Here is a 54507-nt window from a genome sequence, read left to right as displayed (position 1 = left end):
CGCAGCCGCTGCAACGAGAATTGCGCCGGTTCGTCATAGCGGTATTCGGTGACGTGGCTAATCTTCAGTCTCATCTCTTCACCGCCTAAACATAAAACCGGTAGCCGTTGGTGATCTCGACGCTGAGCGAATTGTTGCGGTTAACGAACTCCTCGAGGAATTCGTGCAGCCCCTGATCGATCACGTCCTTGATCGCCCGCGAATGCAGCGAAGCGCGGATGGCATCCGCGGTTTCATGCGCCCTCAGCCGCTCGCCGCCATAGCTGCGCGAGATATAGCCGAGATTGCTGACCACCTTCTCGTAGCAATAGGCGAGAGACCGCGGCATCTGCCCGTTGAGGATCAGGAAGTCGGCAATATTCGCCGCCCGGTACTCGTCGTCATAGGCCCAGCTGTAGGACCGGTGCGCCGAGACCGAGCGCAGGATCGATTCCCACTGCACGTTATCGACGGACGACCCCACCTGCGAAACCGACGGCAGCAGCACGTAATATTTCACGTCGAGAATGCGCGCCGTGTTGTCGGCGCGCTCGATGAAAGTGCCGATGCGCGCGAAGTTGTAGAGCTCGTTGCGCAGCATCGAGCCGTGGAACGCACCGCGGATCAGCCCTGCCCGCCGCTTGATGACATCGATGACTTCAGGCAGCTCCGCCGCCTTCAGCCGCTTCGAAAGCAGCGTTTTCAGCTCGATCCAGCATTCGTTGGTCGCCTCCCAGGTCTCGCGCGTCAGCGCCGTGCGGACCATACGGGCATTGTTACGGCCGCTGTCGATGCAGGCCATGACGCTCGACGGATTGGAGAGATCGCGCAGCAGATAATCGATCGCATCGGCGCTCGTCAGCTTCGAATGGCCCTCGTCATAGGCCTCGCGAACGCCCGCGCTCTGCAGCACGCCGTCCCAATTGTCATCACCCGTCCCGCTGCGTGTCAGCGACATGCGCAGACCGGCATCGACGAGACGCGCGATATTTTCGGCGCGCTCGATGTAACGGAACATCCAGTAGAGGCCGTTTGCAGTTCTTCCGAGCATCAGTCCTCCAGTACCCAGGTGTCTTTGGTGCCGCCGCCCTGGCTGGAATTGACCACCAGCGAACCCTGCTTCAGCGCCACGCGGGTCAGTCCGCCCGGAATGATCTGTACCTTGTCGGAAACCAGCACATAGGGACGCAGGTCGACATGGCGCGGTGCAATCCCCTTGTTCACAAGGATCGGTACCGTGGACAACGACAGCGTCGGCTGCGCGATATAGTTGTTCGGCCGCGCCTTCAGCTTCTCGGCGAAATCGGCGCGCTCCTTCTTGGATGCGGTCGGACCGACCAGCATGCCGTAGCCGCCGGAGCCGTGAACCTCCTTGATGACGAGCTCCTCGATATGTTCGAGCACATATTTCAGGCTCGACGGTTCCGAACAGCGCCAGGTCGGCACGTTCTCGAGGATCGACTTGCGACCCGTATAGAACTCGACGATCTCCGGCATGTAGGAATAGATCGCCTTGTCGTCGCAGATACCGGTGCCCGGCGCGTTGGCGATGGTGATGTTGCCGGAGCGGTAGACATCCATGATGCCGGGAATGCCGAGCGCGGAATCGCTGCGGAAAGTCAGCGGATCGAGGAAGTCGTCATCGACGCGGCGGTAGAGAACGTCGATCGCCTCGTAGCCGCGCGTCGTGCGCATCTTCACCTTGCCGTCGATGACGCGCAGGTCCGACCCCTCGACAAGCTCGACGCCCATCGTATCGGCCAGGAACGAGTGCTCGTAATAAGCCGAGTTGTAGATGCCCGGCGTCAGCACGGCTACACGCGGCCTGCCCTTGCAGCCGGGAGGCGCCAACGATGCCAGGCTCTGGCGCAGCAGATAGGGATAGTCCTCGACGCGCTGCACCTTGTTCTCGTGGAACAGCTCCGGGAACATCTGCATCATCGTCTCCCGGTTCTCCAGCATGTAGCTGACACCGGAAGGCGTACGCGCATTGTCCTCGAGGACGTAGAACTGGTCTTCGCCGGTGCGCACGATGTCGGTGCCGACAATATGCGTATAGACACCGCCCGGCGGCCGGAAACCGATCATCTCGGGCAGGAAGGTGACGTTGTTCTCGATCAGCTCGCGGGGAATACGCCCGGCGCGGATGATCTCCTGCTTGTGATAGATATCGTCGAGGAAGGCATTCAGCGCGATGACGCGCTGCTCGATGCCCTGAGCGAGCTTGCGCCACTCTCTTCCTGAGATGATGCGGGGGATGATGTCGAAGGGGATGAGCTTTTCGGAGGAGTCTGCATGTCCGTAGACTGCGAAGGTGATGCCGGTTTTCCGGAAGATGTTTTCCGCATCGCGGGATTTGGCAATCAGATGCGCCCTGTCCTGGGCATTGTACCACTCGAAGTATTTCTCATATGGCTGACGCGGACTTTCGTCCCCGGTAATCATTTCATCAAATGCCAAAGGTGTGGCTCCCCTTTTTTGTTCATTTGAATACAACGCAAATGGCAATGCAAGAACCATGCTCAGTTCGCGGGCAAGATTCGTAAAATCGTCTGAAACCCCGAAAAGCGCCGAAAAACTGGGCATTTAGAGAAGGATGGCGTGATGCGCAAAAGTTTCAATCGCCACCGCCGGCACAAAATATAAGCAATTGATGATTTTACGGTCGAGAACCCGATTCAATTCTCGGCAGCAGCTGGAAAGCGAAAGGTGGCCCTAAGCCGACCGCTCCAATCCCACCTGGCTGACGCCACCCAGAATATCCTCGTCGAGAAGCGCCAGCGCGCGGCCGAGATGCCCCCCGAAAACCAGGTTGGTCTCGTCGGCAACGACGCGCAGTTCGGGCATCCCCTCCATACGCACCACATGCGATTGCCCCAGCCCCTCCTCGATGCCCTGCCGCAGCAGATCGTAGTAGCGCGTCCCAGGCCCGGTGATCGCCACCGGCATGCGTTCAGTGAGGCTGAGCATCCGCGACAGGCCATTGCCGAGCGCAAGTCCGGCCTGCCGGAAGGCAAAGGCCGACATGCGGTGGCCCTGACGGGCGCGGGCGGCAATCTTGTCGAGTTCCCCGACCGGGACGAACTTGGCGGGAATGGTATCGAGCGGCACTTCGAAGGCGGTGCGCAGGATGGCGTAGAAGCCGGCATGCGCCTCGATACAGCCCTTGGACCCGCAGCGGCAGAGCCCGCCATTCGCCAGATGCAGCATATGGCCGAAATTCGGCGCCGAGATTTCCTGCCCGCCATCGGCTCCGCGCCGGACGATGCCGAGGCCGATGCTGTGGCCGAGGGAGAGAGCCGCGAGCGAACGGAAATCCGCCCCTTTCACATTCTCCTCATGCGCGCCAAGGGCAGCGGCAACCAGCAGCGTCTCGTTGTCGAGGATCACCCGCGCCCGCCACTCCGGCCGCAGCAGCGTCTCGAAATCGATCTGGTCGGTGCCGAAGATAGGCGACCACAGCAGCACCGGCTCGGCGGCATTGACCAGCCCCTTGCTGCTGATCGAGATCAAGAGCACCCGCTCCTGGGCAATCCGCGACCGCTCGAGAATGCGGGCGAGACCTTCCTTGATGGCTTCGGCAAAAACCGCAGCTCCGGCCGGATCATGCGAGCGCCCCTCGCTGAAACGGTCGATCAGCTTGCCGGCGTAATCGACCAGCGAAAACTGCACGGCATCGGATGAAATGATGACGACGATCAGATAGCCGCAGTCGCGCCGCGGCCTGAACAGCACGCGCGGCCGCCCGCGGCCGCTCGCCGCCTGCTGCTCGGAACGCTCGATGATCTCCGACTTCTCGAGATCCGCCGTGATCGCCGAAACGGTCGCCGACGACAGCTTGGTGAAGTCGGATATCTCGGTATGCGCGAGCGCGCCGTGGCGGCGCAGGGCAGCGAGAACCAGCCCGCTATTCCTTTGCCGGACCGACTCCGTGCTCGATTTGGTCAGCATAAAGCCGCCCTTCCCCCGCTTCCGCCCTCGTTTCACAGGCCATCTCCAACAACTTATGCGTGATGGATGATTCTGCTGGTAGTGGCCTGTTGACAGTTGAAAAAATCTCTGACACTTAATTTCTCGACTGTCGAGAAAATAATGCATTGTTGCTCGACAGTGATCCGCGGCGGCTGGAGGAACCACTGGCTGGGGCTGGCCGCTTATCACTCGGGAGGATAATTTATGAAGTCTATTATGAAGCTGATGGCGGGTGCCGCCATCCTCGTTTCCGTGCACACGGCTGCCATGGCGGCCGATCTCGTCGTTGGCGTTTCCTGGTCGAACTTCCAGGAAGAGCGCTGGAAGACCGACGAAGCAGCCATCAAGAAGGCGCTGGAAGCCAAGGGCGCGAAGTACATTTCCGCTGACGCGCAGTCTTCCGCTGCCAAACAGCTGACCGACGTCGAATCGCTGATCTCGCAGGGCGCCAACGCCCTCATCGTTCTGGCCCAGGACTCCGACGCAATCGGCCCGGCCATCGAAAAGGCTGCTGCCGAAGGCATTCCGGTCGTCGGTTACGACCGCCTGATCGAAAATCCGGCTGCGTTCTACATCACCTTCGACAACAAGGAAGTCGGCCGCCTGCAGGCTGAAGGCGTCTTCAAGGTCAAGCCTGAAGGCAACTACGTCTTCATCAAGGGCTCTTCGTCGGACCCGAACGCGGACTTCCTGTTCGCCGGCCAGATGGAAGTTCTGAAGGCTGCAGTTGACGCCGGCAAGATCAAGAACGTCGGCGAAGCCTATACCGACGGCTGGCTGCCGCAGAACGCACAGCGCAACATGGAACAGTTCCTGACCGCGAACAACAACAAGGTTGACGCCGTTGTTGCTTCGAACGACGGCACTGCCGGTGGCGCCGTTGCCGCTCTCGACGCACAGGGCATGGCTGGCACCGTACCGGTTTCCGGTCAGGACGCCGACAAGGCCGCTCTGAACCGCATCGCGCTCGGCACCCAGACGGTTTCCGTCTGGAAGGATAGCCGCGAACTCGGCAAGCGCGCTGCTGAAATCGCGCTCGACCTCGCTGGCGGCACGACCATGGACAAAATCCAGGGCGTTACCACCTTCGACGGCGGCCCGAAGAAGGTGAAGATGCAGTCGATCTTCCTGAAGCCGCAGGCCATCACCAAGGACAACCTGAACGTCGTCATCGACGCCGGCTGGATCTCCAAGGCTGAAGCTTGCCAGGGCGTCAAGGCCGGCAGCGTCAAGGCCTGCGACTAATCCTCGTAAGCTGATCAACAAGCCGGCGCCGCAGCGTTTCCGCTGCGGCGCCGGATGCGGATGCAGGCATCTTTCAGAAGCCTCCCCGCCTCGCAACGCCCCGCGAACGCTTTAATTCCCTGCCAGAATAACGCCGTCACCGACGCGGCTATTCCGGAAGCATCCCGGTGGTCATTTCGAAGAACAGGGCATCCTCAGGCTGGGCTTTTCGGGCACCCGGCCAGGGCCCAAACAATGGGGGAACGGCAAACCCATGGCAGACATCACGCAATCCTCACCGGGTCATCCGCGCACCGCGGACGCAAACCCCATCACGCGCTTCCTGCGCGCCACCGAGATCGACACGCGCCTGCTCGGCATGGTCGCAGCACTGCTGGTCATCTGGATCGGCTTCCATCTCTATACCGACGGGCTTTTCCTCACCCCCCGCAACCTCTGGAACCTCTCGGTCCAGACGACGGAAATCGCCGTTCTCGCGACCGGCATGGTGCTTGTGATCGTCACCCGCAACATCGACCTGTCGATCGGCTCCATGCTCGGCCTCGTCGCGATGATCATGGGCGTCGTCCAGGCGAAATTCCTGCCGCAATATCTGGGCTTCGACAATTCCTGGACCTGGGTGATCACGCTGGCCGCGGGCCTCATCGCCGGCACGCTGATCGGCCTCTTCCAGGGCGTCATCATCGCCTTCATGGGCGTGCCCTCCTTCATTGTCACGCTCGGCGGCTTCCTCGCCTGGCGCGGCCTTGCCTGGTATGTCACCTCGGGCCAGACGGTCGCCCCCCTCGACACCACTTTCCGCATCATGGGCGGCGGTGCGGAAGGTGCTGTCGGCGCCACCTGGAGCTGGATCATCGGGCTTGTCGCCTGCCTTCTGATCGTCATCGGCATCATCGGCTCGCGCCACCAGCGCAAGCGATTCAATTTCCCGCGCCGCCCGCTCTGGGCGGAGTATTTCCTGGCCGTTCTCGGCTGCGCGCTGGTGCTCGGCGCCATCTGGGTCTCGACCATCTATTACTGGCCGGTGGCGATCGCCAAGAAATATGCCGAAGCCCATGCCATCGCCTGGCCCGAGACCGGACTGTTCATCTCCTACGGCATCGCCGTGCCGGTGCTGATCGCCGTTCTCGTCGGCATCGTCATGACCTTCATCGCCACCCGCCTGCGCTTCGGCCGCTATGTCTTCGCCATCGGCGGCAACCCTGAAGCGGCCGAACTTGCCGGCATCAAGACCCGTTGGGTCACCGTCAAGATCTTCGCGCTGATGGGCTTCCTCGCCGCCGTTGCCGCTGCGATCTCGACCGCCCGCCTCAACGCGGCGGCGAACTCGCAGGGCACGACCTACGAACTCTATACCATTGCCGCGGCCGTCATCGGCGGCACATCGCTTGCAGGCGGCACCGGCACGGTCGCCGGCGCCATGCTCGGCGCGCTCGTCATGCAGTCGCTGCAGTCGGGCATGGGTCTCGCAAATGTGGATACCCCCATCCAGAACGTTGTGGTCGGTGCCGTCCTCGTCGTTGCCGTCTGGCTCGACACGGTCTACCGCTCGCGTGCGAAGTAAGAGGAGTACGACTCATGACTGAACAACGCACTCCCCTTGTGGAACTGAAGAATATCTCGATCTCCTTCGGCGGTATCCACGCCGTCGACAACGCCTCGGTCGATCTCTACCCCGGCGAAGTCGTCGCCCTGCTCGGCCATAACGGCGCCGGCAAGTCGACGCTGATCAAGATCCTCTCAGGCGCCTACAAGCGCGACTCGGGCGACATCCTGATCAATGGAGAACCGGCAGATATCCGCAATCCGCGCGATGCCAAGAAATACGGCATCGAGACGATCTACCAGACGCTCGCCGTCGCCGATAATGTCGATGCCGCCGCCAACCTCTATCTCGGCCGCGAAATCCGCACCAAATGGGGCACGCTCGACGACGTCGCCATGGAAGCCTCGGCCCGCGAGGTGATGGGACGCCTGAACCCGAACTTCCGCCGCTTCAAGGAGCCGGTGAAAGCGCTTTCGGGCGGCCAGCGGCAATCGGTGGCGATCGCCCGCGCGATCCTCTTCAACGCCCGCATCCTGATCATGGACGAGCCGACGGCAGCGCTCGGGCCCCAGGAAACCGCGCAGGTCGGCGAGCTGATCAAGCAGCTGAAGAAGGAAGGCATCGGCATCTTCCTGATCAGCCACGACATCCACGACGTCTTCGACCTCGCCGACCGCGTCTCGGTGATGAAGAACGGCCAGGTCGTCGGCCACGCCCGCACCGAAGACGTCACCAAGGACGAAGTCCTCGGCATGATCATCCTCGGCAAGGTCCCGCCCAAGGCCATCCCCGGCCCCGGCGCCATGCAGGTCTGAGACATCAGCACAACAGAAAGCCCGCCGCGCCAAAGCCCGGCGGGCTTTTCCTTAGAATTCCGGTGACACCGCCAGCCATTCCGCCGATTTCGCCATTTGGCGATTGAAGAGCGCCGAAAGCTAGGCTAAGAACCACCACATCGGACAGGCGATTCAAACCGCCACGGCATGCACCCGTAGCTCAGCTGGATAGAGTGTTGGATTCCGATTCCAAAGGTCACAGGTTCGAATCCTGTCGGGTGCGCCAATCATTTCTCGGACATCACCCCTTCGGCATTGGCACGCATTCCTTGATGCGCGGATTTCCGGCTGTGGCGCCGGTCACCTGTTTCACCTGTCCGGGCGGGCAGTGCCGTCATCGACAAGGACTTTCTTTCCGGTCGGTAGCGTTCCCTTTGCGGGCTCTTCCTTCAGGATCGATTGGCATCCGGCCAGTCCGAAAGCGATCAGAACGGCGAGCGAATATCTGAGTTTCATTGTATCCCCTTCCCCTTGATAGACGGGCGCAAGGGAAGCGTCCGGACAGACCCGTCCGTTCGCAAACCCCGCCCGTTTGTCGGTCTACAGCGCCTTCGCGTGCAGGGCATGCTCCACCTGGAGTATGGGCGGCGCACCTGGCGCCGTGCGGCCATCCGATGACCGGACGGCCATGTGACCATCTTCTTTTGAAGGGCTGGTCAATCCCGTGCCGATTTGCGACATCCAAGACGTGTTCTTGTGTTTTGCGAGCCTGAGAAATGCCGCAGCCTGCCGATGCCGCCATTCATCTGATCGATATGATTTACGGAAGCCTGTTCGGCGAATGCAGCTGGCAGGGCTTTCTGGATGCCGTCGCCAAGACTTCTCCCGATGGCAAGGCTGCCCTGCACTACCACGATCTTGCCTCGCCGGTTGCCCACGTTCCCTATATTTCAGGCTTCACCAAGGACGAGGTCGATCAGTTCAGCAATCACTTCGCGTCGGTCAATCCGTGGATCCCGCGCATGGGCCTGGTGCCGGTCGGCCGCGGGTTGTGCGGCGAGGATATCTTTGCCCGAAAGAACCTCGTCAAGACCGAATTCTACAATGACTGGCTGAAGCGGCAGGCGGGCTGCGAAACCAGTATCGGCGTCTCCATCATCCGTGAAGAAGCCCGCACCTTCATTCTTTCGACAGCAACCTCCTCCTCCGATCCCGTGCGCAACAGGAAGGCGGCCGAGCGCTACACCCTGCTTGCCCCTCACCTGAAGCGCGCGTTCGATTTCATCCGCAAGCGCGACCTGCTTGCGCCTGACAATCAGGCGCTGCGAACGTTGTTCGACAGCATCGGTGCCGGCCTCATCTACGTGTCGGACAAACGCAAGGTGCGCTGGTCGAACCGCACGGCTGAAAACATCATCGCCGCCGGGTTTCCGTTTCGCGTCGCCGCCGATGGGCGGATCAGCATTCGATGCCAGAAGTCGGCGGCGGCCTTCGAGTGGCTCGCATCCCGCCACGACGGACAGAGAGGTCCCTATACCGCCATCTTCCAGGGCGACGGAAAGGAAGGCAGCTATCGCCTGACCATCGTCAGGCTTCAGTCGAGCGCATTCACGGAATTTCTGGAAGGGCCGACTGTTGCTGTCATTGCCGAGCCGATGGTGGCCGCCCCGTTGAAAGACCGGCAGAACGCCCTCATGGAAACCTCGAAACTGACGGTGACCGAAATCAAGGTCGCTCTCAGCGTCGCCTCGGGAAACACGCCACGGGAAGTCGCGACGGCCTATCAGATCAGCTACGAGACGGTCCGGACGCATCTTCGGAATATTTACTCCAAACTCGGCGTCAATTCGCAGGTTGCACTCGCCGCATTGCTGCTGGGGAGTTGAGCGGGCAAGCCCCCAGGTCCCCGCCGCCACCTCACCTCGCCCTCCGTCGTCCGGCCTGTTGAAAGGCCGCGGCATGGCTCTGCCGCACCGCCTCCACCTCCGCAAGCGCCGCTTCCACCAGTGATCGCGCATCACCCAGCTCAGGCTTGTCGCGCAACATTTCGAGCACCGTCTTCAGATGGCTCTCGGTCATTATGCAGGCTCGCATCGTCATGATGTCTTCCTTGCAGTTTCCTTCGTGCCGGATGCCCCCGCGATCCTGACCGGCGCCGTTGCGGGCCTCATGGCCCATGCACTTGCCCCCAATGAAAACGCTCTCAACCTGCGAGACGAACGATCCGCACGCCGACGACATTGTCGTCGGCATCGGCAACGATTTCGCCGTGGCCGATCAGCCGGCCATTGACCAGCAGCTCGACCGGCTCGCCGAAACGGCTATCCAGCCGGAAGCTGTGACCCGGATCGACCCGCATCAACTCAGCAACCGAAACACGCGCCCGCCCGATCACCACCTCGATTTCGACAGGAATGTCGTTGACCTTTTTGCGCAGCTCCGGACGCTGCGCCTCCACAACTTCCGGCGGCACGGCGGAGAACAGCAGATCTGCCTCATGCTGACGCAACCGTTGCCAGGCAGCTCCGGTTCTGGCCGCGCCGTCACCGGCGCTATCTGGTCCGATCGGCGGCAGGTCATCGGAAATATTCGACATAAAACACCATCTTAAGGAAAATCATCAGGATCGGCCAAAAGCCGCCCAGCCATTTTAGGGTGCTTGAGCCCTGGCACGGGCCGGAAATTCCAATTGCCAGGCGATCAACCTTAACGAAGGGTTACGGTCCACAGCGGCGGGGTTGCAGCCTTGCCGTTTCGATACAGAATGCCTGTCCGGGCATGGCCAGCGGCCATCGCCGGCGACCCGCCGCGGCCGCGTTCGGGCGAACCGCTGCCCGACTCACCCTGCCCGCGGCCGGCAGCTCTCCGGGCAAGAAATCATCAACATCTTTGCATCGGGGCACACGCAATGCGCGTTGCCTTTCCGGCTTGCGGCGGCTACATGGTTAAAAATTCGTTAATATCTTTTTCGCAGTCATTTCATGTTGAAGTCGAACACCCACCGCAACTACCTGTCGCAGCTTGCCTTTGCGGGCGATAGCGCCGAGCCCGCCTATCATCGGGTCAATCTGGTTGCCCGGGCGCTCTGCCCGGTCAAGGGCGTGAAGTCCTTCACGGCCCGGCAGGTGCGCATCGTCAGCATCAGCGAGACCGGCGCCATATTGCAGGCGCGCGGCATCGAGCAGCTGACAGCGCACTTCTATCTCTGTCTCGGAACATCGGAAATTTTCATCACCTGCGCGCAGATCCGGCAGCAGGAAGGCAGCGTTTTCGTTCGTTTTTCGAAGCCTGAGGAGAGCGCCTTCATCCGCGCCTTGGCGGAGATCACCTTCCCGATGACTACGCTGCAGACGCTGCGTGGCCAATCGGCCCGCGCCATTGAGGCGCGCATTCGCTGACCGGAAACAAAAGCCCGCGGCTGATATGCCCAGACGCGAAAACGCCGCCTGGCGGCGGCGTTCCCAAGATGAGAATGAACTCAGGATTTCTTGCTGGCCGCGCGTGTTTTCTTCGCGGGCGGCTCGGCTACGGGCTGCGCCAAACGCAGCGCCCGCAGTCTCTCGGTCTTCTTCTGCCGCTCGATGAGCTCGCCGGCCATGATCTCTTTGGCCATCGAGGCGGTGTTTTCCGCCTTCGCCTGCGCCGAAAGCTTTTCGGGCTTGAAGAGATTGTCTTTCGTCTTGGTCATGCTTTCCTCCTTCAGGAGTGCCTGTCCCGGTATGACGGTCGGTTAGCGGGCGCGCGCCAGGATCTTCTTCTTGGGAGCCGGCAGGAGGCCTTCGCGCTGAGCCTGCTTGCGGGCAAGCTTGCGGGCGCGGCGGATCGCTTCGCCCTTTTCGCGGGCGCGCTTTTCAGAAGGCTTTTCATAGGCGCTGCGCGCCTTCATTTCGCGAAACACACCCTCGCGCTGCATCTTCTTCTTCAAGACGCGAAGAGCCTGATCGACGTTGTTATCCCGGACGAGTACCTGCAAGACGTCTCCTTAATCGGCCAACGGCCGTTATTTCTTGATGCGGATCGTATTCGAATTGATCCAGCTCGATTTCGGGCTTTCCGTCACCTTGACCTCGGCGGCGGGGCGGCCTGACGATGCCAGAACGTCGATATCGTCCTGGCGGACGCTTCGCTCGCAATTCTCGTTCTGGAATCTGACGCGGTAATGGACGAAGCCCTGTGCTGCCGGCATGACCGACACGACGCGGCCGGCGCCGCCCGGCTGGACGCTTCCAAGAATTCCCGGCTTCAGAACGATGCTATCGCCCGGCCGGTAGTGGCGGTTCGTCATGCCGTTCTCCGTATCAGATGAAAAAACAAAAGGCCGGGACTAATCCCGACCTTCCTCCGTCATCGTCTCAGCGCGCCAGTACATCCGTGGTCGCGCGAGCCGTGACAAATTCATTCAGCCTGCAGGTTGTCCGCCGAGTTCTTGCCGGACTTGCGGTCCTGCACGATGTCGAAACGGATCTTCTGTCCGTCTGCGAGCGAGCGCAGGCCTGCGCGTTCAACTGCAGAAATGTGGACGAAAACGTCTGCGCCGCCGTTGTCAGCCTGGATAAAGCCGAAACCCTTGGTGGCGTTGAACCACTTGACTGTACCTGTATTCATAACGATCTCCTTTCAAAGCAACCGTTGTTTTTTCCGCGATACTTTGCGGACCTAGATCGATTATTTGGAAGGAAATCTGAAGAGGCAAAAGCGCTCTTGAGCGACGTCACAAGCAATGGTCGATGAACCCAATATAGGATCAATTTGAAATTTAGCAACGGGCAACAGCAAGAAACTTCGCCGGTTTTAAAATTTTATCCCGCAGTTTGCTGATTTCGTTGAATTTCGTTTCCGATAAAATCCGAAAGCTGAAAGAAACTTCTATCGGTTTTATCGCCATCCGGCAAGGCAGCCCCTTCGCTGCACAGGCGATGGGACTGCCTGAAAGCTGTGAGTTGTAAGCCGCTATCCGTTCACGGCGTCGAAACGATCAGCCGCAGCGATCCCTCGAAGAACGGCTGCGAGCGAAGTTCGCCATAGCGTCTGTCCCAGCTGCCATCTTTCAGATCGCGGCCGAGCTCTTCGGCGAAGCGCTCGCCAACGGAAGCGTCGACGAAGCTCCAGGCCGAGTTGGCAAGCCGTGCGCCGGGATCGAGCAGCCGCTCGGGGCGGCCGTAATAGCCTTCGCCGAAGCCGTCGGTGCAGTGAAGCGGAATCGGCACAGGCTTGATCTCGATCGTCCCGCCCAAGGCGCCGGAGATGGCCGCAAGCGGCGGATAACGGCTGGCCTCCACCGCGATCATTTCAGGGGCGTAGGCGTGCAGCCATGAGCGATGCAGCTCGTCCGGGTCGCAGCTCAGCACCGCGACCGGACCGCGCGTCACACGGCGCATCGCGGCAAGGCCGGCCTTGAGGTCCGACCATTGGTGAACGGAGAAAGTCGTCATGCTGGCATCGAAGCTGTCATCGGCGAAGGGCAGCTTTTCCGCCACCGCATCGATCGCCACCGGCAGATGCGCCGGACGCTGGGCGCGCATCGAGGCCGATGGCTCGACGGCGGTGACCGTGCGATCGGTTGGCTCGTAGGAACCGGCGCCCGCGCCGACATTAAGCACCGTTCTGGCATCGCCGAGCGCGCGCCAGATGAAGGCGGCGATATGGGGATCGGGCTGCCGGTACCGGGTGTAATTGGTGCCGATCACACCGTAATTGGCGTCGCCGGCACTTCCGTCTACATGTCTGCTGTTCATGGTTTCCATCCTTTGCCAGGCAAAGCTTCGCCCTGCCGAATGCCTGGGCATCCAGCACCTGTTGTGCGCTCAGCGGCTTTGCCTTAGTGTTGCAACTGAAGAAAACATCATATTCTCCAGGACGAAAACCGATAAGCTCGAACACGGATTGTTCCTAAAACACACATGGCAAGACGTCTGCCCTCCCTCAATGCGCTCCGCGCCTTCGAAGCCGCAGGCCGCCACGGCCGCATGACGCTGGCCGCCGAAGAGCTGAACGTGACACACAGCGCCATCAGCCGCCAAATCCAGCATCTGGAGGAGCTTCTCGGCGTAGCGTTGTTCGAAGGACCGAAGAACAGGATGCGGCTGACGGAGGCCGGGCAGACGCTGCTGCCGGGGCTGGTCGCTGCCTTCGATCAGATCGACATGTCGGTGCGCGCCGTTGCCGATACCGGCGATGGCCCGCTCGATGTCTCCTGCCCCGGCACCTTCACGATGCGCTGGCTGATCCCGCGGCTTTATCGCTTCCAGGCCGAACATCCCAGTATCGACGTGCGTCTGACGGCCTCCTCCCGGCCGGTCGATTTTGCCCGCGACGGCTTCGACGTGGCGATCCGTGTCGGCACCGCACCCTGGCCCGACGGTGCCGATGTCATCCCGCTCTTTCCCGAACAGACCGGACCGGTGGTCTCTCCGGCCCTGTCGGCGCAGATCGGCGGCCTGCCGCAGCTGCACACCAAGACCCGGCTCCGCGCCTGGGGCGACTGGCTGGCGCGCTCGGGTTTAAACATCGAGAGCGGACCGCGCGTCGAATACGAACACTTCTATTTCATGCTGGAAGCGGCAGGCGCAGGGCTCGGCGTCTGCGTCGCGCCCTGGCCCTATGTCACGGACGACATCCGCGACGCCAGGCTGGCGGCCCCCTTCGGCTTCCTCGACAGCGGCCACGAATATGTGGCGCTGCGCCGTGCAAGGCGGAACCGCAAATCCGTCATCTTCTGCGAGTGGTTGCGGGCCGAGGCCAAAGCCTTTGTCTCAACACATCCCGCCCCCAGGCGGGATGTGCCGGGTTCCTAGCCGCTGCCGAGCTTCTTGTCCGGAAACACCAGCGACTTGATGACCACTGGCACGGCGCCTGAGGTCTCCAGCATGGCGCCGATATCGATGAAGTCGAACTCATCGAGCTTGATGCCGTCGATCGACACAAGCGAGGAAATCCCGGCCTCCAGCTTGCAATGCATGCCGACAAGGCCGCCGACATCGCCATTGCCGACCAGGATCAGCGGGTGCCCCTTGGAAAGCACCGGCGCCAGCCCCTCGATCACCCCGCGGCAGAAGCCGTCGAGGCGGCGATAGCTCGCCGAGCCATCCCAATCATAGCAGACCGCAACCGGGCTTTCGCCGCTATTGAGATCAAGCCGAGATAGGGACTCCGTCACCCGTGCTGCGACATCGGAGGGGTCGATCTTGTCGGCGAACTCGATCGCAGGCTTGATGACGGGGATATTGCGCACCGGCAGCAGTGACAGCGGATGGACAAAGATCGTGCTGCCGCTGACCTGCACCGTATATTGCGAAGCGCCGACGACAGTGGCGCGGATGCCCTGCTCCGGCTTCTCCAGCCGCGGCGACCAGCGCTCCAGCCGTTCGCGCAGAATTTCGGCCAGCAGCGGGCCGAGATCGCTGAAACTTTCCGGCTTTTCGGCATAGAGGAATTCCGAGACGCCACCGGATACGGTCACGACATCGGGCAGCACCGATGGCAGCGGCGGCAAACGATGGAGCCCGACGGTCTCCGCGCTCATCTCTCCACCCTGCATCGCCTCGAACAGCTGTTCAACCATAGCCGATGCCAGCCTGCGCGCATCGGCTTCGCTGAGTGTCGCCCCAAGCTCGACTTCGACACCCGCCTTGCGGCCGAAATAGCGACCGGCCTCCTCGACGCGGGTGATCCTGCGGTTCTCGTCGAAGGCAACGATGCGTGCGCCGATATCGATCGCCGCGATATGCCGGATCGTGCCTGCACTGCAGAAGGCAAGCTTCGAGGTACCGCCGCCGATATCGACGTTCAGCACGCTCTCGCCGGTCCGCCCCGACAGCGCCACCGCGCCTGAGCCGAAAGCGGCGAGCGTCGTCTCCAGACCGTCGCCTGCGCTGACGACGACGAACTTGCCGGTCTCCTCGGAAAACAGCGTGCCAATCGCCCGGGCATTGCTGCGCCGGACGGCAACGCCGGTCAGGATCAGCGCGCCGGTATCGATATCATCAGGGGTGATGCCCGCCTGCCTGTACTGATCGGCGAAGAAAGCGCCGAGCGCATCCGCATCGATCTCGTCGTCACCGCTATAGGGCGTCAAAAGCACATCCGACTGATGCAGCAGCGTGCGCTCGACCACCATGTAACGGGTGTCGAGACGCTCGAGCACGATGCGGGAAAAGGCGAGATGCGAGGTCGAGGAGCCGATATCGATACCGACGCTGACCAGCACGATCTCGTCTTCGAGCTCCATGCTGCGGCCGACATTCGAAAAGAATATCCGGCCGCCCTGTTCTTCTTCGTCGTCAGCCATGATCAGACGACGGTCGACTTCTTCGTCGTCGTGTCGGCAGGTTTGTCATACCACTCCGGCTTCATGCGAACCTCCACACCGTTCTTCTTCAGAAGCGCCTCATATTCCTTGCGGATATAGGGGTCTTCCATCCAGTACGGAATGGCAGTGCCGCCCTCGTTGACGTCGATTGCGGTGTAGTCGATGTGCTTCTCGCCGGGTGCGCCGGGATCACGGCCGGGATTGTGCGGGCCGAACCACGCCGTCAGACGGAAATCGTCCTTCGAGACGCTAAAATGCTGGTGGTACCAGCGCGCCCCGCCCGGAGCCGCCGTCACCATGCCGTACTGGCCATAGTCGAGACGGCGGACGCGGTCGGCATGGCCGTTTTCCCAGGGATTGACGCCGCATTCTTCCGGCCATGTATAGGTATAGCCCTCGCCCTTGAGGCAGATCAGGATTGCCGCAGACGTATGGGCATGCGCCTTGGAATAGCGGCCGTTCTCGTGCTGTCCGATCCAGTAATAGAAATTGTTGTTGGTCATAAACGGCTCGACGCGGCGATAGCCGACCGAGCGGCGGTTATCAAGCGGCAGGTCGCAATTGACGGCATCGGGCAGGAAGTTGGTGCGGCGCATCGCAAGACCGCGCACCGGATCCGGCTCGATCTCCTCGCGATATTTGTAGAAGTCGTCGGCGCCCGAGAAGCGGTCGCGGAAGACGAAGGGGTTGTTATAGACGGCGTCGAAATTCTGGACGGCATTGACGACGACAGGCGCCGTCGTGCCGCCGAGCAGCAGCGCCGGGCTGTTGGTGGCGTTGACGATGCGGTGCCAGGCATTCATCGGGATCGAGAACATCGATCCTTCCTGCCATTCGAACACATGCTTCTTGCCCTCGCCTTCGAGCCAGACTTCGGTCGAGCCGCGGCCTTCCACGACGAGGTAGATTTCCTCGTACATGTGCTTTTCCGGATTGAGTTCGCCGGCGGCGGGCACTTCGACGAGGTGACAGCCCCACTTGGTCTCTGTGCCGTAAAGCTGGATATAGCTGCCGCGGCCGCCGGTGCGCTTCCAGGGCTTCAGCGGCAGGTTCTTGACGTTGGAAATACCGAGGTCGCGGAAGACAGGAATGCCTTCCTCTTCCATGAACTGGTCATAGGGCGTCGGCTGCTTCTTGAACTCGCCGAAGCCTGCCTTCTTCGTGCCGGCCGGCTCGTGCCAGTGCGTGCCTGTGCCGCCGCCAAGGGGATCCTGATGCATGGGTTTCTCCTCCCAATCAGATGTTCTCCTATGTAGAACATCGTTCCAATTTAAACTCAACGTACATCCGCCCGCCTCTCAAATCAAGGCCGTCGGAGGATCGTTACGAAAACAACAGCGACTTGATCACGACGGGCACGACGCCCGGCGGATTGATGAATTCGCCGAGATCGACGAAATCGAGTTCCTTCAGCTGCACGCCATCGATCGAGATCAGATGCGGCCCGATCTTCAGCTCGCGGTCGAGGATGCGGCCGATCGTCTGGCCGATATCGCCATCGATGACGAGCACCAGCAATTCGTCGCGATGCCCCTCGGGCGCCGCAAACATCTTGATCGCCTTGGCGAGCTCCAGGAGCCGCAGATAGTCAGGCAGGCCGGTGAAGGTGAAGGCCAGCGCCAACGGCGCGGCAATCATGCTGTCCCGCCGCTCCGCCCCTGCGGCAAAGGCCCTGGCGATCGCTTCGGCATCGACATGTTCAGGCACCGCATGGCCGAGATGCACGACCGGGATGTTGTGCGACGGCAGGCCGCGATCGCCGGTGCGGTACATCGTCTTGCCGCTGACCTGCACGGTAAACTGCGAGGCGCCGATGACGGTGGCGCGGATACGCTGCCCGGCATCGACAATCGGCATATCGATCCTCGGCGTCAGCTGCGCGATGATCTCCTTGGCCAGCATCTGGGCGATATCGCCATGATCAGCGGTCTCGTACTCGAAGATATATTCCGAGACGCCGCCCGAGAAAGTGACGTAGTCAGGCCGGAAGCTGCGGTCCAGCGGCTCGGTCAGCTGCAGCTTCTCGCCGAGCGCATCGAGCGGCGCGCCGAGGATCTGGTCGACGGCAGCGGCCGCCAATCTCTTGGCGATCGCCAGTCGTACTTCCGGATCAGCAAGCGTTTCCGGATCAGTTGAGAAGCCAAGTTCGGCGGCGACGATCGAGGCCGATTCATCGACACGGGTCCAGGCGCCCGTCTTGTCCTGCGCTATCAGACGCCCGCCGACGGCGAAGGCCGCGACGTCGATGATCTCACCCTTGCTGATCAGCGCCAGCTTCGTCGTGCCGCCACCGATATCGACATGCAGCCCGCAGGCATTGCGCTTCTTCGAGAGTTCCGTGGCGCCGGAGCCATGGGCCGCCAGCATGCATTCGAGCTTGTGGCCCGCGGTCGCACAGACGAAGCGGCCGGATTCGCTGGCGAAGATCTCGTCGATCGCCCGCGCATTCTTCCGCTTGATCGCCTCGCCGGTGAGGATCACCGCGCCGGTATCGATATGGCTGCGCTTATAGCCCGCATCCTCGTAGCAATGAGCGAAAAAATGCCTGAGCTCATGCGCGTCGATCGTCCCGTCAGGCAGGAATGGTGTCAGCAGGATCGGCGAGCGCCAGACGACCTGGCGGTCAATCACCTGGAAGCGACTGGAGAGTTCCTCCGTCTCGCGGCGCATGACGACGCGGGCGAAGAGCAGGTGCGAGGTCGAGCTGCCGATATCGATGCCGACGGTCAGAAGCTCGACGGTTTCCTGCTGCCACAGCCAGTCGGAAATCGCCCGGCGCTCGTCGTCCGAGAGATCGCCATGTTCGTGATCGAAATCGAGATCGTGCACTTACTCTATTCCCTGTGCATGCCTGCGCGAGGAGGCCGGCGGACCTGCCGCCGGCGCGCCTCTGATCAGCTGGCCGGACCGGCGAGGATCGGGGTCTTGATGACGCCGGTGAGGCTGTCCTTGTCGAGCGCCATGATAGCCGCCTCGTCGAAGATGTCACCCATGGCCGAGGGGACGCCCGTCTTCTGCAGTTCCTCGAGGAACTTTCGATGGACGCGCGGATCCTGATCCTCGTATTCGATCTGGCGGCCGCCATCCTTGACCGAGGTCGCCCCACCGCCTTCCGCGCTCTTGCGGCGCAACGAGATGAACGGGTAGCGGCGGCTGCCGAGCGAGCAGGCAACGTAGCGCGCCGGCTGGTCACAGGTGTTGAAGTGCTGGTGGTACATCCAGAACGGCGGCGTATACATGTAGCCGTGACGCCACGGGATTTCCTTGAACTCCGACTCCCCTTCATACCACATCAGCGAATAGCCCTCGCCATCGACGGCATGAACGTGCGTGCCCGCCGCATGGCGATGCGCCTTCTTGTAGCGTCCGACCGGCATCTGCGAGACATGCGAGTGCATGGTGCCGTCGGCCAGCACGAAGTTGACGTTCAGCGAACCCTTGCCGCGGCCGTCGAACTCGTAAAGCTTGAAGCTCGTCAGGTCGTGGACGAAGTTGGTTTCCCAGACGTTCTGCACCTTGCGGGCCGACTCAGCGCCGTAGCTGTAGAGCACACCCTCGCCCTCGAAATGCTTGGCGCCGCCGATGCGGTCGTCGAAGTCGAAGTCGTTCTCGAAGACGAATTTCAGATTGTGGTAGAGGTTGATCGTCAGCGGCGCATGGTTGGTGCAGGACAGCCGCACCGTTTCCTGACCGGAGCCGTTGTGGAACTGGTACTGGCAGTTCAGCGGTATCGCAAACAGCGCCTTCGGACCCCATTCGAAGGTCCGCGTCTCGCCATTCGGCAGCCAGACGGTGGTCGAGCCGTAGCCTGAGAGCACATAGAAGAAGGCCTCGTAGAGATGCTTGACCGGCCGCGTCTTCTTGCCCGGCAGAACTTCGATGACATAGTTTGCCATGAAGTCGCCCATGCCCTGGGTATGCGCAAAGCAGCCACGGGCGTCATAGCGATCCCAGGTGCCGGTTTCGAGCGCCAGGAGGTCGTGGCCGAGATCGAAATGAATCGGAATCCCCTCGCCCTTCGACCAGTCGCCATAGGGATCGACCAGGAATTTCGAATTGCCGGGATCCTTGACGGCAACAGGATCGGCGACGGCTGGATTTTCACTGACGGACATAATCTCACTCTCGATGTCTTGTTTCGGTTTCACCACTGGAGCCGTCAGATGACGGAGCGGCGGTTCAGCACATTTCCGGAGGGGGCTCCGGGCGCATGCGCGGGCGCGAATTCATGGACGGCAGGCGTCAGGCAACGCCCCCTTCGGCTTGTGTCATCGGCCGCACGGTCTTGCCGAGGTAGCTCGCCTCCTCGCCATAAAGAAGGCCCTTCACGTCGTCGGCTTTCAGCGACTTGATGATCTGGTCCACCTGACCGGCGAGCGGCAGCATCAGCCCTGCCTTCTGGGCGAGCTCCAGCGTCACATCCATGTCCTTCTCCTGCCAGGTGAAGCGCGTCGAATCCCACCGGGCGAGCGTGCCGTTGGTGCCGGGGCAGAGCAGCAGGATTTCGCGCATGCGCTGGGCGTCGATGCCGTAGCGCTTGGCGATCAGCAGCGTCTCGTAATTGGCGACGCAATGGACCCAGTGCAGCAGATTGTTGCAGGACTTGGCGATCTGGCCCGATCCGAGCGGCCCGACGCGCACGACATCGCGGCTATAGCACATCATCACCGGGCGGATGCGTTCGACATCCTCCTCGCAGCCGCCGCAGAGCGAAAGCAGCGTGCCGGAGCGCGCGCCCGATGCCCCATAGACGACCGGTGCATCGACGAGGCCAATGCCCTTTTCTCTCAGCTTCGGGCCAAGCTTCTGCATCGTCTCCGGGCTGACTGTCGCCGCCACAGCGATGATCGATCCCTTCGCAGCACTTGCCGACAGCGTTTCGCAGACATCGATGACCTGCTGATCGGTGGCAACGACGAGGATGAACACCTCGGCTTCGGAGAGTTCCGCGAGATCGCCAGCCGGTTTGATGCCCTTCTCGGCAGCCGCGGCAAGCCGTTCGGCATTGACGTCAAAGCCGGAAACCTCATGCCCGCCGTCGAGCATGTGGCCTGCCATTGCAAGCCCCATCTCTCCCGTACCGACCACTGCTACCTTCATGCCTGTCTCCCAAATGCCTGCTGCGCCGAGGCGCTTATCCTTCGTGCTGTGTCACAACGTCGATCAGCGCCGGAATGCCGTTCTTGACCTGGGCGATCGCCCGCTCCAGCGCGGCACCAATATCATCGGCGTCCTCGATGGGTCCCTCGGCATACCAGCCGAGACCGCGGGCGAGCGTTGCGAAATCGGGTGCCGGATCGAAGAGATCCATGCCGATATGGGCGCGCTCGACGGGGGTACCGCGCTGGCGGGCCACGGTGATCTGATGGTCCCAGTCATTGTAGTAGGCGCGGTTGTTGTGCATGACGCAGAGGAACGGCACTTTGTGCTTGGCGGCGAACCACAGCGCCCCGACATCGAACATCAGGTCGCCATCCGTCTGGCAATCGACGACGAGACGGCCGGTGCCCTTGTGGGCGAGCGCAATCCCGGTCGCCATGCCGATCTGCGTGCCTGTGCCGAGCGCCTTGCCCGGCCAGCGGTATGGCTTGTCGAAATCCCAGAGTTTCAGCGCCCAGTCTTCAAAGGCATTGGTGGTCAGCACCCAGTCTTCATGCTGGATCTTGTCCCAGACTTCGGTTGCCAGACGGCCGAGCGAGACGGGCTTGGAATCCCAGCCGTCGCGCGACTCCTCGCGCCACTTGGCGCGCTGCGCTTTGTGCATTTCGCCAACCGCAGCGGCGCGCTCGGCGATCCGCTTTGCAAGTGCGCCATTATCCTTGACGCGATCCTTGATCAGCGTCGTCAGCGCCGGAATGGCCAGCGCCGTATCGGCGAGCACCCGCTGCGCCGTCTCGGGGAAGCGCTGATAATCCGTCGCCCACTTGGAAATCTCGATGTCGGCAAAGCCGATATCCAGCCAATCGCAGCCCTTCGGGAACAACGGCTTCAGCGTGCGGTTGATGCGGTCGTTGACATGCGTCGGACGCTCCCAGTCGCGGCAGTCGAGCAGCGTGATCAGGTCGGCCTGTTTGAAGACGTCTTTGCTCATGCGCATGTCGAGCGGATGCTCGGTCGGGAAATTCAGGCGCCACTGCGTATCGACGACAGGCGCGCCGAGCGCTTCGGCAAGTCCGACCATATCGCTATAGCCATTCTTGTCGCGGCCGACGAACTGCGGCACGAGCACCGGCCATTCGGCGGAAACCAGACGATCGGCAGCTTCTTCCAGCGCCTTCGGATCCGGCGCGATGCGGCTCGGCACCTTTGCGGATTTCGGCGAAGGCAGCGCGATCGGCTCCTCCAACGGCGCCTCCTGCAGCCCGGCGTCGTAACACATGTAGATCGGGCCGCGCGGCTCGGTCATCATGATCGAATAAGCGCGGGCGAAGCTGTCGACCACGCCGTCGATACCACCCGGCTGATAGTCCCATTTCACGTAATCGCGGACCTGGTTGCCCTGCACATTGGCAGTATGCGCCCAGTCGACGCGAGGACGGCGCTTGCCCTCGTCCATCGGGCCGGTGGCGCCGATCAGGAAGACCGGAGCGCGGTCGGTATAGGCGTAATAAACGCCCATGGTGGAATGCAGGAGGCCGACCACGTTGTGGACGATGACCGCCAGCGGCTCGCCCGTCACCTTGGCGTAGCCATGGGCGATCTGCACGGCGATCTTCTCGTGCTGGCAGATCAGCATCGGCGGATTGTTGCCGTTGTGATTGACCAGCGAGTCATGCAGGCCACGATAGCTGGCGCCGGGATTGAGCGTGATGAACGGAAAGCCGTATTGCTTGATCAGATCAGCAATGACATCCGACTGCCATGCAGAGGGTACGCCTTCCTTCTGCGCCGCCTCGCCCAGCGCGGCGTTCGTCACCTTGTTATCCATGCTGTGCCTGCCTTCCCGAGACCGCATTGAAAAGAGGCGGGCGGCGGAACTGCCGCCCGGCCATTCGCTCAAGAGACGATCAGTCCTCCTTGAGCGACTCCTTCAGGAAGCTGACGACTTCAGGCGTCTGGTTCATGGCGCCCTTAACGAGGCTGCCGACGTCGTCGCCGATCTTCGGATCGACGGGAACGCCGATCTCCTTGGCCTTGGCGAGGAATTCCGGATCAGACGTGGCAGCCTGATAGGCATCACGCAGCGCCTTCAGCCGGTCGGCCGGAATGTCGGACGGACCTGCGGTCAGGCGGGAGATGTCACTCTGCGATTCCACCAGCGCGATAACGCGCTTGGCATCGTCATTGTTGACGAGCGAGGCGAGTTGCGGAATGTCGGTTTCCGAACCACCGATCTGGGCGATCAGCTTGCCGTTGCCTGCATCGACGAAGGGCTGGAATGTCGAGCGCGAGCCGATGATGCCCTGGACCTCGCCGCGGCGCATGGCGAGCTGGTCGTCGCTGCCGTTATAACCGGAGACGACCTCGATCTTCAGGCCGAGCGCCTTGACCAGCATCGTCGTCTCGATCGTCGAGGCCGAGCCGACACCCGCGGAAGCGAACTTGATCGGCTCCTTCAGATTGGCGAGATCCTCGTAGCTGTTGATGCCTGAGTCCTTGGACACGACGATGACGCGCGGGTCCGAGGATACCTTGCCGATCCAGGACATCTGGGCGAGATCGAACTTGATGCCCGGGTTTCCGGCAAGCTGGCCGTAGATCAGGCCGGTATTGAAGGTGCCGAAGGTCAGACCGTCGGGATCGGACGCATAGATGAAGTTGGCGCCGATCAGGTGGCCCGCACCCGGCATGTTCTGAACCACGAAGGTCGAGCCCGGCAGATGCTTCTGCATGAACTGTGCGACAAGCCGGCCGTTGGTGTCGTAGCCGCCGCCAGGCGCGGTGGCGACGATATAGTTGACCGTCTTTCCGTTGAAGAAGTCAGGGCCTTCCTGTGCAAAGGCCGATCCCGTGACCAGCGCCAGGCCGGCGCCCAGGCCAATCGCTGCCATGCGGATTGAGTTGATGTTCATATGCTTCCCTCCCAGTGAGCGTTATGATGTCGTTTAGGCGTGCTGTGTCTGAACCGTTGGCGACCCATCTCCTCGGCAATCGCCGCCCGGCATGTCTTCCTCGTGCGCGAACGGCTTTGCCGGTCGCATTCTCGAAATCCCCGCAATCCGGACCCTGCTAGACCGCGCCAAATCCGAAAGCGTGCATTGCCCAGCGGGTCACGAAGCCCGGATGCAGCTCGATACCGAGCAGGCGTCCGAACATCAGGTAGAGAGCGAGCGTTGCGGCGATCGCCAGTGCCAGCGCGAACTTCCAGCTTGCCTCGCCCTGCCTGCGCAGGAACGTCAGCAGCATGATCGGTACGCTGACGTAGAAGCCGAACAGGATGATGCCGGTGACGAAGCTGACGAGGTAGACCCACATGATGGCTTCCTGCCGCGCCGTGTGCGGGCCGAACTCGGGCAGTTCCTCTTCCTGCTGACCGCTCTCCGGAGCGCTCGCCGCAGCAATCTGCTGTCCGAGCGAGGCCGCGGCCGGAGCCGAGGGCGAGCGGAAGAGATCGAGGCCGAGCTGTACCAGACAGAGCAGGATCCCGGGGATGCCGACGACCAGCGGCATAAAGCGTGCCTTTGCCGGGTAATCGAACGACAGCGCCACCATGGTGGTAAAGATCGCGAGCATCACGAAGGTCAGCGCAGTGCTGAAGCTGATGGTCTTCAAGGTCATGGGCTGACCTCCAGGTTGCGCCGGCGGGCCGCCGGGCGGAAGTTGCGGTAGAAGGCGTAGGCCATCAGCGAGACGATCATCGCGATCAGTACCAGCGACAGCGGCCGCAGGAAGAAGCTGTAGCCCCAGAGCTGCAGTGCCTGATTGAGCGAGGCTTCCGCCTTGCCGCCGAGCACCAGGCCGATGACGAAGGGCGCACGCGGCCAGTCGGCACGCAGGAAGCCGTAACCGATGGCACTGAACACCACGAGGACGATCAGGTTCTGCCACTGGAAGTCGCTGACGAAGCAGCCGAGTGTCACGAAGACCAGGATGAACGGCACGAGCATGCGCCCATTGACGAAGGTCAGAACCGCGACCCAGCGACAGATGACGAGCAGGATCGCCACGGCGATGAGGTTGCCGACGACCAGAGCCCAGATCAACGTCCAGACGAGGTCGAGATGCTTGGTCACCATCAGCGCACCCGGCTGGATGCCGAGGATCAGGAAGGCGCCGAGCAGGACGGCCATGCCGGAGGAACCGGGGATGCCGAAGAACAGGGTCGGAAGCAGCGAGCCGCCTTCCTTGCCGTTGCTGGCGGTCTCCGGCGCGATGACGCCTTCGATCGCACCCTTGCCGAAACGTTCCGGATGCTTGGAGCTCTGGACGGCGTGGCCGTAGCAGAGCCAGGCCGCCGTCGAGCCGCCGAGACCGGGGATCATGCCGATGATCGCGCCGATGACCGACGTTCTGAGCACCAGCCACCAGTGGCGCGGTACTTCACGAACGCCTGACAGCAGCTGGCGATAGGAGAAGCCCGTATCCATCGGCACCGCCGAGATCGAGCCGCCCTTAGTGCTGAGCGAGATCATTTCCGGCACGGCGAACATCGCAAGCACGGCGGTCACCAGGCTGACGCCGTCCCACAGGAACAGGAAGTCGCCGGAATAGCGGGGCGTGCCGGTGATCGGGTCCATGCCGACGGTCGACAGCATCAGGCCGTAGAAGCCGACGATCAGACCCTTGACGATGCGGCTGCCGCTCGAAAGGAAGGCGATGAAGCTGATGCCGAGCAGCGCGATCAGGAAGAATTCCGCCGGGCTGAACATCAGGATGACGGGTTCGAGGATCGGGATCATGATCGCGAAGACCACGGCGCCGATGATGCCGCCGACACCCGATGCTGTGATGCTGGCGCCAAGTGCCCTTGCCGCCTGCCCCTGTTTTGCAAGAGGATAGCCATCCAGCGTCGTTGCCGCGTCATCACCGTCGCCGGGGATGCCGAACATGATGCTGGATATCTGGCCGCTGGTGCCGTTGACGGCGTGCATGGTCAGCAGGAACACCGCTCCCGCCACCATATCCATGCCGTAGACGAAGGGGATGGCCATGGCGATCGACAGCTTGCCGCCGATCCCGGGGGTGACACCGACCAGCAGTCCGAAGACCACGGCGATCAGCATCAGGCCCATGATATGGGGCGAGCTAACGAGGTTGAACAGCGCCCCGAACATAGTCTCAATCATTGCAGCTTTACTCCTCCCGTCAGCGGCGACCGAAAGATCTCCGCTGCTCCGCCGCACACTCCCCCAGAGTGCGGTTTATCCTCACCCGGCGCCTTAAAGACCCGGCCTCTGAGGATCATTAGGACCCCTGGCCGAAACTTTGTCCAAAGCAAAAATTTATGCTTAGTCCATCACTTTTCTTGCGGGCTGGCAATAGGCATTCCGTAGAGGGGTACAGCGTTCCGTTTAGCGGAACAACATTTAAGTTATTGTTTAAAAACGATTTTATTCGAGAATATGGCCGATTTTCACATATTGCAACGGCAACAAAAGGCTTCGTGTAGCGATTTCCTGTTGAGCGGCAAGAGCCGCGGATAACGCATCTTTTTGCCAGCTTAAAAGCCTCATCCTGCTGTGAAAACCACAGGCGAACGCCGCTCACGGTAAGTTTTCCTTACTGTGCGGCTAAGCCGAAATGGCGTGGACTTCGCCCGATGGCACGGCGCATCCTTGACTGCCGCCACCCGGGATTCCGGACAGGGCAGCCATTCAAGGGAGGCCGATTTGGACAAGCCGGTAGAAGCTCATCTGCGCGAACAGGAGAAGGTGCCGCTCTCCGATCTGCTGATCTCGTTCCTGCGCTTGGGCGCCTCGTCCTTCGGCGGTGGCGTCTCCGGCTGGACCCACCGGGAGATCGTCGAGCGCCGCGGCTGGCTCGACGAGGACAATTTCCTGAAGACGCTGACCATCGCCCAGATCTTGCCCGGCGCCAATCCGGTCAATCTCGCCGTCTATATCGGCCTGAAGCTGCGCGGCTGGACGGGCGCGGTGCTTGCCTTCACCGGCATGCTGGCGCCCGCCTTCACCGTCATCCTGATCATGAGTTTCTTCTATGAACAGATAAACGGCTACGAGGCGGCCCATACCGTGCTGCGCGGACTTGCCTGCGTCGGCATCGCCTCGTCGCTGACCATGGGCATCAAGACCGGCAAGCGGCTGCGCCGGCACGCCGTGCCGATCCTCATCGCCGTCGCCGTCTTCATCACCGTCGGCGTGCTGCGCTGGCCGCTGGTCCCGGTCGTTGCCGTCAGCATTCCCCTGAGCATCGTCGCCGCCTTCTTCGTCAAGGAGAAGAAAAATGGATGACGCCAAGCTCCTCAATCTCGTGCTGCTCTGCATACCCCTGTCGCTCGTCTCCTTTGGCGGCGGCCAGTCGATCATCGCCGGACTGCAGCACCAGACGGTCGACGTGCTCGGCATGCTGACGCCGCGCGCCTTCACCGATTTCTACGCTATCTCCCGCGCCGCCCCCGGTCCCGGCACGCTGATTCTGGCCCTGATCGGCTGGCATCTCGACGGCCTCACCGGCGCGCTGGTCGCGACGCTGGCGATCTTCCTGCCCTCCTCGCTGCTCGTCTGCATCTGCGGCAGCATCTGGCACAAGCATCGCGCCTCGCCCTGGATCATCGCCGCCGAACGCGGCCTGGCACCGGTTGCCGCCGGGCTGATCTTCGCCGGCGGCTACACCGTCGCCCAATCGGCGCATCTGAACTGGATCGAAGCAGGCACCGTCGCAACCGCGATCGCCCTGCTGCTCTTCACCAAGATCGGCCCCTACCCGATCCTCGCCACAGCGGCAGCCGGCTACTACCTGCTGAGCCTCGGCGGCTACGCCTGAAACCACCCATCTGAAAAATCGCCCGAACCGGAATTGACCGGCGGGCGTTTCGCGGTATTATTTTAAATCAGAACATCGTTCCATATAAAGGAACAATCGATCCGGGAGGGTTCGATGCCGGAAAAGCTTCAGCTGCGCACGGCGCTGGGAAAACACGCACACGTCAAGCCGCTCGTCGATGGCCGCGTCTCGTCCACGCGCCTCGATTTCGATTTCCGCGACTACGAGCCGTTGCCCAAGGGCTTCCGCGCCATGGTCCGTGGCGATGAGCTCGACGTCTCGGAACTGGCTGTCGTCACCCATCTGCTGGCGCATCACTATCGCAAGCCGCTGACCGGCATCGCCATTCCGCTCTGGAGCCGCCTGCCCCACGCCAACCTCGTCTGTCCCACCGGTTCCAGCATCCGCGAGCCGAAGGATCTCAACGGCACGACGGTCGGCGTGCGCGCCTATGCCCAAACCTCGGGCGTCTGGGTGCGCGGCATCGTCAAGGACGACTACGGCGTCGATCTGAACAGCATCACCTGGCTGACGATGGAAGACGCCCATCTCAGCGAATATACCGACCCCGAGAACACGGTGCGCAACACCAAGCCGACAGGCCTGCGCGACCTGATGATGGCAGGGGAGCTCTCGGCGATCATGGGCGAACGCACCGTCGATCCCTCCGGCATCCGCACCGTCGTCCCTGATGGCGACAAGGCGGCCGAAGCCTGGATCGCCCGCACCGGCATCGTCCCGATCAACCATGTGCTGACCGTCCGCAACGATCTGCTCGCCGAACACAGCTGGCTGGCGGGAGAGCTGATGGAGCTCTTCGAGGAAGCCCGGCGCGTCTCGATTGCCGAGGACGGCGCGACCCCGCCGCCGGCCTATGGCCTCGAGGAAAACCGCCGCTCGCTGCAGCTTGCTTTCGATTATTCCGCCGACCAGCGGATCACGCCACGGCGCTACGAGGTCGATGAACTGTTCGTCCGCATCTGAGGACGCCGGATCATCGCTCATCGATGGCGCAAGGAGGATTGCCCCATGATCATCGACATTCACGGACATTACACCACCGAGCCGCAGGCACTTCACCAGTTCCGCGACAAGCAGCTTGCCGGTCTCGCCGACGCCATGCGCCGCCCGCAGAGCACCGATCTCGGCATCTCCGACGACATGCTGCGTGAATCCGTCGCCCCGCAGCTGAAGTTCCAGCAGGAGCGCGGCAGCGACCTGACGATCTTCTCGCCCCGCGCCGCCGGCATGGCCCATCACGTCGGCACCGAAGCGGTGAGTATTCAGTGGTCATCGATGTCCAACGACCTGATCCACCGCATCTGCAAGCTTCTGCCCGACAATTTCGCCGCCGTCGGCCAGCTGCCGCAGCATCCGGGCGCACCGCCGAAGAACTGCATTCCCGAGCTGAAGCGCATCGTCGAGGAACTCGATTTCGTCGGCGTCAACCTGAACCCGGATCCGTCGGGCGGCTACTGGACCGACCCGCCGCTGACCGACAGGCAGTGGTACCCGCTCTACGAGACGCTCTGCGATCTCGACGTGCCCGCGATGATCCACGTCTCGTCCTCCTGCAATGCCTGCTTCCACCATACCGGCGCGCATTACATCAACGGCGACACGACGGCCTTCATGCAGCTGCTGCAGGGCGATCTGTTCAAGGATTTCCCGACACTGAAATTCGTCATCCCGCATGGCGGCGGCGCGGTGCCTTTCCACTGGGGCCGCTATCGCGGTCTGGCGCAGGAAATGAAGAAGCCGTTGCTGACGGAGCATCTGCTGAAAAACGTCTTCTTCGACACCTGCGTCTATCACTATCCGGGGATCGAGCTGATGTCGAAGGTGATCCCGGTCGACAACATCCTCTTCGCCTCCGAAATGCTCGGCGCCGTCAAGGGCATCGATCCGGAAACCGGCCATCACTACGACGATACCAAGCGCTATATCGACCAGCTCGGCGAGCTCGACGAAATGAGCCGTTACAAGATTTTCGAGGGCAACGCCCGCCACGTCTATCCGCGTCTCGACGCCCAGCTGTCGCGCCGCGGCCGTCCGGGCCTGCCGCTATGAAGGCGGCAAGCTCAGCAGCAGGAAAGATCGCCGCTTTCGGTGATGATGGCATTCTTCATCCAGTAGGGCGGCAGGTCTTCGATCGTCACCTCGGCAACCGGCTTGAATGCCTTGAAGGCATGCCGGGTCTTCGGCGCCGTCCAGAAAGTCACGATCGTTTCGATCGGCGGACAGCCCGGCAGGCCGCAGGCGACTTCCGCCACCATGACCGCGACGTCGTCGTCGAGGCTGAAACGCTCGCGCGTCCAGTCCTTGACGCGGCGGACGGCATCGATCTTTCCGGCGTTGCGGCTTGCGGTCTTCAGCATGGTTTCCGGCTGGGTTTTGCGGCGCCGAACGGGCGTCTTTCTGAACGCAACATAGGGCGCGCCGGCGCCGGTTGTCAAAATGGTTTGTCGAAACTGCGGACCATCCGCGCGGCATCTGAGCCGCCGGTCGATCGTCCGATCCAAGGGAGTGAAGCATGACTGAGAAGGTTCTCGCCGCGGTCCGCACCGGACCGAGCATCATGGATTTCCGCGAATTTCCGATGCCTGACGTCCCCGAGGACGCCGCCCTTCTGAAGATGGAAGTGGCCGGCATCTGCGGCACCGACGTCAAGCTCTTCAAGACGCCGCCGAACAATGCGCCGACGATCATGGGCCATGAAAACATCGGCTACATCGCCAAGGCCGGTCGCGAGTTCACCCGCCGCAAGGGCTTCAAGGAAGGCGACCTCGTCTTCGTCGAGCACTATGTCATGTGCGGCAAGTGCCAGTGGTGCCATCAGGGCCAGTACCGCCATTGCGAAAACACCGACTGGCGCAACAACCCCGAGAGCATCCGCTACGGCTACACCTCAGCCGAGCGCGCGCCGCATCTCTGGGGCGGCTTCGCGCAATATGTCTATCTGCCCTGGAATGCCGTCGTCCACCGCGTTCCCAAAGGCGTGACGCCGGAGCTTGCCGGCCTTGTCACCCCGATGGCGAACGGCGTGGAATGGTCGCTCTTCGACAGCAATGTCGGCTATAACTCGACCGTCCTCATCCAGGGACCGGGCCAGCAGGGTCTGTCGCAGACGGTGATCTGCAAGCAGGCCGGCGCCTCGCTGATCATCGTCACCGGGACGACCAAGGACACGGCGCGCCTCGAAGTCGCCAAACAGCTCGGGGCCGACTACGTCATCGACGTCCAGAAGGAAGATCCGCTCGCCCGCATCATGGAAATCACCGGCGGCAAGGGCGTCGATATCTCGCTCGACTGTACCGCAGGCGCCGGCACCATCCCGATCCTGCTCGGCGTCGAAGCCTTGGTCAGAAAAGCGGGCACCATCCTCGTCCAGGGCGAGATGAAGGAATTCCCGAACTTCCCGCTGGAGAAGGTCACCACCAAGGCGATCACCATCAAGAGCGCCCGCGGCCACAGCTACCGGGCCTGCGAACTGGCGCTGGAGCAGATCGCCTCCAACCGCTTCCCGTTGGAAAAGATCACCACCCACAAATTCGGCCTGAAGGACGCGGCACTTGCCATCGAGTCAGTTGGCGGCAAGGGTGTGCCCGATGTCATCCACGCATCACTGATGCCCTGGGAATAAGGAGAGCCTCATGACCATCGGTTTCAGGATCGTCCCGCGCACTCAAAAGGTCGATGCAGCCACCATCGAGAAGTTCCGGACCATCCCGGTCGCCAATATCAGCGATGTGATGTCGCGCATGACGGCGGGTGGCCCCGGCCTTCGCCCGATGCACGCCTCCGGCCAGATGTCGGGCGCCGCCTTCACGGTGAAGACCCGGCCCGGCGACAATCTGATGATCCACAAGGCGCTGCTGATGGCCGGCCCCGGCGACGTCATCGTCGTCGATGCCGGGGGCGATCTCACCAATGCGCTTGTCGGCGAGATGATGCTTTCGCATGCCATGCAGATCGGCGTGACAGGCGTCGTCATCAACGGCGCGGTGCGCGACTACGGATGGATCAAGGCCGGGACCTTCCCTGTCTTTGCCGCCGGCATCACCCATCGCGGTCCCTACAAGGACGGCCCCGGCGAGATCAACGTGCCGATCGCCTTCGGCGGCATGGTGATCAATCCCGGCGACCTGATGATCGGCGATGACGACGGCCTGCTCTGCGTACCCTACGGCATCACCGAGGAAATCTACACGCAGGCCAAGGCTAAGAACGAGGCGGAAGCCAGAACCGTGGCCAACACCATGGCCGGCAAGCTCGACCCGAAAGTCTGGGTCGACGAAAGCCTTCGCAAGCTCGGTTGCGAAGGCCTGTAAGACAGAAACGGGGGTAGGGAAATTCATGGCAACCGCAGTCATCGACGGCATCAGCACGCGTTACGAAATCATCGGCAGCGGACCGCCGCTCCTGATGTTCTCGCCCGGCGGCTTCGACGCGACGGTCGAGAAATGGCGCACACAGGGCATTTACGTGGTGACCCAGTTTCTGGAGCACCTGCCCTCGCATTTTACCTGCATCGTCTTCGACCGCCGCGAAACCGGCCAGTCGGGCGGCCGCGTCGAGCGCGTCACCTGGCGTGATTATGTGAAGCAGGCGACCGGCCTGCTCGACCATCTCGGCATCGAGAAGGCCCATATCATGGGCGGCTGCATGGGTTGCAGCGTGGCGATGGCGATGGCGACGCAGGCGCCCGAGCGTGTCGACAAGATGGTGCTATTCTGGCCCGTTGGCGGCGCCCGCTACCGCATGACCGGGCATCAGCGCTTCGCCGAACATCTGGCCTTCGTGCAGCAGAACGGCCTTGAAGCCGTCGTTGCGCTGTCGAAGGAAAGCAACAAGGCCTTCGGCGCCGATCCGCGCGGCGGCCCCTGGATTTCGGTGCTGCGTCATGACGCGGAATTCGCCAAGCACTATGCCAAGCTCGATGTCGACGCCTACAAGGCGATCGTCGCGGGCATGCCGCGCGGCCTCATCGACCGCGACACCTCGCCGGGTGCCGAACCTGAAGATCTCGTCCGTCTCGACATCAAGACGCTGATCATCCCCGGCGCCGACTTCTCGCACGCGACATCGGCGGCCCGCTACCTGCAGGAATGCATTCCGGGTTCCGACTACTGGGATATCCCGGTTCCGCAACTGATGGCCGAAAACACCAATGCTCGGGTGATCGATTTCCTGAGAGTTTAAACCCTCAAGCCGGCAATGCTTCCGGGAGAAACTGGCCGCTGTGACGGGTCAGGAACTCCTGGAAAGCGGTCATCACCGGGGTCATCGCCCGGTCGGTGCGGCTGACGGCAAACCACTGCCGCCGGATCGGCAGACCGGCAACATCGAGGATCGCGATCTTGCCCGCCTGCACTTCCTCGGCAACGCTGTGAGCCGCCAGAAAGGCAAGTCCGGTATCGGCCATGACGGCGCGCTTGATATCCTCGACGAGCTCCATCTCGGTGTTCGGCCCTGCCGCCCGTCCCGGGATTTCCGCCATGAAGCGCTCGAACCAGATCCGCGTACTGGAACCCGAGCCGCGGACGATGAAATGCTCGCCGGCGATATCGGCCTTGGAAATCCCGTGCTGGCCGACCAGCGGATGGTGGGGGGGCGCAACGACGACCAGCGAATGCTCGCCGAAGATCGCCGCACGCACCGAGATATCGCGTGGCGGACGGCCGACGAGGGCGATGTCGATCGTCCGGTTCTTCAGCCGCTCGATCGTCTCCGTCCGCCGGTCGATGATCAGATCGAGGTCGATATCGGGAAATTCGGCGGCAAAGGCGTTCTGCATGGCGCTGGCGAAATAGCGCACGGTCGAAACGGCGCCGACGGCGATCCGGCCGCGCTTGACGCCCTTGAAGGCATTGATCTCGTCGCCGAGCAGCTGCAGCCGGTCTTCGATATCGCGGGCGGCAGAGAGAACCGCCCTGCCCGCCTCTGTCGGATACATGCCATGGGCCATGCGCTCGAAGAGCTGAACACCCGCCTCCGCCTCCAGCTGTTTCAGCTGCAGCGTGACGGCCGGCGCGGTCAGTCCGAGCACTTTCGCAGCCTCGACGATCTTGCCATGAGTCTCGATGGCAAGAAGCGACCTCAGCTGACGAAAGCTTATATTTTTCATGGAAATGACGATAAAAAAACTTAACGCAGGTGTAAAGAGATTAAAATTTACTTCGGTGCCATCAGGGCATAGCGTCGATCTCATGCGGGTGTGTTGTTTTTCGCGTCGCGGAGGACGGATCTACGGCAAACGACCCCTTGCTTTATCATCACATGTTGGCGACCCTGCCCCATCGAAATACGCCGCCAACGCCGAACCCAGGAGGGAAATGACATGAGACAATCACTGAAGAGCGGGCTTCTTGCCTTGATCGCCGCCGCTATTCCGGCCGCAGCCTATGCCCATCCGGCGATTGGAGAGGCCGCAGGCTTCAGCCACGGATTTGCCCATCCGATGACCGGTCTCGATCACGTCCTGGCGATGGTCATGGTCGGCGTTCTCGCCTTCCAGCTCGGCGGCCGTGCCACCTGGCTGCTGCCCGCAACCTTCGTGCTGGTTATGGCCTTCGGCGGCGCGCTCGGCATGGCAGGCGTCAACGTTCCCTTCGTCGAAATCGGCATCGCGCTATCCGTGATCGTGCTCGGCGCTGTCGTTGCCTTGAACATCAAGGCTCCGGTTGCTGCCGCAATGGCCGTCGTCGGCCTCTTCGCCGTCTTCCATGGCCACGCGCACGGCGCCGAAATGCCTGAAAACGCTGCCGGCATCACCTATGCTGTCGGCTTCATGATGGCGACCGCCATCCTGCACATGGCCGGCCTTGCGCTCGGCTTCGCCATCGGCCGCGGCGGCGAGCGCAGCGGCTTCCTGGCAACCCGCCTTGCCGGCGGCTTCGCCACGATCGCAGGCGTCGGCATCCTGACGGGCCTCATCTGATCCATCATCCGAAACGAAAAAGGGCTGCGATCCCGGGATCGCAGCCCTTTTTGATTCTGCAGTAGCGTCCTGAAATCAGCGGCGCTTGTAGGTGCGCTTGAAGGCCGTCTCGTCGATGCCGAGCGTGTGGAGCGCTGCCGTATTCGGCGCGCGGCGCTCGCGGCGGGCCATCGAGCATTCATGCGCGGCGCTGACCAGGCTCATCGTTTCGAACAGACCGCCGAAAGCGCTGCGGACCCAGTCCGTACGGCCGGTGCTGCGATAAGTGGTAGCGGTCATCTCGATCATCTCCGTCTATTGTGCGCTGCATATAACTTGACAGCGGCAATCCGGAAAGACCTGACAGCACAGAGCAGCCATACGGATTCCGCATAGCGGAACCTCGTTCTGCATCAGGAGCGATCAGATGACGAAATTCTCCATGGTCTCAGGAACGAAGATATCTTCGGGCTGCAGCCGCCGCTTCGACAGCCCCTGCTCATGCGAATAGCGCAGGAACGTATCGAGCGTCTGGCGGTTCTGCTTGAAGCCGTAGCTCCAGTAGTCATCGCCCATGATCCGGCGGGCCTCTTCCACATGGGCATTCAGCCACGGAAGCATGACCTTCAGCGCCGCCGTCTCCTCGAGATCGCGATAGATGCGCGCCTGCGCCTCGGCAAACGCCTTGTAGAGCGATTGGGCAATCCAGCGATGCCGCTCGTAGATCTCGCGGCGGATGACGATCGTATGCATGATCGGGAAGATTTCCGTCTTGCGGAAATAGTCGCGCTCCACCTGCACGAAATCCTCGAACAGCCGCTTCACATGACAGCCGTCGTAGGATGATGGCTTGCGGGCCGTGAACAGCGCATCGATCTCGCCTTCGCGGATCATCGCCGACAGGGTCTGCTGCGGCCCGATGCGCTTGACGTCGATATAGGACGGCAGGTTCAGCGGCAGCTTTTCCGGCCGGTTCGGCTGCTCTTCGCCGCCGGTGTAATGCGTGACGTCATCGACCTTGACGCCGTATTCGTCGGAGAGAATGCCACGAATCCAGACCGGCGCGGTCATCTGATATTCGGGACTGCCGACCCGCTTGCCGATCAGATCGGCGGGATTGCGGATGCCGGCTGTCGAGTTCACATAGATCGACGAATGCCGGAAATAGCGCGAGGGAAAGACCGGAATGGCGACAAAAGGCTGCTCTTCGGTGAAATGCGAGAGCACATAGGATGACAGCGACATCTCGGCGATGTCGAACTCCTTGTGGCGGAGCATGCGGAAGAAGGTCTCTTCGACGGGCATGTTCAGATAGACGAGATCGATGCCATCAGGCACGACCGTGCGGTCCATCAGCGCGCGCGTGCGGTCGTAATTCCAGCAGCCGAAGGACAAACGAAGCGACGATGTCAGATTACTCACTCCCCAACAGCCGGACGTGAATCAAAACCTGACATCCTCCTGTCAAGCTGCTGATCATCAAAGACAATCGGCGATCCGCTCACCCACCGGATTTCTCAGTTCCGGTGAACGCCCTTCCACATTAGAGAGAGATCATCGGGCCCGGTCGGGCAAATGTCCAAGATAAATCATATTGTCCAGCTCATACGAAAATCGCTGATCAATCCTCGATGACGCGATCGATCGGGTGGGCGTAGGGACCGATCGCCGCGGCAAGACGCTCGACCATATTGTAGATGAAGCCATGGAACAGCCGCTCGTCCGCCAGCCCCTTGTGGGAGGCATGGGCGAGGAACAGCGTCAGCTTTACATCCGGCCGCTCGATGCGCCGGGCGATCAGTTCGCCGGAGCAGATTTCCTCCGAGACGATGCCGTAGGGCATGATGCTCTGCGCAACGCCATGCGAGATCAGCGCCTTGATCGCCTCCATCGACTGCACCTGATAGGTGATCTTGACGTCGACAGAGAGGCGCGACGCCGTCTCGTGGACGCGCCGCCAGATGATGTCCCGATTGGAAACCAGCGCCAGATCGCCGGCGACAGCATGGCGGAAGGAGACATCCTGCTCCGCATCCTTGCCATCGGGTGCGGAGATCAAAAGCAGGTCTTCCTCCATCAGCGCGATGCGCCTCAGGCCGGGGCTGTCCTCGATATCATAGGCCAGAACGTAATCCAGTTCGCCGCGCTCCAGCGCATCGGTCAGCACGAAGCTCAGCTCCTCGACGACGTGAAGCGCAATACCCGGAAGCTGCTCGTTGGCGGCGACCAAAAGATCGGTGCCGATCAGTTTCAGGATCGACGGCGTGGCGCCGAGGCGCACCCGCACCTTCTCGCCGCCGAGCGAGATCAGGTCGCGCCGCGTCTCCTCGATCCGCTGCAGGATTTCCCGCGCGCGGTCGTAAAGCAGCATGCCGGCCGGTGTGGCGCTGACGCCGCGCGAATGGCGGTCGAGAAGCTGGATCTGCAGTGAATCCTCGAGATTGCGGATCTGGATCCCGAGCGCCGTCTGGGCAAGGTTCAGCTGTTCGGCGGCGCGCGTAATGTTGCCGACTTCGACCACCTTGACGAAATATGCGAGCTGACGGAGCTTCATCTTAGTAGAACTGGTCGAAATGGACCTGGCCCTGCGGGACGCCGAGGTCGATGAGCATTTTCTGGATCGCCTGGCCCATCATCGGCGGACCGGCGAAATAGATCTCGCATTCGGGCAGGCGCTCGGCAAAGAGCTTGGCGGCGACCTCGTGGACGAAGCCGCGATAGCCGTCCCAACCATCATCTTCGGCAGGCATGCCTGAAACAACCGGATGATAATGCAGGGTGCTGCCGAAACCCGGCAGCTCCTCCAGCATCTCCCGGCCGCAGATGTCGCGTGCCTCGCGGCCGCCATAGATGAAGTCGATCCGCCGCCCGGCAAGCGCTGGCGAAACCGCCGCCGCCCGCGTCACCGAGATCATCGGCGAGAGGCCGGAACCGCCCGCGAGACAGATGATATCGCGCGGCGAATCCTCGCGCAGATAGGCCATGCCATAGGGACCATCGATGCCGATCCGCTCGCCGACCTTGAGCCGGTCGAAGAGCATCGAGGTGGCCGCGCCATTCGGCACCTTGCGCACCTGAAAATGCCACTCATCCGGCTGATCGCCCCGGTTCGCCATCGAATAGGCGCGGCTGCCCACGACGCCATCGAGCGTGAGCAGCGCATATTGGCCGGAGAGAAAGGTGGTAGGCGTATCGAGGCGAAAGCGGAACTCGCGGATATCGTGGGTGATATCGGTGATGCCGGTCAGCACGCCCTCCTGCTTCACCGGCAGGTGGGCGCTCTCATATTGCGGCATCAGCCTGAGCTTGACGGTACAGTCGCTCAGCGGCCGCGCCTGGCAGCCGAGACGGCGGCCGCGCTGGCGGTCGCGGTCGCTCAGACCCGGCGCGTCGGCGCGGAGCTCCTCGATCTCCCCTTCGAGCAGATCGAAACGGCAATTGCCGCAGGAGCCGACATTACATTCATAGGGGAAGCCCAGACCGGCGCGAATGGCGGATCGCATGATCGTGTCACCGTCGGCGCAGGACCATTTGGTATCGGTCCCGCTCAATGTCATCACGGTCATGCGTTCCTCCTCATCATCTATGTCTGTAACCCGCTCCATGACCGAGACGGGACGAGATCGTTGCCACCGTCTCCAACAGCGGTGGCGCAAATTTTTCGATGGCCTCCAGCGACAGCCGCAGAGACGGCCCCGCTACGCCGACGGCGCCGACAACGGCACCGGTAGAATCCCGGACAGGGGCGGCAATCGCCCGGATGCCGGGCTCGCTTTCCTCATCCTCGATGGCAAAGCCGCGCTGGCGGACTTCGGCCAGGATCTCGCGCACCCGCGCGGGATCCGTAATCGTGTGCGACGTGCGCTTGGCGAGCGGCCCCGAAAGCACCCGCTCGATCGTCTCCTCCGGCGCGAAGGCGAAGATCGCCCGGCCGACTGCGGTGCAATGGGCGGGCTTGCGCGCACCGAGATCGGACTTGATGCCGACAGCCTGCGGGCTCTCCAAGTCGTAGACATGCATGACTTCGGTATCGGTGGGGATGCCGAGTATGATCGTCTCGCCCGTATGCTTTCTGAGGTCGAAGAGGTATGGACGCGCCTCGTTCGACAGGTTCATGCGGCGGCGTACCAGCGTGCCGAGCCCGAAGAGGCCGATACCCAGCCGGTAGCGCTCGGTTTCCGGGTTCTGTTCCAGCAGCCCTTCGGCCACCAGGGTCACGGCCAGACGATGGACCGTGCTCTTCGCCACCTTCAATTTCTGCGCCAGCGCGCTGACCCCGATCTCGACCTCATCCTCCGAAAATGCTTTCAAAAGACGAATGGCCGTGGTGACCGATGACAGGCGGTTGCGGGTCGCAGGGGCGGCCTTTTTGGTGCGTGCCGTTTCCTTCACAGATGCATTCATGGCGTGCGTTTTCCGTCTTTTTGCAAGGAGTAAGGGATCGTCCATAACACAGCTCCTGCAAATACTCACGCCACGCCGAGAACCATTCTCAGACCCTCAGTGCGCTCAGCATCTCGGCCACATATTCGTCGCCATTCGAGATGACGAGCATGGCCGCAAACGGGCGCATCGCCGTCAGCGTACGGGCCATATCGAGCGCTGGAACCTCCTTCGAACTGACGACCAGACCCGTCGTCATCTTGCTGCGCACGAAGCAGGCGTTGCCGATAATCTCGGCCGCCTCTGCCGAGGCACCCGCCGTCGTCAGCATGACGATGACATCGGCATCGGCGATTTCTTCGGCCAGCGTCGTGCGCCGCCCGGAGATTTCCTCCAGCACCGCATCGACGGGCAGCATGTTCAGCGTATCCGTCGCGAACTTCGCCTCGACATAGCGCAGGAAGTGGGCATCGCCGCCCTGATAGCCCGCGGCCAGCCGGTCCAGCGCCGAATGGCTGGTCCGGTCGAGCGCGATGATCCGTGACTTCCGAGGCTTCGAATTCGGATAGTTGATCCGGAAACGGGCTTCTTCCGCCGTCGTTGCGCGGGCGCTTTCGCTCAGTCCGAGTTGCATGGCATCTCTCCCTTCAAGGACGTTGCTGTCAGACGCTGGTCTGCGCCTTGCCCGCGATCACCGTCAGCGCTTCGTCGGCGATATCCGTGTAGGCCTTGTCGGCAGGCAGCACGATGGCAGCCGAGCGAACACGATGATGAGCCGGATCGACGCCGGGGGGCGTGATGCCCTTGTCCTTCAGCGCGCGCGCCGCCCGCATCAGCCGGTGACGCGCCATGATGATGCCGTTGTCCGTCGAGACCAGGTTCTCCTTGGAACGGTCGACGATCGGCCCCATGCTTTCCTGCAGCGATGCATCCTGCATGGCGATGCCTTCGACGCCGGAATAGGTGGTGCCCTTGCGCTGCGCCTCGCGGTCCATCAGGTAGTCGTTGTCCTTGTTGGCGGCCGGACGATAGGTGCCGGGAACATAGGCGACGTGAATGCCCTTGCCATCCTTCATCGCCTGGCGTTCCCCCGCCGTCAGCGCCCGGACCGGATGGTAGTCGAAGCTCCAGGCCCAGCAGTTTTCATCGTCGATCGGGATCCAGAAATGGCCGTGGACCGGATGGTCGCCGCGTGGCGGAACCATGGTGAAGGACGGCATGACCCAGGGGGTGATGCGCCAATAGTAATGGCCTTCTTCGGCATTACGGCGCGCGCCGATATAGAGACCGCCGTCCATGTCGGTCACTTCGAAGAATGGGCGGGCATCCGACATGTTGTACTTGTTGCCACGCGCACCCTTGAAAAGCGGGTCGGAATTCAGGCTGCCGCTGTGAAGCCAGGAGACGTGGCTGGAATCGATGCCGCCCTCCATGGCCTGCAGCCAGTTGCATTCCTGCCAACGCTTCGAAGTGAAGGTCTGCTCTGGCGGAACCAGCGCGAATTCCCATTCCGGATGCGGCGGCTCCTTGTCGGCAGGGCCCATATAGGTCCAGAGGATGTCGCCGATCTTGATCAGCGGATAGGACTTCAGCTTGATCTTGCCGCAGTAGCCGCTTTCCTTCGGCTCCGAGGGCACCTCGATGCACTGCCCGGTATTGTCGTATTTCCAGCCGTGATAGGGGCAGCGCAGACCGCCCTGCTCGTTTCGCCCGAACCACAGCGAGACGCCGCGATGAGCGCAAAACTCGTCGATCAGGCCGTAGCGTCCCTCGCTGTCGCGGAACGCCAGCAACCGCTCGCCGAGCAGCTTGATACGGACAGGCGCACAGTCATTGTCCGGCAGCTCCTCGGCCAGCAGCGCCGGGATCCAATAACAGCGGAACATATCCCCCATCGGCGTGCCGGTATCGGTCTGCGTCAACAGGTCGTTCTGTTCTTTCCTGAGCATGACTACTCCTCCTCGAGTGCCCGCACGGCGAGCCGCGCCGCCGCGCCAAATCCTGTTTCCTCCGGCCGATCGATTTGCGGTTGACCTTCACGCCGGATCGGGTATTTTTATCGCATGTTCCGTTATACAGAACATCGTTTCGTTTTAAACGCTACATGCTGATTGCACGCTCGTCAAGCGCTGCGCAAGACAAGGGAGGAGATGCGAATGTCGGAAGTGGGTTCCCGGATCAGACTGTGTTCGACCGATGACGTGGATTGGGATAGCGCCATCCGCGTCGAGCAAGGCGATCTGACGCTGGCCGTCTACAACGTCAACGGCACGCTCTACGTGACCGACGACCTCTGTACGCACGGGCCCGGCTCGCTGGCCGAAGGCTATCTCGACGGCTACCACATCGAATGCGATTTCCATAACGGCCAGTTCGACATCCGCACCGGCGAAGTCGTCGCCCCGCCCTGCATGGTCCCGATCAAGACCTACAAGGTCGTCGTCGAAAACAGCGACGTCATGATCGAAGTCTGATCGGCGCGGCTTGCGGATCATAAAAAGTCGTATAATGTGGGATTAATTAAAACGGGAGGAACCGGTCATGAAATCTCACAAGCACGCGGATGAGCAGCATTCGGATCTGTCGGAAAATACGCTGCGCCACGACGTCTCGATGGCGACGCGGCTGCTGAACAGCCTGAAGATCTTGGAGTATAGCGGCCATGTGAGCGCCCGCCTGCCCGGCAGCAACACCTTGCTCATCCAGCCGCAGGACAAGAGCCGCGCCGACGTCGCGCCGTCGGATCTGTTCGTCTGCGATCTCGATGGCAAGGTCGTCTCCGGTCCTGAAGGCTCCAAGCCACCGTCCGAAACTTTCCTTCATTGTGAGATTTATCGATCCCGCGCTGATGTGAACTCGGTCGCCCATTTTCATCACGACGTCACCAATGTCTTCACGCTGGTCGAAGACGTACCGCTGCTGCCGGTGAAGAACCATGCGATCCGTTGGCGCAACGGCATTCCGGTACATTCTGACCCCGCCCATGTCGATACGCCCGAGCGCGGCCGCGGCATCGTCAAGACGCTCGGCGATTGTCACGCGATGCAGATCCGCGCCCATGGCCAGATCGTCACCGCCGAGACCGTCCGCGGCGTCTTCATCGATGCCGTCCATCTGGTCGAGAATGCCGAAGCCGCCTATCGCGCTGCGACACTCGGCAAGGTCAAGCCGCTGACCGAGGAGGAGATGGAATCCTTTGCCCATTCCTTCCGCCGCGGCCACCACGTCCGTAAACTCTGGAAATACTATGCGGGCGGCGCAATCCGCGACGGTCTCTTCCCCGAAGGCTGGAATACGGCGGCTTAGTCTGGGGTCCAGGGCCAGCGGATCGGAGCTCTTGGGTCGTGCTCCGGTCCGCGCGGCCGTTGCCTGCGGGCCGATCATCGCTTTATAGTGAAGCACTTAGGGATGAGGCCGAGGCGGGATTCGATTTGCTGAAAGACTGGTTTGCCATTGGCGCAGGACGCCCTTCAGCGAGCGCGTGTTTGGAGATGCCAGCTTGAGCAGCCCGGAGAAACTGATCGGCCTGCTCGACCTCTTCGATGCCGGTGACGATGCGGTGGCGCTGAGCTTCGAAGAGCTTTGCGATACGCTCGGCTACACCCGCTCGACGCTCTACCGCTATCTGAAAATCCTGACGGATGCCGGTCTGCTGACCTCGCTTCCCGGCGTCGGCTACATGCTCGGGCCGCGCATCGTCGAGCTCGATTACAAGATCCGCACCGGCGACGTGCTGATCCGCGCCGCCCGTCCGATGATGGAAGAGCTCGCGGCCCGCTTCAAGGCCGTCGCCCTGCTCTGCCGCCGCTACAAGTTCGAGGTTCTCTGCGTCCATCAGGAAGTCGGCACCGAAGCCGTTCACAGCAATTACGACCGCGGCCGCCGCCGTTCGTTGCTGCATGGCGCCGCCTCGATCGCCATCCTCGACCATCTCCCGGATCATCAGCTGAGGAAATATTACGGCCTTGCCCAGGACGAGTTCCTGAAAGCAGGCTTCGGCGCCACGCTGCCGGAGGTGAAGGCGAAGTTCCGCCAGCATCGCGAACGCGGCTGGGTCAGCACCAGCGGCGACGTGACGCCCGGCGTCACAGGCGTTGCCGCCCCGGTCTTCGACGGCCGCTCCGAGATCATCGGCAGCCTCAGCCTGACGCTGCGCGACACGCAGATGCAGGCGAAGACGCTTGAGGATATCGCCGAACAGGTGGTGTTCTGCGCCGGCGTCGTCTCGAAGACGCTAGCGAGAACCTGACCCCTCTCAGTGCCCGGTGACCATCGCCGCTAGGGCCTCGGCATCATCAGGTGCCGCCTTGCCGCGCCAGACGACATGCATGTCGGGGCGCACCAGAACCAGATCATAGCCATAGATGTCGCGGGCGCGCTGCGAGGCGATGTCGAGCGTTTGATAGGGCACGCCCCTCGCCTTGAAGGCACCCTCGATCCCTGACGTATCGATCTGCGTTCCACCGAGCCGCAGCATCGTGTAGCCCGCGCCGATCCGATCCTGCACCGGATCGTTGTCGCCGAGCCAGAGATGCGGCAGGCGTGCGCCCGGCCAGGTCGTCGGGTGATATTCGCGGAACAGATGCTCCGGGCCGCCGGGCTCGTCGGTGATCACGGGCGAGCCGACATAGCGGTAGCCGAGTTCGGCACCGATCATCTCGTTGGTCTTGCGCTGTTCGGTATCGGCGACACCAGCAAGATTGTCGCGTGTCGCCTGCCCTGCCGGCGTGTTGTCGCGGATATCGGGTCTATATTGCGAGCGCCACTTGCGGCGACCGAGCGAGGCATAGCGCGAGGCGCCGACATTGCGGTCGCCAACCTGCCGGCGTTCGATTTCGTAGGAGCGCAGCAGGTTCGGCCCGCCCCAGCCCTCAAGTGTCGCGGCCAGCTTCCAGCCGAGATCGACCGCATCGCCGACACCGGTATTCATGCCGAGACCACCGGTCGGAATGACCAGATGTGCGGCATCGCCGGCCAGGAAGACACGACCCGAACCGTAATTGTCGGCAAGCAACAGGTTCTGCTTCCACTGGCCGACATAGAGCATCTGGTAATCGACGGGCGCACCGACCGCCTTCTCGAACTGAGCGGCCATATCCTCGTCCTTCTCGACGACGGCATGCAGCGTCCAGTGTTTGGTCGAATCCTGCATAATGAGAAACGTCGCCTGACCATCGGCAACATGATAGTGCCGCCCGCGGCCGGGACCGTCGCCGAGCGGAATGCGGTTATAGAGCTCTTCGGAATAGTAGAGCGCCTGGCGCAAGTGCAGGAGATTGCCCTCGCCGCGCAGCTTGATACCCAGCTGCTTGCGCACCGGGCTTGCCCCGCCATCACAGCCGATGACATATTTGGCGCGATAGGTGACATCGCCGTTTTTCGTCGTGGTCCGCGCCGTCACGCCACCCTCGTCCTGCTCCAGCGACAGGAATTCCGTGCCGTAGCGAACGGTCACCGTCGGCAACTCTTCCGCCACCGATTTCAACAGCGGCTCCAGCGTGTATTGCGAGATCAACTGGTAGGCTTCGAGCGGCTGGCTGGCATCTTCCGACTTGCGGATCTCCGCCAGCGCCTCGTTGACGGAGGGATATGGCAGCCGCAGCAGCGGGGGCTCGTTCATGGCGAGAACGACATAGACATCCATCGGCACCGACGCATCGAGGCCCGCCTTGCGGATCTTGTCCGACAGGCCCATGCGGCGGAAGATTTCCATGGTGCGCGCGTTGCAGCGCTCCATCTTCGGCAGGAATTCCGGCGCCTCCTTCTTCTCGATCAGCGTGCAGCGCACGCCCTTCTGCCCGAGGTCGATAGCCAGCGTCAGCCCGACCGGGCCCGCACCGACAATGAGAACATCCGTCTGTTCCATGCGCTCCATCCCTTCGCCGCCCTCCAACCCGGCAGCATTCGCCTTCATTTACGTCGAGTTCCAAACGAGCGTCAATTGATTTCTTAAAAAATCCCATAATGCAGGAATAATTAAAAAATGACTGGACAGGCGATTGCTGTTCTGCGCATGCTTGCCTTAAATGATGGCGCGGCGACTTTGCCGGGCGGCTCTGGGAGGAGTTCAGTGACGAAGAAGGTGGAGCTGACGCTCGCTTGCGGTGACTACGAGATCATCCGCGCGCTGAAGGAAGGAGTGGTGAAACCCGACGGGATCGAGCTGACGATCCTGACCGAGATGGATTCCACTACCCGCCACTGGCGTTTCCTGCGCAACGGCGAATTCGACGTCGCCGAGGTCTCCCTGTCGTCCTACATGGCCGCCAAGACCCGCGGTCTGCCCTTCGATGCGATTCCGGTCTTCCTGCATCGCCGCTTCCGCCACGGCTTCATCTTCACCAATACCGCCGCCGGTATCCGCGAGCCGAAGGACCTGATCGGCCGCAAGGTCGGCGTGAAGAGCTATCAGGTGACCGCATCGCTCTGGCTGCGCGGCCTGCTGGAGAGCGAGTATGGCGTGCCGCACCAGTCGATCGACTGGTATTCCGAGCTCGACGAGGACGTCGATTTCAAGCTTCCCGCAGGCCTGAAACTGCACAAGATCGGCGAAGACAAGTCGATCGAGCAGATGCTTGTCGATGGCGAGATTGATGCCCTGCTGCATCCCGATCTGATCGCCCCGATCAAGAAGCGCGACCCGCGCGTCGGACGGCTCTTCCCCGACTACAAGGCCGAAGAGATCGTCTATTACGAGCGCACCGGCATCTTTCCGATCATGCATGTCATGGGCATCCGCCCGGAGATCGTCGAGCGCCACCCCTGGGTGCCGATCAATCTCTATATCGCCTTCGAGGAAGCCAAGCAGATCGCCATGAAGCGCATGGAAAACCCACGCATCGTGCCGCTCGCCTGGTATCGCGAGGCCTGGGAGGAACAGCAGGCGATCATGGGCGACGATCCCTGGGCCTACGGCCTTGAAGGGCAGAACGCCAGGACGCTGGAAACCGTGATCGGCTACGCCCACCAGCAGGGGCTGATCGATCGCAAGGTCGCCCCCTCGGAGCTTTTCCTCGACATCTCGCAGGGCCGCAAACGCGGCGACAAGCACCGTGTGTAGCGCCTGCGACAGCGGGGCCGCATTCGAACCGGCCTGGTCCGGCAGCGGAATCCGCTGCGACAATTCCTCGGAGAACAAGACGATGCATGAAGACCTGAAGCAGCGGATGATCGAGGCCGGCCGCATTCTGGAAGCCGCCGGCCAGGGCGACTGGACCCGCGGCCACGTCTCGATCCGCGTTCCCGATCAGCCCGATCGCTTCTACATGAAGCCGTCCAAGTTCGGCCTCGAAGAGATCACCCTCGACAACATCATCACCGTCGATCTCGACGGCGAGAAGGTCGATGGCGAATTCGGCCGTCACAACGAGGTCTATATCCATTCCGAGGTGCTGCGCGCCCGGCCGGATCTGAACGCCATCGTCCATACCCACGCGCCCTATGCCACCGCCTTCTCGGCGCTCGCCAAGCCGCTGCAGCCGGTCGGCCACCCGGGCTCGATCTTCGCCGAGGGCCTGCCTGTTTTCTGCGAAACCACGGAGTTGATCACCACCGCCGAGCGCGGCAAGGCGGTCGCCGCCTGCCTCGGCGAGCATGGCGCCATGCTCTTGCAGAACCACGGCATCGTCACCGCCGCCCCCACCATCGAGCAGGCGATCTATCTGGCGCTATCGCTGGAAAACGCCTGCATGATGCAGCTGTGGGTCGAGGCTGCCGGCGGCGCCAAGGCGCTCGGCAAGCCCGAGGATATCAAGGCCAAGCGCAAGCACATGTTCCGCGACGAGATGTTCAAGGCGACCTTCGCCTATCTCGTCCGCCGCCTGAAGCGCGGCTGAGGCGGCCAGACATAGACGACTGAGGAGGAGTCCCATGTATTATATCGACGCGTTCAACCATTTTTTCCCGAAGGCGCTCTGGGAGCGCATCCAGAAGCTCGAAGGCGCCGGCAAGGATATAGGCCGCCGCATGCAGGGCGTACCCTGCATCTACGATCTCGAAACCCGCTTCCGCGTCATGGACGAGTTCCCTGACTACCGGCAGATCATCTCGCTCGGCATGCCGCCGCTGGAAGCCATGGGCGGTCCGGAACTCGCCACCGAATTTGCCCGCATCGCCAATGACGGCCAGGCCGAACTCGTCGAGAAATATCCGGAGCGCTTCGCCGGCTTCGTCGCCGCCCTGCCGATGAATGCGCCCGACGCTGCCGTTCGCGAAGCCGAACGCGCATTCACCGACCTCGGCGCCAACGGCTTGCAGATCCACACCAACGTCAACGGCGCGCCGCTTGACGAGGAGCGCTTCTTCCCGATCTTCGAAGTCGCCGCCAAGCACAACAAGCCGGTGCTGCTGCACCCCTCGCGCAATGCCTCGATGACCGACTACGCCACCGAGGACAAGTCGAAATACGAGATCTGGTGGACCTTCGGCTGGCCCTATGAAACCAGCGCCGCCATGGCCCGCCTTGTTTTCTCCGGCTTCATGGACCGCCTGCCGGATCTCAAGGTTCTCGCTCACCATATGGGCGCCATGGTCCCCTATTTCGAGGGACGCGTTGGCCCTGGCTGGGACCAGCTCGGCAAGCGCACCACCGATGAGGACCTGACGCTGGTGCTGAAGCGACTGAAGAAGCGCCCGCTCGATTATTTCAAGGATTTCTACGCCGACACCGCCGTCTTCGGCTCGAAGGCAGCCACCATCTGCGGCCTGGAATTCTACGGCAGCGACCGCATCCTCTTCGCCTCGGATTCGCCCTTCGATCCGGAAAAGGGTCCGGGCTATATCCGCGACACGCTGAAGATCCTGAATTCGCTCGATCTTCCCAAGGAAGACATGGAAAAGATCTGCTTCCGCAACGCCGAGGCCCTGTTCGGGCTGAAGGGCAGATAAACCGCGAGAAGTTGAACTGGTGCGCGGCCGCAATGCGTCCTATAACGGCCGCGCATCATTGACCGGACATATCCTTGCCCCGCCTTACGCCGATCATTCTCGCCATCGCCCTGTTCATGGAGCGCATGGATTCGACGATCATCGCGACGAGCCTGCCGGCAATCGCCGCCGATATCGGCACCTCGCCGATCGCCCTGAAGCTGGCCGTCACCAGCTATCTCGTCGCCCTTGCCGTCTTCATCCCGATCAGCGGCTGGATGGCCGATCGCTTCGGCGCGCTGAACATCTTCCGCATCGCCATCGGCGTCTTCATGATCGGCTCGATCGGCTGCGCCTTCTCGGGTTCGATCGGCGCCTTCGTCTTCTGGCGGCTGGTGCAGGGCGCCGGCGGCTCGATGATGACGCCCGTCAGCCGCCTGCTTCTGGTGCGTGGCACACCGAAACATCAACTGGTCGATGCGCTCGCCTGGCTCACAATCCCCGCTCTCGTCGGCCCGATCCTCGGCCCGCCCGTCGGCGGCTTCTTCACCACCTATCTCAGCTGGCACTGGATCTTCTGGATCAACGTGCCGATCGGCATTGCCGGTATCATCCTCGTCACCAAGCTGTTGCCGCCGGTCGAAGCCCGCGAGCCGAAGCCGCTCGATTTCACCGGTTTCTTCCTGTCGGGCATAGGCTTCAGCGCCTTCGTCTTCGGCATTTCCGTCATCAGCCTGCCGGCGCTGCCGATGTATTACGGCTACACGACCATCGCCGTCGGCATCCTCATGGGTATCGCCTACCTCCGGCATGCCAAGCGCACCGAGCATCCGCTGCTCGACCCGCGCATGTTCCGCTATCCAATCTTCCGCGCCTCGATCATCGGCGCCTCGAATTTCCGCATGGGGCTCGGCGCCTTGCCCTTCCTGATGCCACTGATGCTGCAGCTCGGCTTTGGGCTGACGCCCTTCCAGTCAGGCATGGTTACCTTCATCACCGCGGTGGGATCGCTGAGCTCGAAATTCGGCGCCGCCCGCACCTTCGCGCGCTTCGGCTTCCGCCGTATCCTGATCGTCACCACCTTCATTTCCGCCATCCTGCTCGGCATCAACGCGCTCTTCCATCCTGGCACGCCGATGTGGCTGATCATGGGCTGCCTGCTGATCGGCGGCATCCTCCGCTCGATGGCCTTTTCCGGCATCAGCGCCATGTCCTTCGGCGATGTCGACGAGGCCGATACCGGCCAGGCAACGGCGATCAATGCGGTGGCCCAGCGCGTCTCCATGGCCATGGGCGTGGCGGTAGCCGGCGCCTCGCTCGATATATCAAGCAGCCTGCATGGCGGCGGCCTGCTGCTCTCCGATTTCCACATCGCCTTCGTGGTCGTCGGCCTGGTATCGGCCTCCAGCGTCATCACCTTCTGGCGCCTGCCGCCCCAGGCCGGCGATGATCTCGTCCGCCGCCGTCCGCGTCACGCCGATTGAGCTCAACTCCCCGCTGACCGGCCGAACTCGCGCGGTGAGCAGCCATTGTGGCGGCGAAACGCGGTACTGAACGCACTGGCCGATTCATAGCCGATGTCGCCAGCCAGCCGCTCGAGGCTGATATCGCCGCGGCTCAGCGCATCGCGCGCCAGCGCCATCCGCCATTGCGCGAGATAGTCGATCGGCGTCATGCCAAGCGCCTCGGCAAAGCGGACAGCAAAGGCCGAGCGCGACATGCCCGCCAGCTTCGCCAGCCCCTCGACGGTCCAGCGCGCACGGACATCGGCATGCATCGCCCGCAAAACACGGGCGAGCGAGGGATCACGCATCGAACGCAGCATTCCCGATGTCACCGGCCCGGCATCCATACCGCCGCCCCAGCGCAGCGCCTCGACCAGCATCACCTCCAGCAGCCGCTCGACCACCGGTTCGCGGCCCGGCCGGTCGGCCACGCTCTCTTCCATGATCAGCGCGATGATGCGCTTCAGCCGGTCGCCCTCGCCCTCATCGGCACGGATATGGATGATCCCGGGCAGCAGTGCCAGCAGCAACCCTGCATTGACCGGATCGATCTGGAAGCCGCCGCCGAGCATCCGGAAATCCGCCTCGCCTTCCGCCTCGCCATGCCGCACCGGCTGATCGGTGGGTTCGCGCGGCAGCCGCTCTGCCTCGGCATGACTGAACAGCGAGAACGCCGGCGTCGATGGAATGAGAATGAAATCGCCGGCGGCAAGCCGGATCGGCGCTTCCTCGTCAAACTGAAGAAAGCAGGTCCCCTCGAGCACGATGGCAAATCCGGGCGCCCCGTAGGCACGATAGCACGCGCCCCATCTGCCGCGGCCGGTGATCGGCTTGGAGACGGCCGCATGCGGCCGAAGCAGACCGATAAGGTCACTGAAAGGATCCATTATGGACGATCTACAATGTTTTATGGAGTTCTGATTATAGATCATCTCCGCGACTTGTCTATGCTCCCTGACAACGAAAGGAGCCCGACATGGCCAAGACGATGATGATCACAGGAAGCTCGACAGGATACGGAAAGGCAGCAGCAGAGTTCTTCCTCGACAAGGGGTGGAACGTGCTGGCGACGATGCGACAGCCGGAGAAGGCGGCCTTCGCGGATAACACCGGCCGCCTCAAGGTCCTGCCGCTCGATATTACCAGCGACGACAGCATCCGCGCGGCGATCGCCTCCGGCATCGAAGCCTTCGGCACGATAGACGCCTTCGTCAACAATGCCGGGATCGGCCTCGCCTCAGCCTTCGAGGCAACACCCGATGCGGTCACCCGTGAAATCTTCGAAACCAACAGCTTCGGTGTCTTCACCGCCTGCCGGGCGATCATCCCAGTCATGCGCCGCCAAGGTGGCGGAACGATCATCAACGTCACATCCAGCGCCGGGATCGGCCCAATGCCGATGGTCGCCGTCTACTGCGCCAGCAAATGGGCCGTCGAAGGTTTCACGGAATCGCTCGCCTACGAACTCGAACCCTTCGGCATCAAGGCGCGCCTCGTCGAGCCCGGCTATGCGCCGACAACGAGCTTCACCACCAATAGCGGCGACCGCATGAACGGCCTGATCCCGGATGACTACGGCGCCTATGCGCAGACCTATTTCCAGAGGATGGCAAACTACCCGACGCCCTACTGCACCGAGCAGGAAGTGGCCGAGGCGATCTTTGCGGCGGCGACGAACGAGGCAAGGCAAGTGCGCTACCTTGCCGGAGCCGATACCAGGATGGTCGCCGATCTCCGCTGGACGACATCAGACGCCCACTACACTGAGACCATGCGCAAGACCTTCAGCCCGCAAGGCTGAGAGGATGGAAAGCATGGCCGCCGCAGCCGACGAGCGCGGCGGCCATGAACATCAGGCGATAATGCCCCGAAGATTGTCGAGGATCGCATTCCAGCCGCCGCGGTGGCCGTCGCGGGCCTCTTCGCTGCGGAACTTTACCTGCTTCAGCGTGATTTCGGTGGTGTTCGCATCGACCTCGGCGAGATCGATGGTCACCACACTGTCGTCGAGCGAATAGGGCGACTCCCAGGTGAAGGCGAGGCGCGCGTGCGGATCGATCTCCAGATAGGTGCCGGCATGCGGGATTTCGCGCTCGGCGGTCTTCATCACGATCGAGAAGCGGCCGCCCTTCACCGGGTCGTTCGACACCTTCGATACATCGCTGCCGCCGGTCGGCGTGCGCATGAACTGCGCCAGGATTTCCGGCGAGAGCCAGGCGTTGAAAACCTTCTGGCGGGGTGCAGCGATCCTGCGGTTGATTGTCAGTTCCAGTTCACTCATGTCCGTCATCCTTCGAAACGAGAATAGTCTCCAGCGCCGAAAGGCGCAGGTCCCAGATGGACTTCAGTTGCGCGAACCAGCCCTCAGTCAGCTTTAGTGGTTCGAGCTCCGCGGCCATGAAATGCTCACGGCCGACAGTCCTGCGGGTCACAAGTCCCGCCTCCTCCAGCACCTTGATGTGCTTGGAAACGGCATTCAGGGACATGTCGAAATGAGCGGCAAGCGAAGTCACTCTCAGCGCCCCTTCCTGAACAAGAAGCGTAAGGATCTTCCGCCGCGTGGTGTCACCCGCGGCCTTCAGAATACGTGACAGAGCGTCGTCGTCCATTTATTCACCCGTATGGTTGAATATACAAAATTCGAATCGATAGTCAACCATATGGATGAATGTTTTCGCGCGAGGCAAGAGCGTCAGTCCCAGAACCACGACTTTCGCACCTCGGCGCGGGCGGCCTCGCGGGTCATGCCGATATCGCTAAGCTCACTGGCCGAAAGCTCAAGCAGGTTTCTGCGCGTGCGGCGCTTTTCCAGCCAATGCCTCAACGCCGCTACCAGCCCGTCAGGCGCCAGCCTCCATCGCCCCGCGTCCGCCCGTCGTCCGGCGCTCTCTTCAGTCTCGATCGTCATGCCAGTCTCCTGCCCTTTGAAGGCGCGAGGATGGACTGGCAGGAACAGTGAAAGAAGCTTATCATTGTTATGCAATGCATAAGGATTTCTTTGATGATCAATCTCGATCAGCTGGCCGCCTTCGTCAGCGTAGCCGAACTCGGCAGCTTCACGGCGGCCGCTGACCGCGCCGGGGTCACGCAGCCGGCCGTCAGCCTGCAGATCAAGCTGCTGGAACAGCGATTGGGCGTGCGGCTGATCGAACGTGTGGGACGCCGCGCCCAGCCTTCGGCCGCCGGCGTCGAGTTCCTCGCCCATGCGCGAAAAATCATAGAGCAATGCGATACGGCGCTCGATGCCATGGCGCCCTATAAGGAAGGGGCTGCGGGGCGTGTGAGGATCGGCAGCGGCGGAACCGCCTCGATCCATCTGCTGCCTCGCGCCATCGCCGCCGCCAAGAAGCGCATGTCGGGCCTCGAGATCACCGTGAAGATCGGCAATACCGACGAGATCCTTCGCGATCTGGAATCCAACGCGCTCGACCTCGCCGTCGTCACCCTTCCCGCCGCGGCGCGATCGCTGGAAGTCCAGATCTTCTATGAGGACGAGCTTCTGGCCGTCGCCCCGCGCGGCAGCGACATGCCGGAAGGCGGTCCTGATGCCACTTTCCTGCAGCAGAAGGTGATGATGCTCTATGACGGCGGCAATACCCGCCAGGCGACGGACAAATGGTTTGCCGATGCAGGCATCCGTGCCCAACCGGTCATGGAATTCGGCAGCGTCGAGGCGATCAAGGAACTGGTGGCGGCCGGTCTCGGCTGGTCGGTGCTGCCATCGCTGGCGCTGCGCCGCGACCGCGCCGGCTATCTCGCAACGTCGCCGGTGAAACCGCGTCTGGTCCGCCAGCTCGGCATCGTCATGCGCCGCGACAAGCACCTGACCCGCGGCCTGCGCGAAATCGTCAAATGCCTGCGCGACTTCAAGGACTGATGGCGGCTATTTCTCGGCCTTGGAGAGAACGAACGGTACGACGGCCGTCAGGATGGCGGCGACCGGTGCGTTGCGCAGCATGCGCCCGAACACATAGGTTCCGGCCATCGCGCCCGCGAGCTTCAGCCACGGGTAGTCGCCGAGCTGGTCATGGGCGCTTCTGTCGGCCCATTCCAGATTGTTGCGCACCACGGCCGCACTCTGTTCCTTGATCACCGAAAGCCGCGCCCGCAGTGCTTCCAGCTCTGCCTGCAGCCGATGGAGATCGGCCTCAAGGGCCGCGTCCTCCTCCGGATTGTCGCGGATGAAATCGTCGGCCATCGCCTCCGCTTCCATCTCGGCCAGATGCGCCTGAAGGTCCGCTTCGGTTGCTTCTGCTCCGGGCCGTGATCTGTCTGGCATCTGTCTCTCCTGCGTTTCCGGTCTCAAGGCATTGCTGCTGAAAACCGAAACTCCCGGACAGGCGAAAAGTTTCGCGAAGATCGGGCGCTCACCGCTTTTCAGCGAAATCCGGCTGTTTTTCTACCCCGCTTGGCACCTGCGGAGGCGCGTGGCCTACATCCGGCAGTGGATTCTAATCCTAATTGGCAGGTTGATATGGTGGGGTGCGGCTGACGTTATAGGCTCATGAGGTTTGTGTTGATTTATATCGTAGCGTGCGTAACGGTGAGCCTGGCAACGGGGTTCGTCATCTATCCATTTTTCGCGCCGCCGCTCGACCCGGTAACCAGACTGTCCGCAACCGGCACAGTCAACCTCGCTCCAAAGACGACAGCAAAGACATTCCGCGTCCGCCAAAGCTGCGTGGCGCCGACCGAATGCGCCGCCTACGCATCCTCCGAAAGCCTTGCCGATCTGCTGGCAGCACGCTTCCCGTCGGCCGATATGCATGCCGTTCCTCCACAGCCGCCGCTCGAGCTCGACGGCAGAACCGGGCGTCATGAGGAGAAGGCGCTGTGACGCCTCATTCGGCCGCATCGCGCAAAATCAACCATCCATTAACCATAATTAGGCATCGTCGATATAAACACGGAGAGGGCCGTTGAAGCATCAGACGATAATCGCGCGGGTTGCAGCATGCATGCTGATGTCTTCCGCACTGGCCGGCTGCGTGAGCGGTCCGGATCATGTCCCCCCGGAGATGCCGCTTCCCGCGAAGTTCGGTGAAGGCGGGGTCAAGAGCAATGGTGATGTTGCGACCGCCCAGTGGTGGACGGCCTATCGCGACCAGCGGCTGAATTCGCTGGTG

General features: G+C 62.2%; 60 protein-coding genes, 1 tRNA gene and 1 pseudogene (1 of these 62 only partly in view). 26 read left to right on the top strand and 36 right to left on the bottom strand.

Annotation, left to right across the window (positions count from 1 at the left end; all coding sequences use genetic code 11):
* The 4 genes from AB4Z25_RS00310 to AB4Z25_RS00295 form a co-directional block, all read right to left on the bottom strand.
* Positions 1–74, bottom strand: partial view of a transglutaminase-like domain-containing protein gene (locus AB4Z25_RS00310; protein WP_112537985.1) — the 5' end (the start) only. The gene continues 751 nt to the left of window position 1, outside the view; only the first 74 of its 825 coding nucleotides appear in the window; the start codon lies at positions 72–74; its stop codon lies off the left edge, out of view.
* 11 nt (positions 75–85) lie between these two features.
* Positions 86–1030: an alpha-E domain-containing protein gene (locus AB4Z25_RS00305; RefSeq protein WP_112537986.1), complete on the bottom strand. Its 945-nt coding sequence runs from the start codon at positions 1028–1030 to the stop codon at positions 86–88.
* A complete protein-coding gene (locus AB4Z25_RS00300) occupies positions 1030–2439 on the bottom strand; it encodes a circularly permuted type 2 ATP-grasp protein (RefSeq protein WP_112390234.1) in 1410 nt (469 codons plus the stop codon). The genes AB4Z25_RS00305 and AB4Z25_RS00300 overlap by 1 nt, the downstream gene beginning before the upstream one ends.
* A gap of 255 nt (positions 2440–2694) precedes the next feature.
* The gene (locus tag AB4Z25_RS00295; protein WP_112537987.1) at positions 2695–3930 is read right to left on the bottom strand and encodes an ROK family transcriptional regulator; all 1236 of its coding nucleotides are present in this window, start codon (positions 3928–3930) and stop codon (positions 2695–2697) included.
* A gap of 225 nt (positions 3931–4155) precedes the next feature.
* On the opposite strand from AB4Z25_RS00295, the gene xylF reads away from it, so the two are divergent.
* From xylF to AB4Z25_RS00275, 4 genes are all read left to right on the top strand, one after another.
* Complete coding sequence (gene xylF, locus AB4Z25_RS00290; RefSeq protein ID WP_112390232.1) at positions 4156–5196, top strand: D-xylose ABC transporter substrate-binding protein; 1041 nt, start codon at positions 4156–4158, stop codon at positions 5194–5196.
* Between the two features lie 253 nt (positions 5197–5449).
* Positions 5450–6760: a sugar ABC transporter permease gene (locus AB4Z25_RS00285; RefSeq protein ID WP_112537988.1), complete on the top strand. Its 1311-nt coding sequence runs from the start codon at positions 5450–5452 to the stop codon at positions 6758–6760.
* A 14-nt stretch (positions 6761–6774) separates the two neighbouring features.
* A complete protein-coding gene (locus AB4Z25_RS00280) occupies positions 6775–7557 on the top strand; it encodes an ATP-binding cassette domain-containing protein (protein ID WP_112390230.1) in 783 nt (260 codons plus the stop codon).
* A 170-nt stretch (positions 7558–7727) separates the two neighbouring features.
* Positions 7728–7804, top strand: a tRNA-Arg gene (locus AB4Z25_RS00275).
* Between the two features lie 83 nt (positions 7805–7887).
* Here the strand turns inward: AB4Z25_RS00275 and AB4Z25_RS00270 are convergent.
* On the bottom strand, positions 7888–8034 hold the full coding sequence (locus AB4Z25_RS00270) for a hypothetical protein (protein ID WP_162698840.1): 147 nt from the start codon (positions 8032–8034) through the stop codon (positions 7888–7890).
* A gap of 260 nt (positions 8035–8294) precedes the next feature.
* Between AB4Z25_RS00270 and AB4Z25_RS00265 the strand changes: the two genes are divergently transcribed.
* The gene (locus tag AB4Z25_RS00265; protein WP_112540641.1) at positions 8295–9404 is read left to right on the top strand and encodes a helix-turn-helix transcriptional regulator; all 1110 of its coding nucleotides are present in this window, start codon (positions 8295–8297) and stop codon (positions 9402–9404) included.
* 31 nt (positions 9405–9435) lie between these two features.
* On the opposite strand, the gene AB4Z25_RS00260 is transcribed toward AB4Z25_RS00265, so the two are convergent.
* Both AB4Z25_RS00260 and AB4Z25_RS00255 read right to left on the bottom strand, forming a co-directional pair.
* A complete protein-coding gene (locus AB4Z25_RS00260; RefSeq protein WP_112540640.1) occupies positions 9436–9618 on the bottom strand; it encodes a hypothetical protein in 183 nt (60 codons plus the stop codon).
* Between the two features lie 103 nt (positions 9619–9721).
* Positions 9722–10114 (bottom strand): FliM/FliN family flagellar motor switch protein, encoded by a 393-nt coding sequence (locus AB4Z25_RS00255; protein WP_442207794.1) that lies wholly within the window; start codon positions 10112–10114, stop codon positions 9722–9724.
* Between the two features lie 385 nt (positions 10115–10499).
* Here AB4Z25_RS00255 and AB4Z25_RS00250 point away from each other — a divergent pair, with 385 nt between their 5' ends.
* Positions 10500–10916 carry a hypothetical protein gene (locus AB4Z25_RS00250; RefSeq protein ID WP_442207793.1) on the top strand — a complete coding sequence of 139 codons (417 nt, stop codon included), beginning with the start codon at positions 10500–10502 and terminating at the stop codon, positions 10914–10916.
* A gap of 80 nt (positions 10917–10996) precedes the next feature.
* Here the strand turns inward: AB4Z25_RS00250 and AB4Z25_RS00245 are convergent, their stop codons facing one another.
* The 5 genes from AB4Z25_RS00245 to AB4Z25_RS00225 form a co-directional block, all read right to left on the bottom strand.
* A complete protein-coding gene (locus tag AB4Z25_RS00245) occupies positions 10997–11206 on the bottom strand; it encodes a hypothetical protein (RefSeq protein WP_112390223.1) in 210 nt (69 codons plus the stop codon).
* Positions 11207–11248: 42 nt separating this feature from the next.
* Positions 11249–11491 carry a 30S ribosomal protein S21 gene (gene rpsU, locus AB4Z25_RS00240; RefSeq protein WP_112518562.1) on the bottom strand — a complete coding sequence of 81 codons (243 nt, stop codon included), beginning with the start codon at positions 11489–11491 and terminating at the stop codon, positions 11249–11251.
* Between the two features lie 27 nt (positions 11492–11518).
* Positions 11519–11803, bottom strand: coding sequence for a cold-shock protein (locus AB4Z25_RS00235; RefSeq protein ID WP_112390221.1), 285 nt, complete (start codon positions 11801–11803; stop codon positions 11519–11521).
* 110 nt (positions 11804–11913) lie between these two features.
* Positions 11914–12123 (bottom strand): cold-shock protein, encoded by a 210-nt coding sequence (locus AB4Z25_RS00230; protein WP_112390220.1) that lies wholly within the window; start codon positions 12121–12123, stop codon positions 11914–11916.
* A gap of 353 nt (positions 12124–12476) precedes the next feature.
* Positions 12477–13253 carry a class I SAM-dependent methyltransferase gene (locus AB4Z25_RS00225; RefSeq protein ID WP_442207792.1) on the bottom strand — a complete coding sequence of 259 codons (777 nt, stop codon included), beginning with the start codon at positions 13251–13253 and terminating at the stop codon, positions 12477–12479.
* A gap of 165 nt (positions 13254–13418) precedes the next feature.
* Here AB4Z25_RS00225 and AB4Z25_RS00220 point away from each other — a divergent pair, with 165 nt between their 5' ends.
* Positions 13419–14312 (top strand): LysR substrate-binding domain-containing protein, encoded by an 894-nt coding sequence (locus AB4Z25_RS00220; RefSeq protein WP_112540636.1) that lies wholly within the window; start codon positions 13419–13421, stop codon positions 14310–14312.
* Here AB4Z25_RS00220 and AB4Z25_RS00215 read toward each other — a convergent pair.
* The 9 genes from AB4Z25_RS00215 to AB4Z25_RS00175 all read right to left on the bottom strand — a co-directional run bounded on the left by AB4Z25_RS00215 (position 14309) and on the right by AB4Z25_RS00175 (position 26052).
* A complete protein-coding gene (locus tag AB4Z25_RS00215) occupies positions 14309–15805 on the bottom strand; it encodes an ethanolamine ammonia-lyase reactivating factor EutA (protein WP_112540635.1) in 1497 nt (498 codons plus the stop codon). The genes AB4Z25_RS00220 and AB4Z25_RS00215 overlap by 4 nt on opposite strands.
* A gap of 2 nt (positions 15806–15807) precedes the next feature.
* Complete coding sequence (locus tag AB4Z25_RS00210; RefSeq protein ID WP_112540634.1) at positions 15808–17046, bottom strand: cupin domain-containing protein; 1239 nt, start codon at positions 17044–17046, stop codon at positions 15808–15810.
* Positions 17047–17149: 103 nt separating this feature from the next.
* A complete protein-coding gene (locus tag AB4Z25_RS00205; protein ID WP_112540633.1) occupies positions 17150–18655 on the bottom strand; it encodes an ethanolamine ammonia-lyase reactivating factor EutA in 1506 nt (501 codons plus the stop codon).
* Between the two features lie 65 nt (positions 18656–18720).
* The gene (locus AB4Z25_RS00200) at positions 18721–19941 is read right to left on the bottom strand and encodes a hypothetical protein (RefSeq protein WP_442207791.1); all 1221 of its coding nucleotides are present in this window, start codon (positions 19939–19941) and stop codon (positions 18721–18723) included.
* Between the two features lie 127 nt (positions 19942–20068).
* Positions 20069–20926, bottom strand: a complete 858-nt coding sequence (locus AB4Z25_RS00195; RefSeq protein ID WP_112540632.1) for an NAD(P)-dependent oxidoreductase — start codon at positions 20924–20926, stop codon at positions 20069–20071.
* Positions 20927–20960: 34 nt separating this feature from the next.
* Complete coding sequence (locus AB4Z25_RS00190; protein ID WP_112540631.1) at positions 20961–22754, bottom strand: thiamine pyrophosphate-binding protein; 1794 nt, start codon at positions 22752–22754, stop codon at positions 20961–20963.
* Between the two features lie 79 nt (positions 22755–22833).
* On the bottom strand, positions 22834–23838 hold the full coding sequence (locus tag AB4Z25_RS00185; protein ID WP_112390213.1) for a tripartite tricarboxylate transporter substrate-binding protein: 1005 nt from the start codon (positions 23836–23838) through the stop codon (positions 22834–22836).
* 157 nt (positions 23839–23995) lie between these two features.
* On the bottom strand, positions 23996–24544 hold the full coding sequence (locus tag AB4Z25_RS00180) for a tripartite tricarboxylate transporter TctB family protein (RefSeq protein WP_112540630.1): 549 nt from the start codon (positions 24542–24544) through the stop codon (positions 23996–23998).
* Entirely contained in the window at positions 24541–26052 is a 1512-nt protein-coding gene (locus AB4Z25_RS00175; protein ID WP_112390211.1) for a tripartite tricarboxylate transporter permease, read from the bottom strand. The genes AB4Z25_RS00180 and AB4Z25_RS00175 overlap by 4 nt, the downstream gene beginning before the upstream one ends.
* Before the next feature lie 543 nt (positions 26053–26595).
* Between AB4Z25_RS00175 and AB4Z25_RS00170 the strand changes: the two genes are divergently transcribed.
* The 4 genes from AB4Z25_RS00170 to AB4Z25_RS00155 all read left to right on the top strand — a co-directional run bounded on the left by AB4Z25_RS00170 (position 26596) and on the right by AB4Z25_RS00155 (position 29779).
* Entirely contained in the window at positions 26596–27177 is a 582-nt protein-coding gene (locus AB4Z25_RS00170; RefSeq protein WP_162698839.1) for a chromate transporter, read from the top strand.
* On the top strand, positions 27170–27709 hold the full coding sequence (locus AB4Z25_RS00165) for a chromate transporter (protein ID WP_112390209.1): 540 nt from the start codon (positions 27170–27172) through the stop codon (positions 27707–27709). The genes AB4Z25_RS00170 and AB4Z25_RS00165 overlap by 8 nt, the downstream gene beginning before the upstream one ends.
* A 114-nt stretch (positions 27710–27823) precedes the next feature.
* Complete coding sequence (locus AB4Z25_RS00160) at positions 27824–28693, top strand: phosphate ABC transporter substrate-binding protein (protein WP_112540628.1); 870 nt, start codon at positions 27824–27826, stop codon at positions 28691–28693.
* 45 nt (positions 28694–28738) lie between these two features.
* A complete protein-coding gene (locus AB4Z25_RS00155) occupies positions 28739–29779 on the top strand; it encodes an amidohydrolase family protein (protein ID WP_112540627.1) in 1041 nt (346 codons plus the stop codon).
* Positions 29780–29790: 11 nt separating this feature from the next.
* Here the strand turns inward: AB4Z25_RS00155 and AB4Z25_RS00150 are convergent, their stop codons facing one another.
* Positions 29791–30087 carry a hypothetical protein gene (locus AB4Z25_RS00150; RefSeq protein WP_112540701.1) on the bottom strand — a complete coding sequence of 99 codons (297 nt, stop codon included), beginning with the start codon at positions 30085–30087 and terminating at the stop codon, positions 29791–29793.
* A gap of 155 nt (positions 30088–30242) precedes the next feature.
* Between AB4Z25_RS00150 and AB4Z25_RS00145 the strand changes: the two genes are divergently transcribed.
* From AB4Z25_RS00145 to AB4Z25_RS00135, 3 genes are read left to right on the top strand one after another with little or no spacing between them, the layout of a single operon-like run.
* On the top strand, positions 30243–31352 hold the full coding sequence (locus AB4Z25_RS00145) for a zinc-dependent alcohol dehydrogenase (RefSeq protein ID WP_112540626.1): 1110 nt from the start codon (positions 30243–30245) through the stop codon (positions 31350–31352).
* A 10-nt stretch (positions 31353–31362) separates the two neighbouring features.
* Positions 31363–32040: an RraA family protein gene (locus AB4Z25_RS00140; RefSeq protein ID WP_112540625.1), complete on the top strand. Its 678-nt coding sequence runs from the start codon at positions 31363–31365 to the stop codon at positions 32038–32040.
* Between the two features lie 25 nt (positions 32041–32065).
* The gene (locus AB4Z25_RS00135) at positions 32066–32911 is read left to right on the top strand and encodes an alpha/beta fold hydrolase (RefSeq protein ID WP_112540624.1); all 846 of its coding nucleotides are present in this window, start codon (positions 32066–32068) and stop codon (positions 32909–32911) included.
* A 4-nt stretch (positions 32912–32915) separates the two neighbouring features.
* Here the strand turns inward: AB4Z25_RS00135 and AB4Z25_RS00130 are convergent, their stop codons facing one another.
* Positions 32916–33836: a LysR family transcriptional regulator gene (locus AB4Z25_RS00130; protein ID WP_112540623.1), complete on the bottom strand. Its 921-nt coding sequence runs from the start codon at positions 33834–33836 to the stop codon at positions 32916–32918.
* A gap of 213 nt (positions 33837–34049) precedes the next feature.
* Here AB4Z25_RS00130 and AB4Z25_RS00125 point away from each other — a divergent pair, with 213 nt between their 5' ends.
* Positions 34050–34649 (top strand): HupE/UreJ family protein, encoded by a 600-nt coding sequence (locus AB4Z25_RS00125; RefSeq protein WP_112540622.1) that lies wholly within the window; start codon positions 34050–34052, stop codon positions 34647–34649.
* A gap of 75 nt (positions 34650–34724) precedes the next feature.
* On the opposite strand, the gene AB4Z25_RS00120 is transcribed toward AB4Z25_RS00125, so the two are convergent.
* The 7 genes from AB4Z25_RS00120 to AB4Z25_RS00090 all read right to left on the bottom strand — a co-directional run bounded on the left by AB4Z25_RS00120 (position 34725) and on the right by AB4Z25_RS00090 (position 40960).
* Positions 34725–34928: a hypothetical protein gene (locus tag AB4Z25_RS00120; RefSeq protein ID WP_112540621.1), complete on the bottom strand. Its 204-nt coding sequence runs from the start codon at positions 34926–34928 to the stop codon at positions 34725–34727.
* A 123-nt stretch (positions 34929–35051) separates the two neighbouring features.
* Positions 35052–36050, bottom strand: coding sequence for an ABC transporter substrate-binding protein (locus AB4Z25_RS00115; RefSeq protein WP_442207790.1), 999 nt, complete (start codon positions 36048–36050; stop codon positions 35052–35054).
* Positions 36051–36249: 199 nt separating this feature from the next.
* Complete coding sequence (locus AB4Z25_RS00110; protein WP_112540620.1) at positions 36250–37182, bottom strand: LysR substrate-binding domain-containing protein; 933 nt, start codon at positions 37180–37182, stop codon at positions 36250–36252.
* Between the two features lies 1 nt (position 37183).
* Positions 37184–38194 (bottom strand): FAD-binding oxidoreductase, encoded by a 1011-nt coding sequence (locus tag AB4Z25_RS00105; protein WP_112540619.1) that lies wholly within the window; start codon positions 38192–38194, stop codon positions 37184–37186.
* Positions 38195–38207: 13 nt separating this feature from the next.
* On the bottom strand, positions 38208–39032 hold the full coding sequence (locus tag AB4Z25_RS00100; protein WP_442207789.1) for an IclR family transcriptional regulator: 825 nt from the start codon (positions 39030–39032) through the stop codon (positions 38208–38210).
* 88 nt (positions 39033–39120) lie between these two features.
* On the bottom strand, positions 39121–39645 hold the full coding sequence (locus AB4Z25_RS00095; RefSeq protein WP_112540618.1) for a hypothetical protein: 525 nt from the start codon (positions 39643–39645) through the stop codon (positions 39121–39123).
* A 28-nt stretch (positions 39646–39673) separates the two neighbouring features.
* Positions 39674–40960: an aromatic ring-hydroxylating dioxygenase subunit alpha gene (locus AB4Z25_RS00090; protein ID WP_112540617.1), complete on the bottom strand. Its 1287-nt coding sequence runs from the start codon at positions 40958–40960 to the stop codon at positions 39674–39676.
* Positions 40961–41167: 207 nt separating this feature from the next.
* Here AB4Z25_RS00090 and AB4Z25_RS00085 point away from each other — a divergent pair, with 207 nt between their 5' ends.
* The 3 genes from AB4Z25_RS00085 to AB4Z25_RS00075 all read left to right on the top strand — a co-directional run bounded on the left by AB4Z25_RS00085 (position 41168) and on the right by AB4Z25_RS00075 (position 43260).
* Positions 41168–41485: a non-heme iron oxygenase ferredoxin subunit gene (locus AB4Z25_RS00085; RefSeq protein WP_112540616.1), complete on the top strand. Its 318-nt coding sequence runs from the start codon at positions 41168–41170 to the stop codon at positions 41483–41485.
* Between the two features lie 67 nt (positions 41486–41552).
* Positions 41553–42317, top strand: coding sequence for a class II aldolase/adducin family protein (locus tag AB4Z25_RS00080; protein ID WP_112540615.1), 765 nt, complete (start codon positions 41553–41555; stop codon positions 42315–42317).
* A 193-nt stretch (positions 42318–42510) separates the two neighbouring features.
* Positions 42511–43260, top strand: a complete 750-nt coding sequence (locus AB4Z25_RS00075; protein ID WP_162698838.1) for an IclR family transcriptional regulator — start codon at positions 42511–42513, stop codon at positions 43258–43260.
* 6 nt (positions 43261–43266) lie between these two features.
* On the opposite strand, the gene AB4Z25_RS00070 is transcribed toward AB4Z25_RS00075, so the two are convergent.
* Positions 43267–44925, bottom strand: a complete 1659-nt coding sequence (locus AB4Z25_RS00070) for an FAD-dependent monooxygenase (protein WP_442207788.1) — start codon at positions 44923–44925, stop codon at positions 43267–43269.
* Between the two features lie 156 nt (positions 44926–45081).
* On the opposite strand from AB4Z25_RS00070, the gene AB4Z25_RS00065 reads away from it, so the two are divergent.
* The 4 genes from AB4Z25_RS00065 (at position 45082) to AB4Z25_RS00050 (ending at position 49360) form a co-directional block, all read left to right on the top strand.
* The gene (locus AB4Z25_RS00065) at positions 45082–46071 is read left to right on the top strand and encodes an ABC transporter substrate-binding protein (RefSeq protein ID WP_162698837.1); all 990 of its coding nucleotides are present in this window, start codon (positions 45082–45084) and stop codon (positions 46069–46071) included.
* Positions 46072–46153: 82 nt separating this feature from the next.
* A complete protein-coding gene (locus AB4Z25_RS00060) occupies positions 46154–46846 on the top strand; it encodes a class II aldolase/adducin family protein (protein ID WP_162698836.1) in 693 nt (230 codons plus the stop codon).
* A gap of 34 nt (positions 46847–46880) precedes the next feature.
* The gene (locus AB4Z25_RS00055) at positions 46881–47897 is read left to right on the top strand and encodes an amidohydrolase family protein (protein ID WP_112390191.1); all 1017 of its coding nucleotides are present in this window, start codon (positions 46881–46883) and stop codon (positions 47895–47897) included.
* A 92-nt stretch (positions 47898–47989) separates the two neighbouring features.
* Entirely contained in the window at positions 47990–49360 is a 1371-nt protein-coding gene (locus AB4Z25_RS00050) for an MFS transporter (RefSeq protein ID WP_112540698.1), read from the top strand.
* Positions 49361–49362: 2 nt separating this feature from the next.
* On the opposite strand, the gene AB4Z25_RS00045 is transcribed toward AB4Z25_RS00050, so the two are convergent.
* Positions 49363–50268: an AraC family transcriptional regulator gene (locus AB4Z25_RS00045; protein WP_112540611.1), complete on the bottom strand. Its 906-nt coding sequence runs from the start codon at positions 50266–50268 to the stop codon at positions 49363–49365.
* Positions 50269–50357: 89 nt separating this feature from the next.
* On the opposite strand from AB4Z25_RS00045, the gene AB4Z25_RS00040 reads away from it, so the two are divergent.
* Complete coding sequence (locus AB4Z25_RS00040) at positions 50358–51182, top strand: SDR family oxidoreductase (protein ID WP_112540610.1); 825 nt, start codon at positions 50358–50360, stop codon at positions 51180–51182.
* A gap of 51 nt (positions 51183–51233) precedes the next feature.
* On the opposite strand, the gene AB4Z25_RS00035 is transcribed toward AB4Z25_RS00040, so the two are convergent.
* From AB4Z25_RS00035 to AB4Z25_RS00025, 3 genes are all read right to left on the bottom strand, one after another.
* Positions 51234–51662 carry an SRPBCC family protein gene (locus tag AB4Z25_RS00035; RefSeq protein WP_112540609.1) on the bottom strand — a complete coding sequence of 143 codons (429 nt, stop codon included), beginning with the start codon at positions 51660–51662 and terminating at the stop codon, positions 51234–51236.
* Entirely contained in the window at positions 51655–51990 is a 336-nt protein-coding gene (locus AB4Z25_RS00030) for a metalloregulator ArsR/SmtB family transcription factor (protein ID WP_112540608.1), read from the bottom strand. Before AB4Z25_RS00030 ends, AB4Z25_RS00035 begins: the two co-directional genes overlap by 8 nt.
* Positions 51991–52073: 83 nt before the next feature.
* Positions 52074–52289 carry a DUF1127 domain-containing protein gene (locus AB4Z25_RS00025; protein ID WP_112540607.1) on the bottom strand — a complete coding sequence of 72 codons (216 nt, stop codon included), beginning with the start codon at positions 52287–52289 and terminating at the stop codon, positions 52074–52076.
* A gap of 93 nt (positions 52290–52382) precedes the next feature.
* Between AB4Z25_RS00025 and AB4Z25_RS00020 the strand changes: the two genes are divergently transcribed.
* A complete protein-coding gene (locus AB4Z25_RS00020) occupies positions 52383–53258 on the top strand; it encodes a LysR family transcriptional regulator (RefSeq protein WP_442207787.1) in 876 nt (291 codons plus the stop codon).
* A gap of 6 nt (positions 53259–53264) precedes the next feature.
* Here AB4Z25_RS00020 and AB4Z25_RS00015 read toward each other — a convergent pair whose 3' ends face one another.
* Positions 53265–53660 (bottom strand): hypothetical protein, encoded by a 396-nt coding sequence (locus tag AB4Z25_RS00015; protein ID WP_112540605.1) that lies wholly within the window; start codon positions 53658–53660, stop codon positions 53265–53267.
* Between the two features lie 237 nt (positions 53661–53897).
* Here AB4Z25_RS00015 and AB4Z25_RS00010 point away from each other — a divergent pair, with 237 nt between their 5' ends.
* Entirely contained in the window at positions 53898–54218 is a 321-nt protein-coding gene (locus tag AB4Z25_RS00010; RefSeq protein ID WP_148194284.1) for a hypothetical protein, read from the top strand.
* A 121-nt stretch (positions 54219–54339) separates the two neighbouring features.
* Positions 54340–54507: pseudogene (locus AB4Z25_RS00005) on the top strand (efflux transporter outer membrane subunit); the annotation flags it as partial.

Origin of the sequence: Rhizobium sp. RAF36, from assembly GCF_052114105.1 — a bacterium.
In the GTDB taxonomy this organism is placed as follows: Bacteria; Pseudomonadota; Alphaproteobacteria; order Rhizobiales; family Rhizobiaceae; genus Rhizobium.
This window is presented reverse-complemented; position numbering and strand designations above follow the sequence as displayed.

Coding starts and splice junctions, on each gene's coding strand:
- AB4Z25_RS00305 (WP_112537986.1), bottom strand. CDS start 1,030: ATGCTCGGAAGAACTGCAAACGGCCTCTACTGGATGTTCCGTTACATC.
- AB4Z25_RS00295 (WP_112537987.1), bottom strand. CDS start 3,930: ATGCTGACCAAATCGAGCACGGAGTCGGTCCGGCAAAGGAATAGCGGG.
- xylF (WP_112390232.1), top strand. CDS start 4,156: ATGAAGTCTATTATGAAGCTGATGGCGGGTGCCGCCATCCTCGTTTCC.
- AB4Z25_RS00285 (WP_112537988.1), top strand. CDS start 5,450: ATGGCAGACATCACGCAATCCTCACCGGGTCATCCGCGCACCGCGGAC.
- AB4Z25_RS00280 (WP_112390230.1), top strand. CDS start 6,775: ATGACTGAACAACGCACTCCCCTTGTGGAACTGAAGAATATCTCGATC.
- AB4Z25_RS00270 (WP_162698840.1), bottom strand. CDS start 8,034: ATGAAACTCAGATATTCGCTCGCCGTTCTGATCGCTTTCGGACTGGCC.
- AB4Z25_RS00265 (WP_112540641.1), top strand. CDS start 8,295: ATGCCGCAGCCTGCCGATGCCGCCATTCATCTGATCGATATGATTTAC.
- AB4Z25_RS00260 (WP_112540640.1), bottom strand. CDS start 9,618: ATGACGATGCGAGCCTGCATAATGACCGAGAGCCATCTGAAGACGGTG.
- AB4Z25_RS00255 (WP_442207794.1), bottom strand. CDS start 10,114: ATGTCGAATATTTCCGATGACCTGCCGCCGATCGGACCAGATAGCGCC.
- AB4Z25_RS00250 (WP_442207793.1), top strand. CDS start 10,500: ATGTTGAAGTCGAACACCCACCGCAACTACCTGTCGCAGCTTGCCTTT.
- AB4Z25_RS00245 (WP_112390223.1), bottom strand. CDS start 11,206: ATGACCAAGACGAAAGACAATCTCTTCAAGCCCGAAAAGCTTTCGGCG.
- AB4Z25_RS00235 (WP_112390221.1), bottom strand. CDS start 11,803: ATGACGAACCGCCACTACCGGCCGGGCGATAGCATCGTTCTGAAGCCG.
- AB4Z25_RS00230 (WP_112390220.1), bottom strand. CDS start 12,123: ATGAATACAGGTACAGTCAAGTGGTTCAACGCCACCAAGGGTTTCGGC.
- AB4Z25_RS00225 (WP_442207792.1), bottom strand. CDS start 13,253: ATGAACAGCAGACATGTAGACGGAAGTGCCGGCGACGCCAATTACGGT.
- AB4Z25_RS00220 (WP_112540636.1), top strand. CDS start 13,419: ATGGCAAGACGTCTGCCCTCCCTCAATGCGCTCCGCGCCTTCGAAGCC.
- AB4Z25_RS00215 (WP_112540635.1), bottom strand. CDS start 15,805: ATGGCTGACGACGAAGAAGAACAGGGCGGCCGGATATTCTTTTCGAAT.
- AB4Z25_RS00210 (WP_112540634.1), bottom strand. CDS start 17,046: ATGCATCAGGATCCCCTTGGCGGCGGCACAGGCACGCACTGGCACGAG.
- AB4Z25_RS00200 (WP_442207791.1), bottom strand. CDS start 19,941: ATGTCCGTCAGTGAAAATCCAGCCGTCGCCGATCCTGTTGCCGTCAAG.
- AB4Z25_RS00195 (WP_112540632.1), bottom strand. CDS start 20,926: ATGAAGGTAGCAGTGGTCGGTACGGGAGAGATGGGGCTTGCAATGGCA.
- AB4Z25_RS00190 (WP_112540631.1), bottom strand. CDS start 22,754: ATGGATAACAAGGTGACGAACGCCGCGCTGGGCGAGGCGGCGCAGAAG.
- AB4Z25_RS00185 (WP_112390213.1), bottom strand. CDS start 23,838: ATGAACATCAACTCAATCCGCATGGCAGCGATTGGCCTGGGCGCCGGC.
- AB4Z25_RS00180 (WP_112540630.1), bottom strand. CDS start 24,544: ATGACCTTGAAGACCATCAGCTTCAGCACTGCGCTGACCTTCGTGATG.
- AB4Z25_RS00175 (WP_112390211.1), bottom strand. CDS start 26,052: ATGATTGAGACTATGTTCGGGGCGCTGTTCAACCTCGTTAGCTCGCCC.
- AB4Z25_RS00165 (WP_112390209.1), top strand. CDS start 27,170: ATGGATGACGCCAAGCTCCTCAATCTCGTGCTGCTCTGCATACCCCTG.
- AB4Z25_RS00160 (WP_112540628.1), top strand. CDS start 27,824: ATGCCGGAAAAGCTTCAGCTGCGCACGGCGCTGGGAAAACACGCACAC.
- AB4Z25_RS00155 (WP_112540627.1), top strand. CDS start 28,739: ATGATCATCGACATTCACGGACATTACACCACCGAGCCGCAGGCACTT.
- AB4Z25_RS00150 (WP_112540701.1), bottom strand. CDS start 30,087: ATGCTGAAGACCGCAAGCCGCAACGCCGGAAAGATCGATGCCGTCCGC.
- AB4Z25_RS00145 (WP_112540626.1), top strand. CDS start 30,243: ATGACTGAGAAGGTTCTCGCCGCGGTCCGCACCGGACCGAGCATCATG.
- AB4Z25_RS00140 (WP_112540625.1), top strand. CDS start 31,363: ATGACCATCGGTTTCAGGATCGTCCCGCGCACTCAAAAGGTCGATGCA.
- AB4Z25_RS00135 (WP_112540624.1), top strand. CDS start 32,066: ATGGCAACCGCAGTCATCGACGGCATCAGCACGCGTTACGAAATCATC.
- AB4Z25_RS00130 (WP_112540623.1), bottom strand. CDS start 33,836: ATGAAAAATATAAGCTTTCGTCAGCTGAGGTCGCTTCTTGCCATCGAG.
- AB4Z25_RS00125 (WP_112540622.1), top strand. CDS start 34,050: ATGAGACAATCACTGAAGAGCGGGCTTCTTGCCTTGATCGCCGCCGCT.
- AB4Z25_RS00120 (WP_112540621.1), bottom strand. CDS start 34,928: ATGACCGCTACCACTTATCGCAGCACCGGCCGTACGGACTGGGTCCGC.
- AB4Z25_RS00110 (WP_112540620.1), bottom strand. CDS start 37,182: ATGAAGCTCCGTCAGCTCGCATATTTCGTCAAGGTGGTCGAAGTCGGC.
- AB4Z25_RS00105 (WP_112540619.1), bottom strand. CDS start 38,194: ATGACCGTGATGACATTGAGCGGGACCGATACCAAATGGTCCTGCGCC.
- AB4Z25_RS00100 (WP_442207789.1), bottom strand. CDS start 39,032: ATGAATGCATCTGTGAAGGAAACGGCACGCACCAAAAAGGCCGCCCCT.
- AB4Z25_RS00095 (WP_112540618.1), bottom strand. CDS start 39,645: ATGCAACTCGGACTGAGCGAAAGCGCCCGCGCAACGACGGCGGAAGAA.
- AB4Z25_RS00090 (WP_112540617.1), bottom strand. CDS start 40,960: ATGCTCAGGAAAGAACAGAACGACCTGTTGACGCAGACCGATACCGGC.
- AB4Z25_RS00085 (WP_112540616.1), top strand. CDS start 41,168: ATGTCGGAAGTGGGTTCCCGGATCAGACTGTGTTCGACCGATGACGTG.
- AB4Z25_RS00080 (WP_112540615.1), top strand. CDS start 41,553: ATGAAATCTCACAAGCACGCGGATGAGCAGCATTCGGATCTGTCGGAA.
- AB4Z25_RS00070 (WP_442207788.1), bottom strand. CDS start 44,925: ATGAAGGCGAATGCTGCCGGGTTGGAGGGCGGCGAAGGGATGGAGCGC.
- AB4Z25_RS00060 (WP_162698836.1), top strand. CDS start 46,154: ATGCATGAAGACCTGAAGCAGCGGATGATCGAGGCCGGCCGCATTCTG.
- AB4Z25_RS00055 (WP_112390191.1), top strand. CDS start 46,881: ATGTATTATATCGACGCGTTCAACCATTTTTTCCCGAAGGCGCTCTGG.
- AB4Z25_RS00045 (WP_112540611.1), bottom strand. CDS start 50,268: ATGGATCCTTTCAGTGACCTTATCGGTCTGCTTCGGCCGCATGCGGCC.
- AB4Z25_RS00040 (WP_112540610.1), top strand. CDS start 50,358: ATGGCCAAGACGATGATGATCACAGGAAGCTCGACAGGATACGGAAAG.
- AB4Z25_RS00035 (WP_112540609.1), bottom strand. CDS start 51,662: ATGAGTGAACTGGAACTGACAATCAACCGCAGGATCGCTGCACCCCGC.
- AB4Z25_RS00030 (WP_112540608.1), bottom strand. CDS start 51,990: ATGGACGACGACGCTCTGTCACGTATTCTGAAGGCCGCGGGTGACACC.
- AB4Z25_RS00025 (WP_112540607.1), bottom strand. CDS start 52,289: ATGACGATCGAGACTGAAGAGAGCGCCGGACGACGGGCGGACGCGGGG.
- AB4Z25_RS00020 (WP_442207787.1), top strand. CDS start 52,383: ATGATCAATCTCGATCAGCTGGCCGCCTTCGTCAGCGTAGCCGAACTC.
- AB4Z25_RS00015 (WP_112540605.1), bottom strand. CDS start 53,660: ATGCCAGACAGATCACGGCCCGGAGCAGAAGCAACCGAAGCGGACCTT.